Here is a 57,671-nt window from a genome sequence, read left to right on the forward strand (position 1 = left end):
ACATACCGCTGGTGTACCAGTTGTGCCGCCAGGCGCATCGCTGGGTAGCTATGTATGGATGAGATAAACGCTGAAAGCATCTAAGTGTGAAACTCGCCTCGAGATGAGATTTCCCATTCCTATATGGAAGTAAGACCCCTGAGAGATGATCAGGTAGATAGGCTGGAAGTAGCAGCGCCGTGAGGCGTGGAGCGGACCAGTACTAATCGGTCGAGGACTTAACCAAGTTGAAAACGTGGTTGTTTCCGTGGAAAGTAATTGATGATATCTAGTTTTGAGGGAATAAGTTCTCTTATAGTGTGGTGGCGATAGCCTAAAGGATACACCCGTTCCCATGCCGAACACGGAAGTTAAGCTTTAGCACGCCGATAGTAGTTGGGGGATCGCCCCCTGCGAGGATAGGACGTTGCCACGCGATTTGGAGGATTAGCTCAGTTGGGAGAGCGTCTGCCTTACAAGCAGAGGGTCACAGGTTCGAGCCCTGTATCCTCCATTTGAGCCGTTAGCTCAGTTGGTAGAGCATCTGACTTTTAATCAGAGGGTCGACAGTTCGAGACTGTCACGGCTCATTCACCTTCGGGTGTTGAGTAATATGATACAGAATGATACTGACTATGCCGACTTAGCTCAGTTGGTAGAGCACCTGTCTTGTAAACAGGGGGTCGGAAGTTCGAATCTTCTAGTCGGCATTTAATTTTGCGGAAGTAGTTCAGTGGTAGAACATCACCTTGCCATGGTGGGGGTCGCGGGTTCGAATCCCGTCTTCCGCTTAGTACCGAAAGGTATTAAGCTTCAATTAGGTAGCGTTTTGCACCCATAGCGCAACTGGATAGAGTGTCTGACTACGAATCAGAAGGTTGTAGGTTCGACTCCTACTGGGTGCATTTAACGGGAAGTAGCTCAGCTTGGTAGAGCACCTGGTTTGGGACCAGGGGGTCGCAGGTTCGAATCCTGTCTTCCCGATTAAATAAGAATATTTTATTTAACATTTCGCGGTGTAGCTCAGCTGGCTAGAGCGTTCGGTTCATACCCGAGAGGTCGAGGGTTCGATCCCCCCCGCCGCGATTTGGACTTGGACTGGACCTTTAGCTCAGTTGGTTAGAGCAAACGGCTCATAACCGTTCGGTCGTAGGTTCGAGTCCTACAAGGTCCATTACCAGAAGGACTATTGTATTTGTTTTATGGAGGATTACCCAAGTCTGGCTGAAGGGAACGGTCTTGAAAACCGTCAGGTGAGTAAAATCACGCGAGAGTTCGAATCTCTCATCCTCCTTTGTTCCTTAATATTATCGCGGGATGGAGCAGTCTGGTAGCTCGTCGGGCTCATAACCCGAAGGTCGCAGGTTCAAACCCTGCTCCCGCAATTTGGTCCGTTGGTCTAGTTGGTTTAGGACGCCTGCCTGTCACGCAGGAGATCACGAGTTCGAGTCTCGTACGGACCGTTGTTACGCTCCTCAGCGAAGTGTAGCAACCATAACATTTCTAAATGGCAAAATGGCTCGGTAGCTCAGTCGGTAGAGCAATGGATTGAAGCTCCATGTGTCGGCGGTTCGATTCCGTCCCGCGCCATTAAGTATATCTCATTATAATGCGGGTATAGTTTAGTGGTAAAACCACAGCCTTCCAAGCTGTTGTCGCGAGTTCGATTCTCGTTACCCGCTTATATGGGCCTATAGCTCAGCTGGTTTAGAGCGCACGCCTGATAAGCGTGAGGTCGATGGTTCGAGTCCATTTAGGCCCATTATGGAGAAGTACTCAAGTGGCTGAAGAGGTGCCCCTGCTAAGGGTATAGGTCGCGGAAGCGGCGCGAGAGTTCGAATCTCTCCTTCTCCGTTTAGTTATGACCCGTTGGTCAAGTGGTTTAAGACACCGCCCTTTCACGGCGGTAACATGGGTTCGAATCCCGTACGGGTCATTGTTTCACAATTTAATATTATCGCGGGATGGAGCAGTCTGGTAGCTCGTCGGGCTCATAACCCGAAGGTCGTAGGTTCAAACCCTACTCCCGCAATATTTGGTCCGTTGGTCTAGTTGGTTTAGGACGCCTGCCTGTCACGCAGGAGATCACGAGTTCGAGTCTCGTACGGACCGTCAGTGAGGTCTTCCTTGTTGGGGAAGGCTTTTTTGTTGTCTTCATTTTGAATAGCCCAAAAGAGACGCCGGGGATTACCCCGCGCCTCTGAGGCATCGTTACCTGGGCGTCTAAGCGGATGCTTGTTGCAGATAGTGCCGCAAACGGTCGTCATGGGCGAAGAGATACAGCCCCTTGACCCCGCGTTTCATTAACACGTTGATCGAGTTTAAAATCAACTGTTGCTTGATGTGAATGAGCTCCTGCGGGTCGGTCAAATCCGCCCGTTTCTTGAAGGCCTCGACGTCCGTATAGCGGTCGAGGTGAATCACCAAGTGATTGTGGTCATCCAGTCCGATAGGGGGACCTAGGATGATGCCCACGTAATTCAGGTCAAAGCCTTGGCAGGTATAAATCGACCCAACTTCGTTAATCGTCTGCGGAAGCTCGGCCCAGGGGGTGCTGGTGTAGTTGTACTGGTCCCAGGGCAGGTGAAACTGACCTTCCGTCACGTAATGCTTACCGCCATCTAGCGTAGACGGATAGCCGGAGGTGGCGACGATTCGGGATAGGCCGACCTCCTGATTTCGCCGAACCACGGCTTGCCGCATCTGTTCGGCATCGTCGAAGACGCGTAAATCATAGTTGGGGCCGGCATCGCGGGGGAGCGGGCGGAGCTGCTGATGGGTGAACGCATTGATCCAGCGGACCAGAGCATCGCTGGCCTGCATCCGAAATTGATGCGTCAGACGATACGTTTCGTGCGGAAAGGGGGCAATCAAAGATTCGAGGCGTTGTTCGGTCCAGAAGCTCTTCATCCGCAGAACCTGAGTCTCATCGAACACCACGATGATGACCTTGGCTGCGGCCATGAGGGACGCTAGCTGATTGTCACCGTAGAAATTATTGTAGTGATCGGCCTGCGACAGGAGCAGGTGGGCCTCGTCAATCACCAAGACATCCGGATGAACCCGCCCCTTGGCAATCTGATTAATCAACGAGGTCGGCCGTTGAAAGTCTTTTTTGAGTAGATGGGACTGGCTCCCCGCAATCTCGCGATAGACCTTGAGAATTTCCGGGTGATTGACCAGAAAGTAATTTTCGGTCTGGGCCAGAGCCCCGGTCGTTTGCGTTCGCGCCGCGACTTGAAGTTGGTTGAAGAGGTGAGCGAGCACCACGCTCTTCCCGGTTCCCGCATCACCGTAGAGGGTGAAGAGGGCCGGACCTGGCGTCCGTAAATGCCGGGTCGTGAAGTCTAAAATGTGGTGTACGAGTGCTGCTTGTTCCGCGGTCAGCGGGAGATCCGGAGAGATCTTATCCGTGGCCGCGTTACTGGTTTGGCTAAGCAATTCATCGCCTACTTTCTAAAATGAAGAATAAGACCATTGTAACGCGAAGTGCTGGCAAATGAAAAACCCTTCATTCTCAGAAGGGCTTTTCTCAATCTTCATTTTCATGGGCCTTTTTCTTCGCCGGGGCCTGTTGATAGGTGGCTGCATGATAATTGTTCAAGGTTGTCGCGTACTTGGTGAAGGGCGAGAACTTGTTGGAGCGGCGCCAAATCATAAAGGCATCGCTACTGTCCCAGATGGTCATCAGGACATATTCGCCGCTGTTCTTCAGCTTAGAGAGCACCAGCATCGCGGTCATCCCAACCGGGAGGGGGTCGGCCGCAATCTTATTGACCTCGCCCTCGAAGACCTTGGCACTTTCAACATCTAAATTGAAGTAATTAAAACTGAAAAAGCCGTGCCAGTTCGGTTGCCCATGTTCAATCTTAACCTGATAATCAAGGTGACTCGTGAAGACGCTGTCTTGTCCCGAAATATCTAACAGTTGTAAATCCTTGGCGCCACCCGTGGCAGCTAACAGAACAAACTGACGGTCGGGATTTTGGTGAACAATCTTATCGAGCAAATCCCTGCTACCAAACGTTAATGATAATTTGTGAAGCATGATCATCCCTCCTGACTTGGTTTCACTTCTATTATAAGGTTATTGCCGCGGAAATGCGAAACGTTTACACTCTCCATCTCACGCGCTACACTAACAGTAGACTAATTTGAGAGGATGATTCGATGCAATTGACTGTATTAGGCTGTTATGGGGGATATCCGCACAACGGGATTGGGACCAGTAGCTATCTGATTACCAGCGGCGACTACCACTTACTGTTGGATTGCGGAAGTGGGGCCCTCTTGGCGCTAGAAAAGCAGCTCAGTCCGCTACAATTAAGTGCCGTCTTACTGACGCACTACCACCACGACCACACGGCGGACCTCGGCGTTCTACAATACGAGTGGCAGTTGGCGCCGGGCGCTAAGGCGGAACCGTTACTGCCAATCTATGGGCATACCGCGGATCCCCTGAATTTTGGCAGCTTAACCTGGCCGGATTCAACGGTGGGGCGCGCCTACAATCCGGCGGCTCCCCTAACATTAGGGCCACTGACCATCACCTTTATCCCCACCCACCATCCGGTTCCGGCCTACGCGCCTCGTATCACGGAAACGGCGACCGGCAAGACTCTGGCGTTCACGGCAGATACGGCGGTCTTTGACGGGTTGACCGATTGGGCGCAGGACGCAGATGTCCTCTTGGCGGATACCAATTTCTATGCCGACCATCAAGGCCCGGCCTGGCATTTAACCTCGACGCAGGCCGGGACACTGGCCCAACAAGCGGGGGTTCATCGGCTACTACTGACGCATCTACCGCAGACCGGTGATCTCCAGCAGTTGGCGACCGAGGCTCAGACGGCTGCCGGTGCGACTATCCCGGTCGAAGTCGTCCAGCCTCAGTTCATTTATAAAATCTAATGTAAATAATTCGTAAAATATAAATTGCTTATCATCTTTTTATAGACTAATGCTTTATTATCCGTCACTATTTCTATAATTAATATACAAATGGGTATCTACTGTTTATTATTTGTTTTTCAAAAAAGTCTTTTCTTTCTAGAATAATGCGGTATAATGGGTTTATTAAATAATTTATGCCAACAGCGAGGGAGGAAAAGATTATGACAGTCACGCTCTACACATCACCGAGTTGTACATCTTGCCGCAAGGCGCGGATCTGGTTCGAAGAACATGGTATCGCGTATCGTGAACAGAACATCTTCTCCGAGCCCTTAACGATTAATCAGATTAAATCGATTTTACGGTTAACGGAGGACGGCACCGAGGAGATTATCTCGAAGCGCTCGCGGGTTTACCAGAATTTGACGGTTGATCTCGATGATTTACCTTTACGCAAATTATATGAATTCATCCGGCAAAATCCCGGAATTTTACGACGGCCCATTATGGTTGACGATCGGCGGCTTCAGGTTGGCTTCAACGAAGAAGAGATTCGTCGGTTCTTGCCCCGTGAAGTTCGTGAGATGGAGCTCCAACGGGCACAACGATTAGTAAATGGTAACGAATAAGCTTAATTAGTTGCATCTAACTGGATTTGTGAGAGAATATTACTTGCAGTCCAGTTTTTTTGTTATGATTACTTTACAAGTAAAATAAAATGGCTAGAATGAGAAACAAGGACAATACCCAACCCACGAGAAAGGGGTGTTATTCAATGGAAATGGAACGAATCAATGAGAATACGATTCGGGTGGTTATTGGCAACGATGATCTGAGCGAGCGCGGTATTACCGTTTTGGATCTATTGGGCAACCACAAACAAATCGAAGGCTTCTTCTATAGCATTTTAGAAGAGGTCGATGTTGACCACCAATTTCAAGATAACGATGCGGTCACTTTTCAGGTGCTACCGAATCGCAATGGTCTTGAGTTATTTATCAGTAAAAATGCAGATGAGGACGGTGCTACGGACGTTAACGTCACGGATGCCAGCGTCGATAGCAATCACCCCGATCAAGTGTCGGATCAGATTAAAGCCCACTTATTAGAAAAGGATGGGCAAAAGGATTATTTCTCAAATTACAAGTCAAGTACGGCGAGTGACTCCAACGATATCGAGGATTATCTAAACGATGATGGTCAGCCGACCACCACGCGGGTCGTCCGCTTGCATTCGTTTGAGGATATGATTAGCCTAGCCCGGGTATTGCGGCTGGAAAATGCGGCCTCGAACCTTTACCAATACAAAGGTGTTTATTATTTGGAATTGATCTTCTTTGTCAACGAGTCTTCCCGTGAGTCGATTAAGGACGAATTATCGGTGGCGTACGAATACGGCGACAGTACCAAGGTTGCCCCGGACGTCTTGGCTGAACACGGTAAGTTAATTATGGAGCACAGTGCCCTAGAATTGACGCGGTTTCACTTTCTAAGTGACTAGGTCATGGGCAACTCGAGAAAGTGCGTCTCCCAGTGGGGAGGGGCACTTTTTTTAGACGTCTTGTATTTTTTCACTAATTTATAAGGAAAACGGCCCCTAGAATTTTAATGAGAACCTGCTATAATGGTTTATCGGACGAATTAAGAATAAAACGAATTATCTGGATAAGTTTTAAGACTTGGGCGGGGCGTTGTGCCGCCGGGGAGGTAACTGATGAGTCTCGGACAATTAGAATACTATCTCCTGTGGGCCAGTGCCGTGATGGCCGTCATCGTGGTGGTGACGATCGCGATTTACTATTGGTATTCGCGGAAGACCCGCAACAATTACTTGGAGAATGACGAGATTGAGCTGCGGTACTTTATTCAAAAGCAGGTCGACTTTCGTGGGATCACGACTGGTTACGAGTGTCTCTTACGCCAACACGATTGGGATGGCTCGTGGTCGTTGCCGCAGAAATTAGATTCACTGCCGCTGCAACGGGTCATTTTTCTCCTGACGGACACCTTCAAATCCTTACCGGAGGAGCCCATCACGCTGTCGATTAATTTAGAATTTGACCAAATTATTAGCCCGGACTTTCGGTACTTCGTGCGCTGGGCGCTGTCGCGAATTGCGCCAATGAAGCTGGCCGTGGAGTACACGGTCGGTCCCGACCAACCCCGTCACAAGCGGGGTATCTTTCGGCGACGAATCCGGGAAGCCCGATCCTACGGCATGCAATTCGGAATTGATAACGTGGGGTCCTCGTTGAATAACTTAAAAAATATTGAATGGATTCTACCCGAAGTGGATTCGCTGAAATGTTCCATGCGGAGCTTTCGGAAGACGGACCCCAACGAGTGGCTGGATCTGAACCTCCAGTTTTGGAACCGGTTGTCCCAGCAGAACCACATCGAATTGATTCTGATGGGGATTGAGAATGAAGCGGATCAACAATTAGCGGATCAATTGAAGATTAAGACGCGGCAGGGGTACCTCTTTTCTCGGCCGGTGAATCCGCACGAAGGGAGTCGTCATGGCTAGGAAGAATCGCCAACAACTGTATACCGATGCGTACTTTGAGAAGGGCCACTGGGGCTTGAAGATTCGCCAGACGCTGGTGGGCCTGCTGGGGTGGGTGTGCGTCTTTGTCCCCATCGTGATTACCGTCCTGTCCTTTTGGGCGTCGTACAATCCCCACATCATTCACCTGTGGTCTTACAATGAGGGAATTTTTGAGATTAAATTCATCGGCATTATCCTGCTGTTTTGCTTCGTTCTGGTCTCGTTATTTGCGGTGGGGATGACCATCATTCAGAACCGCAAGCGCGACCGGGTCGTCGAGCAATGGCCCACGTTTAATCCCATCAATCAGCGTAAGCGCGAGGACCAGCTGGGAAAATTCATGGACCAACGTTTCGGCGACCAAGAATTTCGCGAGAACGTCCGCCACTACCAGGTCAAGCCGGAACAGAACCTGGATACCGATCAGATTCACCAACTCTATGAGCAACATGACCTCGATGACTTGGACGACTAGGGAGGCAACTCGTGACTAACATTTTTATCGATAGTCTCTTGCGGGCGACCGTGGGGAAGACCATCTTCAATATTTTCCTGCTGATTCTGTGCCTCTATCCCGTGGTGGGCTCGTTCTTCTGGTTCGCCGGGGCCCTATCGTATCGTTTTCTCAAGACGAACAAGCGTGATGACGCGGCACGCTACATTCCCGTGGAATACCAACCGATGGTGACCATCATGATTCCGGCCCATAACGAGGAGGTTATGATTGAGGAGACCATCACCTATTTATTTGAAGAATTGAACTACGACAACTATGAGGTGCTGGTCATGAACGATGGGTCGACCGACCGGACCGGAGAGATTATTACCCGGTTACAGGCGAAGTACCCGCGCCTGCGGACGGTTGAAATTCTCAAGAATAAGGGGAAGGCCCACGCCTTTAATATCGGGATGTACTTTGCCAAGGGCGATTACATTCTCAGCAACGATGCCGATACGATTCCCGAGCCCGATGCGCTGCTGAAATATATGAATTTCTTCATGCGGGACCGCGACATGAATACCTCGGCGGTGACGGCCAACATGGACGTGCAGAACCGCTCGACGTTGTTGGGGAAATCCCAAACCGTCGAGTTCACCAGCATCGTTGGTGTTATTAAGCGTAGCCAGACGGCGGTGAACGATTCGATGTACGCCTATAGCGGGGCGAACACGCTGTACAAGAAGGAATTTCTCATCGACGTTGGCGGCTTTCGTCAGAATCGGGCCACCGAGGACATCAGTATTGCGTGGGACCACCAGATGCTGGGCGCGGTGCCCCGCTTTGCCCCCAACATCATCTTCCACATGAATGTGCCCGAGACCATTCGCGACCTGTACCATCAGCGAAAGCGTTGGGCGCAGGGCGGAACGGAGGTCTGGTTGACCAATATCAAGAAGTTTCTCCGGCACCCGGTGGAACACCGTTATCAATGGTCGATGTTTGTGGATTCCACATTATCCATCATCTGGTCGTTTTTCTTCACGATCACGTCGATTGCCTTCATCGGTTTAATGCTGTATTTTCTCTTAACCGGCGACTACGAGCGAGTGCTTCACGGCATTGTGATTTCGTTTATCTTCGTGACGTTTGAGATGTTTGCGGGCTTCATGCAACTGCTGGCGGCCCTTTTACTGGACCACCACGGGGCCAAGCTAAAATACCTCTTCTTCGCGCCGCTATACATGTTGTTCTACTGGATGGTCAACCCAATTACCGTGGTGATGACCTTTATCCCGGCGCTCAAGACGATTCTGGGATTCGGCTCCGGCACGTGGGTGAGCCCGAAACGCCAGTCGATGAAGAAGTAATTAGGTAGAATGGAATCGACTTTCTTTCAACCTTTACTTAGGATGCACGACCAAGGGCCCGGAAAAATTTTCCCGGGCCCTTGGTCGTGCTTATTTTTAAAAATTCATGGGCCCACCAACCTCGTTCGCTACCGGCGTTCAATAGCTAATAGGAATGGTGGGTGGTGAATCTGATTGATAAAGCCATACTGCAAGACCTGATACGTTTTCTGGGGGAGCTGCCGACAGAAGTCGACCACGGCTTGCCGCTCCGTTTGACCACCGGGATGGCCGGAATAGACCACGAGGATGATCCGACCGCCGCGTGGTAGGTGGTTCAAGAGCGCTTTGACGGCGGTTAGTGTGGTGCTCGGCTTGGTAATCAGGTCCTTGTCGCCGCCCGGTAAATACCCGAGATTGAAGACAGCCCCGGTGACGGTCGTGGTCGGCGTCAGGAATTCTTCGACGTTTTCGTGACCGGTCGCGTGCAGCGTGACCTGGGGTGCCAGGCCGGTCAACGTCAGCTGCGTCTGGGTTTCCTTGAGGGCGGCCGCTTGGATATCGAAGCCCATGACGTGGCCGCTGGGACCCACGAGGTTAGCGAGAAACAGGGTGTCGTGGCCGTTGCCAACCGTGGCATCGACCACCGTATCGCCGGGCCCCACACATTCACTGAGCAAGGTATGACTATAGGTTAAAGCATTGGGTAAATTCACTATAATTCATCTCCAAAACGGGTTAAGTACCATTGGGTGACGGTCAACAGGACGAAGCCTAGCGACCAGCCGGCCACGACATCGCTGGGGTAGTGAACGCCAACGTAGACCCGAGTCAGGCCGATGACGACGATCCAGATGCTGAGGACGCCGATGAGGAGCCAGCGCCAGCAGCGATGCCGCCGTAACGTCCAACCCAGCAGGACAATCAGCGTGCCCCACAGAAGCATGGCCGTGATGGCATGGCCGCTGGGAAAGCTGTAGGAACTGGCGGCGACTAACCGGTCAACGGTCGGCCGGTCGCGGCGAACGATGTGCTTAATGATACTATTTCCGATGCCGGCCCAGACGAGCACGTTCCAGCCTAGAAATAGGGCACCCCGCGTCCGCCGGGCAATGACCAACCCGGCGATGGCAATCAGGGTTATCCAGGTCACCGGCTGGGGATTTCCCGACGACGTGACCGCGATGATCCCCTGTGTGAGCTGATGGGAGAGGGGCTGGCGGACCAGCCCGATGACGAACCGGTCGAAGGCGTGAAGCCAGGTTTGCTGGTAGACGACCCCAATGAGATCGAGTAAAAAAATGAGGCTAGCGGCGATGGTGAACCGCCAGCGAAGTTTGGATATGGGTGGCAATGGGTTGCCTCCTTTACAATAGACGTCAGAAACTAAATCCGGTGCGTTCACCGGTGACTGACGGGGTTAGCGGCCGGACCAAGTCAGTCGCGGTCGCGAGATACTCGCGATAAAACACTGTCATTAGTATAGCACATCGCCTGGCGGGACTTTACGCGCGGGTGATGCGGAAAAACTGCTCAAAATTATGGCGTTAGGTGAGAAGAATCCAGCGAGGCCCCTTGCTTTTCTAAAGGGGGTTTGCTAAGATTAAAGCAATTTGATTCTTCAAGACGTTGACGAGAAGTAGTAGTCCTAGGGAGTATTTAGAAAGCGGATGGTCGCTGCAAATCCGTTACTTCAGGGACGAACTTATCTCCGAGTCATTTCTGCCGCAAGGTGGGCGTTTGGCGACGTTATCAGCCGGAATGAGCCTCGAAACTGTTTCGAGGAAATGTAGGTGGTACCGCGCTTAGACGCCCTGCAGGAGCCCATTTTGGGGTTGCTGGGGGCTTTTTTTGTGGCACGACGTTAATTGAGAAAGGGAGCGCTATTTTTGGCTTATAAACACGAAATAATCGAACACAAGTGGCAACACTACTGGCGCGTCAACGAAACATTTAAGACGGCCGACAGCCAGACGAAACCCAAGTACTATGTCTTGGATATGTTCCCCTACCCATCCGGGCAAGGCCTGCACGTGGGGCATCCAGAAGGGTACACGGCAACCGACATCATGGCCCGCCTGAAGCGGATGCAGGGCTACAATGTCTTACATCCAATGGGGTGGGACGCCTTCGGTTTACCGGCCGAACAGTACGCCTTAAAGACCGGGCATAACCCTAAGGACTTCACGGCCCACAACATCAAGAACTTCAAGCGGCAAATTCGCTCGCTGGGCTTCTCCTATGACTGGAGTCGCGAGGTCAACACGACCGACGAATCCTTCTACAAGTGGACCCAATGGATCTTCGAGCAGCTTTACAAGAAGGGCCTGGCCTACGAAGACAAGATCATGGTCAACTGGGCGCCCGACTTCATGGGTGGGACCGTTGTGGCCAACGAAGAAGTCGTGGATGGCAAGACGGAACGGGGCGGTTACCCCGTCTACCGCGTCCCAATGCGTCAGTGGGTGCTGAAGATTACGGCCTATGCCGACCGGTTGATTGATGACTTGGACGACCTGGATTGGCCGGACAGCATCAAGGAAATGCAGCGAAACTGGATTGGCCGTTCCGAAGGGGCCAGCGTCTTCTTCCCAGTTGCTGGACAGGAAGACACCAAGGTTGAGGTCTACACGACCCGTCCCGACACGTTGTTTGGGGCCACTTACATGGTCTTAGCACCGGAACACGCCTTGGTCGACCAAATCACCACGCCGGAACAAGCCGACGCCGTGAAGGCCTACAAGGAAGCCATTGAAAGCAAGTCCGACTTGGAACGGACCGACCTGAACAAGGACAAGACCGGGGTCTTCACCGGTGCATACGGCATCAACCCACTGAGTGGTCAGAAGCTCCCAATCTGGATTGGTGACTACGTCCTCGCTTCATACGGGACCGGGGCCATCATGGCTGTGCCGGCGCACGATGACCGGGACAACGAGTTTGCCCGCAAGTTCAATCTGCCGATTACCCAAGTGATTGCCGGGGATGACGACACCGATGTTCAAAAGGCCGCTTACACCGGCGATGGTGAACACATCAATTCCGACTTCATGAATGGTATGGATAAGCAGACGGCCATCAAGGCGGCCATTGATTGGCTGGAAGAACACAAGGCCGGCCACAAGCAGGTTAATTTCCGGCTACGTGACTGGATCTTCTCCCGGCAACGTTACTGGGGTGAACCCATTCCAGTCATTCACTGGGAAGATGGCGAAACCACGTTGGTTCCAGAAGACGAATTGCCGTTGAAGCTACCCGCAGCTAAGCAACTCGAACCTTCCGGAACCGGCGAGAGTCCACTGGCGAACCTGGATGACTGGGTAAACGTTGTGGATGAGAACGGGCGTAAAGGAAAGCGGGAAACCAACACCATGCCGCAATGGGCTGGGAGTTCTTGGTACTTCCTGCGTTACGTTGATCCCCACAACGACCAGGCGATTGCCGATCCCGACAAGCTGAAATACTGGATGCCGGTCGACCTCTACATCGGGGGTGCCGAACATGCCGTCTTGCATTTGCTCTACGCACGGTTCTGGCACAAGTTCCTCTACGACCTCGGCGTGGTCCCAACCAAGGAGCCTTTCCAAAAGCTGGTTAACCAGGGGATGATTCTGGGAACGAACCACGAAAAGATGTCCAAGTCCAAAGGGAACGTCATCAATCCCGATGAGATTGTCGAGAAGGATGGGGCCGATACCCTGCGGTTGTATGAAATGTTCATGGGCCCACTGGAAGCTTCCAAGCCATGGAGTACGGAAGGTATCAACGGCTCTCGTCGCTGGTTAGATCGGGTATGGCGGTTATTGATCGACGATAACAACCACCTGCGTGACCGGGTCACGATGATTAACGATGGTAAGTTGGACAAGATCTACAACCAGACCGTGAAGACGGTGAGCGAAGACTTGGAAGCCATGCACTTCAACGTGGCGATCTCGCAACTGATGGTCTTCGTCAACGAGGCCTACAAGGCGGACAGCCTCCCATTGCTGTACATGGAAGGCTTCGTCAAGATGATCTCACCAATCGTGCCGCACATTGCCGAAGAACTCTGGTCACTGATGGGCCATGACGAGACGATTGCTTACGAGAAGTGGCCAACCTACGATCCAAAGCAATTAGTCGAAGACGTGGTTGAAATGGTCGTTCAGGTCAATGGTAAGGTCCGGGCGCACTTGAAGGTCGCTAAGGATGCCGCCAAGGATGATATCGAAGCCCAAGCCTTGGCCGACGATACGGTGAAGACCCATACCGATGGCAAGACGATCCGTAAGGTCATCGTGGTGCCGGGTAAGCTGGTCAACATTGTTGCTAACTAAATTTTAAACAGAACTTAGTGCCAGTCACTTTCCTAATCGGGAGGTGGCTGGCACTTTTTGGTTGGTCGCGGTGGGAAAGCGGGGGATAATGAAAGGCGAGGTTGAGCGCGTGACAGTTGCTAAACGGTTTGGAGCTCATGACCAGGGAACAAAAAAATCCGGCGTATCCACGGAGGATTTGCCAGATTTGATGAATCAGTCTAAAGGTTTAAGGGTAAATTACCATCTTGTTCTGTTCGCTAAAACTGGTGAAACCAGGAGCCTGCGCCTGCCAGGGGTTCAGCCGTGGGAGTTCCCTTAGTGGCACGGTTCATGCCGTTTAGGGAATTGGCGTCTTTGAGACGCGGGTTATCGGCTCAAAGCGAGGTTGAGACCGATCCGGTCCGCCCACCGCGCTCCAACCCCTATTTGGCGAACGGTAAGGCGGCCGCTTTCCACTATGAAATTGTAAACGACTAAGATTAATATAGCGAAATAGTTTTAGCCGATTTAAGCCTACCGCCGCCGGTGCCGCACGAACGTAAAGAAATGAAGGATGCTGGCCAGCAGCACGTAGAAGATCACCACGAAGGTGACATACGTCAGCCAGAACTTTCCAGCCGCAAAGACGCCGAACCACCAAGCCTGCAGGCCCATGGTGATCAGGGCCATGACGGCAATCATGAAGAAGAGCAGTATGTAACGTTTCAAGGTATTATCATCCTTTCGTGGTCGGTTGGCAATCTTTCGGGAGAGTCGGTGACATTCGGCCAATTTACTTTCCCGTGGCGCGTGGGTGCCCCAGGTGCCCGTGCCGACGAATTCGCCAACTTTAATCAAACCGGCGCCGGTCAGAACACGGTCAATCGTGACGAAGGTCTGGTCGGTAATGCCGGTGAAAAAGTTGTCCGTCGAGCTGATGAAACAGGTGGTCATGCTAAGATAGTGCTTGTTCTGGTATTTTCCGGGTAGGGTATCGGCCTCAGCGGTCATCCGGACCAACCGGAAACGCATGCAGTCAAAGAACTGCTTCATTACGCCGGGCATGCCGCCCCAGTAAGTTGGGGCACAGACGATCCAGAAGTCGCTGGCGGCCATCTTGGCCTCAATCTCATCGAGGGCCGGACAGGACTGTTCCTTGGTGTCCGGATAAATATCGTAATCGCGCAGGAAGACCGTCTCGACTTCCGCGGATTCTGGTAAGCCGTCGAGCACGGCTTGGAGGTAGCCCGCCGTGATGCCGTGGCGCTCGTGGCTACCCAATAATGCTAAGTAACGCAAAGCCATCGCCTCACTTTTAATCATTTCGGTCAGTTGGCTAATGGAAACGTAACCAATGACTATATAACCAGTATACCGCATGCGCTTCTAAAATTAAGAATTTTGTTTGGGGGATTGACCTTTTGGCCGGGGGAGTCGAACGTCACGGGCAATCATGATGGCCGTTAACCAAAAAGCCCTCGCGGACCAACCGGTCAACGAGGGTGCACCACAAACATTTATTGCAATAATTCCGTTAGAATAGCGAAGAAGCGATGACGAACAACTTCGTCTTCGCCAGCCTTAGAGAACTGGTAGTTGAGTAAATGACGGTCAAATTCGTGGAAGAAAACGTCAGCCATCGTTTGATAATCGCTATCATTGGTCTGGTCGATCCGCTTAAAACTACGCCAGGTTGCATAAATTAACTGTGCGTCCGGTACCTGCGCTAACTCTGGAAAATGTTGCCGAATACTTTTGGTCATCCGCACAACCTGTTTCGCTCTTTCCGGGGACATCTGCATCTCCGGAGCTGCCGTTTGCGTCATAATGGCATTCCTCCTTGAATAATCTGTTTCTTGACTACCTCCAGCATACCACTGTTCGGCCCATCCGGTAAGCAATCGGCTGGGGTCCCCGTCGAGATTTCCAAATCTTTACCGAAACCTGATATTTGTGCGTTCGAAGCTATGGTATAATGTTAGTTTGATTAGCTGGCCGTTTTCGCCAGCTTAGGTGACGTTGAATTTAAAAAGTGAAAGTAGGGTGTCAAATGTCGGCAAGGTCTGATCAAACAGGCAATCAACCCGTGAATGCGAAAGATCAAATGGTCGCGGGTTCCGCGTGGATGACGGCCGGGAGTATCTTCTCTCGGATTCTCGGCGCAATCTATATCGTTCCTTGGAGTATTTGGTTTGGCTCGTTCTTCCTGCAAGCCAACGCGCTGTACGGGAAGGGGTATAACATTTATAGTTTCTTCCTGATTGCGGCAATCGCCGGGGTTCCCTCCGCGATTGCCAAGCAGGTGGCCCACTATAATGCGCTTAATGAATACGGCATCAGTGTGCGCCTCTACAAGCGTGGGTTGGTGATTGCCATTCTCACGGGGGTCAGCATTGCCTTACTGCTGTTCTTGGGCGCACCGCTCTTCACGGGTGGCGACAAGAACTTAATTCCGGTGCTCCACTCGCTGGCTTGGGCGATCCTGATCATCCCCACGATGAGTCTGACCCGGGGGTACTTCCAGGGATTCCAGCAGATGGCACCTTCCGCCATCTCACAATTTGCCGAGCAACTGGCCCGCGTGGTCTACATGTTAGCCACGGCCTTTATCATCATGTACGTGATGAAGGGCGATTGGGTGTCTGCCGTGTCGCAATCCACGTTAGCCGCCGCTGTCGGGGCGTTGTGTGGGCTAATTATTCTCGGCGTCTACTACTGGCGTCGGCGTGATTATTTCCGCGGCTTGGTGGCCGGGAGTAACGAAGAATTAGTGGTCCCCGCCAAGCAACTCTATAAAGAAATTATTGCCCAGGCCGTGCCGTTTATCATCTTGGGTGCCGGCATTACCATCTTCCAATTGATTGACCAGTACACCTTCGCACCGATCATGCATCTGGCGGGCAATTATTCGGATGCTTACCTAAACGATCTCTTCGCGCTGTTCGGAGTGAACGCCAACAAATTAATTATGATTACCATTTCGCTGTCCTCGGCTTTGGCCGTGACCGTGGTGCCTCTGCTATCGGAGGCCTACACGCGCGGCAACAAGCGTGAGATTTCGGGGCAGTTGACCAACGCCTTTCTGATGTTTGAATTCGTCATGATTCCCGCCGCGTTGGGGATGGCCGCCGTTGCTCGGCCCTTAAACATTGTCTTTTACGGTCAAACGCAGGAGGCGCTGGGGTCGTCAATTCTGGCCTTCTCATCGTATCTCTCAATTCTGTTGGGCCTGTACACCGTGGTCTCTGCGCTTATGCAGGGGATTTCACAGAACCGGCGCGCCGTTCATTACTTTGCGGTCGGCACGGTGGTCAAGTTTATCGTCCAATGGCCGTTGGTGTACTTCCTGGGAGCCTTTGGACCTTTAGTCGCCACCGGAGTTGGTCTGTTTGTGACCTGTTATCTCATCATCCACTCGCTGGACGTGCAGTTCGGGATTAACTACGCCACGATTGCCAAGAAAACCAACGGCATCCTGCTGGCCTCTATTGGGACCTTTGTTATCGCCCGCGTGGTGGTGATGCTAGGTAGTCTGGTCGGCAGTAACGGTCGGGTGATTAGCTTTGTCGTGACGGCAATTGCGGCCGTCTTGGGTGGGTATTTCTACGTTTACCTGATGTTGAAGAGTCGCTTAGCCGATGCGATTATTGGGGATCGCGTGGCCGGCTTACGGCGGCGGTTGCACATTCACTAGGAGGCAATTGCGATGAATATTGAACGGTATTTAAATGATCATCGGCAGGGCACGCCGCGGCAAATCCTGCGGTTGCTCCGCCAGGGCCGGGTCACGGTCAACGGCGACCTCGTGGATTCCCCACTGGCGACGGTGGCCAAGGCCGATCAAGTCCGCGTGGACGACACGGCCGTTACCGGGCGTCAACCCCAATACTTAATGTTTAATAAACCCATTGGCTTTCAATTGAGCATGGACCCGACCACTGCGCATAGCCTGGGAAGCCTGCTCAATGCGTTGGACCGGGTGCGGCCCTTAAAGGCGTTGGCGGACCTGCCCAAGGAAGCCACTGGCCTGGTACTGGCCAGCGATGATGAGCACTTTTTGGCCGATGTTGAGGCCCAGGAGTGGGTCAGCACGTTGCGGTGCCAACTGAGCAGCGTGGTTACCGAATTGCCGGAGTTACTGGCGGACCTGACCTTTGAGTGGGTGCAAGTGACGCCGGATGAGGTGCATCAAGTGACCACGGTCACCGTGCGGACACGCGACCTCACGGCGGCACTGGCGACGTTGCTCGACCTCAAGCAGTTGAACGGGCCCGTTAGTCGCATCGCGTACGGGCCGTTGCGGTTGCCCGCCGACTTGTCGGTGGCGTCCTATCGCGGCTTGTTCCCGGTGGAAATCGATGACTTGAACGGCCCGCTCGAAAACGATCCCGCGGCATCGCCGTTGCAGGAGTAGTCGAGAGGGGATTGGAACCGGCCTGGCCGCCTAAGCAACGACTGATTCTGGCGAATAGGGATCAAGATGATTCAATCGCTATTACTGGTCACCTGCGTCTGTCAGGGATTCCGGCGCTGTGGGGACCGCCTGCGGCCTGAGAAGCGGTCCTCCGGCTCGGCTTGAAGCCCGACAAAATCCGTCGGTCTCCAAACGCGTCCCGCGCTGTAAGCTGACCCAAAACGTCAGCTAACACCGCTGTCACGGCTACCTCCATCCCTGACTGCCTCTGGTTAAGATGGTTGAAGGCCATAAAAATCGCGCGACCATCGCTGGCATGACGGTATTCAGCCGCCATAACGGTTGATTTCCTGCGTAGCCGTGAGTGAGTCAAACTTGGTCTGAGCCGTGGGATTCTCCCAAGTGGTTCATTTGGGAAAATGGCGACTTTGAGACGTGGGCTGTCGGCTCAAAGCGAGGACCAAGACCGAGCTTCGGCTTGGTCCGGTCCTCCCCACCGCGTTCCAGACCAAATTTGGCGAACGGTAAGGCGGCCAGTAAAAACAATTGAAAGATAAAGAAAATGGGCAATGGCCATCGTGGTCGTTGTCCATTTTTTCGTGGCATTCGGGTTTAGACCAAGGCCTCGTGTTCCTTCATGAAGCGCGGGAGCTCGTCGATGATCTGGTGCGGTAAGACCACGTATTGATGCTGAGCCAGCTCCTCGGCGATAGCGCTGTGGCTGTAAACCGCGGCCAAAACGGCATCGGTAGCGTTGGCGAACTGGGCCACGAAGCCGCCTACCATGCCAGCGAGCGTGTCGCCCATACCACCGGTGGCCTGTGCCGGCGTTCCGAGCGGATTCTCGTAGACGGCCGTGGGCGTGTAGATTTGCGTGCGGTGGGATTTGACGACCACCGTGGCGTTTAGTCGCTGCACGACTGGTTGATTGTTAGCGACCGTCTGATCGGCGATGGGAATCCCACTGAGGCGTTGCCACTCCATCTGATGCGGCGTGAAAATGAGGTGCGCGGCGGGCAAGGCGAGGTGGTGTTCGGCAATCAGCGTAATGGCCGAGCCATCGATGACGAGGGTTTGGGTGGGCTTAATGGCGGCAAAAACAGTCTTGAGTGTGGCCAGGCTAGCCACATCGGTGCCCAATCCGGGACCGACGATGACCACATCGGCCGAAGTGGTTAAAGATTTCACTTGTTCATGATCGCGCATGTCGGCAAACATGGCTTCGGGGAGTCGCGCGTGCAGACTGGTCTGATTGCTGGCATCGGTTAGGGTGGTAACCAGGCCGGCACCGGCATAGACGGCCGCCGCGCTCGCCATGAGAATGGCGCCACCGAAGTTACGGTTACCCCCGACGAGGGTGACCCGACCGTAAGTCCCCTTATAGCTGTCAGCGGGGCGTTGCCGAATGGTTTTGGTGAGAATGGATTGCGAGAGCGTTTCCATGTGAATTCCTCCTCAAAATTGGTTTCGCTTTCAGTATAGCATTTTAGTGGTGGAAAACGGCTTACAATTCGGCGGCAGTATGCTAAAATTAGGATCAAGTATACTTTGGACAGTGTTGTGGTCCGAAAAAATTATAAGGAGGTCCAATCATGGCAATTGATTGGCAACAGTTATCTGAACAGTACCGCGAGGACTATGTCGCTGACTTAACGACGCTGGTCGGCATCGACAGCGCACGGGATGATTCTCTGGCAAGTGCAGACTATCCCCTCGGACCCGGTCCGGCCAAGGCCTTAATTGCATTCTTAGATTTGGCCAAACGCGATGGCTTTACGGTTAAAAACCTCGATAATTTAGTTGGTTACGTGGAATACGGTGAGGGTGACGAGACGCTGGCGATTCTAGGTCACGCCGACACCATGCCCGGTGGTAAGGGCTGGCACACCGATCCGTTCACGCTGACCAAGAAGGACGGCAACCTGTACGGTCGGGGAACTTCCGACGACAAGGGGCCTGCTTTGGCCGCCTACTATGGCTTGAAAATGATGAAGGATCAGGGCATTCAACCGACCAAGAAGATTCGCTTTATCATCGGTACCGATGAGGAAAGCGATTGGACGGGGATGCACCACTACCTCGACCTGGAACCCGCACCGACGTTGGGCTTCTCACCCGATGCCGAATTTCCACTGATTAACGGTGAAAAGGGTAACGTGACGTTTGAAAGCCACTTCGGCGGGGCCAACGGTGGTCGTGTGACGCTGCGGGACTTCGAAGCCGGCCTGCGTGAAAACATGGTGCCGCGGGACGCTGAAGCCACAGTGGTGACGGCCGATGCGGACCAACTGGTGGCGGACTTCAAGACTTTCTTGGACCAAGCACCGGTAACCGGGACCGTTGAACCCACCAGTGACGGCTTGCATTTCCAAGTGACTGGGAAGGCCGCTCACGGCATGGAACCTAAGAACGGGATCAACGCCGGAACCTACCTGGCCAGTTTCCTAACGACCTACGACTTCGGCGGCGATGCCGAGGACTTCTTGGCCTTGTTAGCCAACGAGCTGCACGACGATTCGCGGGCCCACAAACTAGGACTGAACTTTAACGATTCAGTGATGGGCGATCTCACCATGAACGTGGGGATCATGACCTTTACCGCGGATAAGGGGGGCTTGATTAACACCAACTTCCGTTATCCAACCGGGATTGGGGCCGCCGAGATTCTGGTCGGCCTGCAGAAGGCCACGGCGATGATGAACGTCGATATCCAGCAGGGACGGGAAATGGTTCCCCATTACGTGGATCCTAGCGATCCAATCGTCACCACGCTGATGGACGTTTACCGGCAACAGACCGGGGATACGGACGCCCAGCCAGAAGTCGTGGGTGGCGGCACTTACGGTCGACTGATGAAGCGTGGTGTGGCCTTTGGGGCGTTGTTCCCCGGCACGCAAGACACCATGCATCAGGCCGATGAGTTCCAACCAGAAGATGATTTGATTAAGGCGATGTCCATTTATGGGCAAGCGACCTATGAGTTAACGAAATAGGGTTGCGAGAAGCACCCACAAGGGAGTGGTAAAGATGTCCGAACGCTACGAGCGAATTCTAGTGGGGGTGGACGGTTCCCGGCAAGCCAAACGCGCGGTGGAAAAAGCCATTGCGGTGGCTGTCAGAAACGAAGCTGATTTAATTATTGTCACCATTATGACGGGTGGCGATTACGTGGGAATCGGCAACAATACCAAGGTCGGTTTCGGCTTTGTTGATCAGGAAGTTATGGATGAGGCCCGCCAACGTTCGGAACAGACCGTCGACGCATACCGGAAACAAGCCGAAAAAGCCGGCGTCAAGCACGTTGAAACGTCCGTTTACTACGGGCACCCCAACATCGACTTGGCCAAGACCTTGCCGCAGGAGTACGGTGCCGACCTGATCATGATTGGGGCGATTGGCTCCAACGTGGTCGAACGGATGTTGATGGGGTCGACGGCCAGTGCGGTCGTGGCCAACGCCGTGACGGACGTATTGATTGTCCGTACCGACCTGCAGAATCATTCCACCAAGTTTAAACACCTCTAGACGTTTAAAGCTAAGCTACAGCGAGAAGAGTCGTCCGGTGACGGGCGGCTCTTTTGGTACCGTCACTTATTACTAACTAAAGTGGTCGCCTTACCGTTCGCCAAATATGGGTTGGATCGCGGTGGGCATTAAAAAAGCGGCCCCATCGACAAGTGATGGACCGCGGAGTTGACGCAAGGTAAATTTTAAAGACGGTGAATATCGAGGACGCTACCAGTATTCGCATCGGCGACGAATTGGTATTGCACCAATTTATCATCCTCGTAGCGGGTGATACCGCCGTAGTAGACGCGGGACTTCACCGCGAATTTTTGAAAGGGTACCGCGTGTTTTTCAATCCAGGCGCCTTCGATGGGAGATTCTTGGCGGAACTGATGCTTGACCCGTTCTAAAATATTGTCGGGGTTCAGACGTGATCCGCCACCAAAGAAGCGCGTGATGAAAATGCCCATGAGACCCCCGAGTACCCCGGTAAGGCTCAGTTGATAAAGTTGTCCGTTTCTAGCAGTCATCCTACCGCCTCCTTAGCAGTTGTTTTGTAAGACGTGTAAACGTTCTATCTGCCCCTAGTATAACAATGTTTGCGGGGAAGTTCCCGTAAAAAGGTAGAAAAGTTTGGAAAAAAGATGACGTGAGGGAGTTAGCCGCGTTTGATTCACGAGAGCACCGTTACAATTGAACTGGTGCGCGTTGTCTCGGACGATTAGCGGGTGCTCGAGTTTGCCCGGTCACTTCATTTTCCCAGCCGCTAGCCTTGCAATTTCGCCACTTCCGGTAATCGGGAGCTAAAATTTTGTAATCCCCCGGCCACATTGCTATAATGATGATTGTGTATTTTTTAAAAACTTAAATAAAGGAGTGCTTACCTCATGGAACAATTACCCAAAATGTCAGCCACTGATTTGAAAGACGTCGTGAAAGACGGCAAAACCATGTTATTCTTCTCCGCGACTTGGTGCCCGGATTGCGCCTTCATCAAGCCAGCCATGCCCGACATCGAAGCTGAATATCCTGATTTTAAGTTTATTGCGGTCGACCGTGATGAAAACATTGACCTTGCCGTTGAACTGAACGTCTTCGGTATTCCTAGTTTCATCGCTTACTCGGAAGGTGAAGAGATCGGCCGGTTAGTGAATAAAGATCGTAAGACTAAGGCTGAAGTTGAAGAATTTATCAATTCATTGGCAACTAACGCCGATTAAAACCGTTGGAAAGGATCCCACATGTTAATTGCTAGTTACAATCCCCAAGAATTAGGGGACACTTTGATTGTTATCGTTGCTCAAGACACCCCACAGCAGGCCCACACCGTTCGTGACGGCATCGCGCGTATTTACGATACCGAAACGGAAAAGACGTTAGGCTACAACTTCTTGGAAATTTCCAAGATTTTGCCGAATATCAGTGGTAACGGCCAAGTCATGTTGACCGTTGACGATGTTGCCGCTCTGAATGCCGCCTTGGAAGACGCCGGCTTCAACGGCGAACTGGAGGCGCAAACGGAATCCAAGTTTATCGTGGGTTACGTAAAGTCGGCCAAGCCGCATCCCGATTCCGACCACTTGTTGGTTACGGAAACGGTGGTGGACCAAGACCAATCGCTCCAGATTGTCAGTGGGTCACCGAACATGCAAAGCGACATTAAGGTCGTGGTCGCCAAGGTTGGTGCCATGATGCCGAATGGTTTGATTATTTGGCCAGGTGCCTTGCGGGGCGTTGAAAGTGACGGGATGATCTGCTCCGGTCGTGAGTTGGGATTAGCCAACGCACCACAGAAGCCGGGGGCCCTGATCTTGCCGGATGACTACGAGGTTGGCGAACCGTTTGATTTCGAACGCGGCCAAACCATCTTCACGGCTTAAAAATTTATTTAATAAGTAGGATGAAAGCGGGATTGCCCTTGTCGGCACCCCGCTTTTTTGTGTACAATAGGGGAGATTGGCTTTAACCACTCTTGGCAAACTGGTCAGTTTTTCACGCGACCAGCTACATCCGGGCGACACGCGATAGCAACCGTTCGATTGGACCCGGCCAACCGTAGGCGTGAAGCAATCTTTGCCTTATTTATGAACTAATCAACTAGTCTCTGACGACTAGATTAAACCGATAATCAGGGAATGAGTTAACCAGCCGCGTGTCTTGGCGGCGTCTCCTCCCGTAGCGTTGAAATTCGGCAGGTGCGGTGTGCACCCGTCAAGGAGGAAGAAACATGGAGCACTATGATGGACCGGCCTTTTTCCGGAAATTCGCGGTAAAGCCGAGCCCCGAACAATTAGAAGATACCACGGCGGAACGAGCTCAACGTTCCGTCAAGCAACGGCGTGAGCGTAACGATCGCTTGCGATTGCGTGAAGAACGTGAGAATCAACGACGGCAGGCGGCTCAACAGTCGCCTCGCCAATCCGAGGAACCAGCCCGCTCGGCGGCCGTCACGTCCGCGCAGTCTGCCGCGGCTAGTGTAACACCGCACAGTAGTGCCGAGAATTACCGGCCGTTTCAGGTCACGCCAATTCCGAAGCAATTGCATTGGTCACGCCCGACCTCGGCATCCCGGCGGCGTTATCGGCGGTTAATTAAGCGCTTGGAGAAAGCCGACAGTAGCTTCCTCCTCTTTGGTGCGGCCGCTGAAACGGAAATGGTGTCGGATGCGCCAGTGGCGGCGAGCCAGGCCGAACAATCCAGTGCGGCGACCCCTGTGGCCGAAAAAGTCACGGACGAGGTCGAAAATATGCCGTCCACCGCGCCAGAAACGATGTCTACTGCCGCTACGGCAACCAGTCGGGCGGCTTTGACTGCTGACGCGTCTGCCGAGTCCGTAACGCGCCCGACGCAAAGTGATAGCGCCGCCAACCTCAGCGCTATAGCTGACACCGAAACGACCGCGGAAACAGTGGCGGCCGATTCATCCGAACCTTCAGCGGCAGTGGCGGCACCGACCGAAATCTTTTATCCCCAGTCTCAGACCGCAACGTCGGCAACACCGGCGTCGACGGCTTCGAACACCGCGACCAGTACGGCTAGCTCGGTAGTCAGTGGGGCAGGGGACTACCTGCCGGTGGGGATGCAAGCACCAACGTCTGCTGTTGCTTCGTCTGCCGAGTCGGCCGCGGCGCAGACATCCGACACCGCCACCAGGGAGTCTAGCGTTGTGTCCACCGCCACGACTGCCCAGTCCACCGCGGATTCCGCGGCGACCGGTGTGGTGAGTTCCGCGGCAATGATTCGCTCAACGGCGCACTTAGCCGTCAGCTCAGCGGCAGGAACGCCGGCCAGTGTGGCCTCGACTAATCACCAGCCGGCCGTCACGGCCGATGCCACGACGCGTCGGGTGTCGACCTCCGTGGCCGACTTAACCGCAACGTCGGCGTCCATGCCGGCTTCATCTGTCGCGGTGACGGCAAGCACGGCGTCGTCAGCCGCGGCCGAGTCGACTGCGGCCCGGCCATCGGAGGTTAACCAACTTCTTGACCGCACCCAAGCCACCGATCGACCGGCTGCTCAGACCACGACCAGTTCGGAAACGAAGACCCCGGCCAAGCCGAAGCCCAAGCCAACGCGTGGATTGGGCCATTCGCTGGGAGACATCATGCAAGAGGAAGGCAACGACCAACGGAACCTGGCCTTATTCGATCGCCCGGATACGCCGGCGGTCTCGGCCGAAGATGCGACCGCGGCCGACCGCGGCTATCATTTCCCGGACGTGAGCCTACTACCCAAGCCTGTGGTGCCCGACGAGGAAGCCCTGGACGAATGGATTGAACACCAAGCGGAGGTGCTGGACGCCACGCTGAGTGCCTTTCACGTGGACGCCCACGTCACCGACTGGACGGTTGGGCCGACCGTGACGCAGTTCCAGATTAGCCTGGCACTAGGCGTCAAGGTCAATAAGATTACGAATTTAAACGATGACTTAAAGCTGGCCTTGGCCGCGAAGGACATCCGGATCGAAGCGCCAATTCCGGGGAAGACCACGGTCGGTATTGAAATTCCTAACGTCAAATCACGACCGGTCATGCTCTCCGAAATCTTGAATTCACCGGCCTTCAAGAAGAGCGAGTCGCCGCTAACCGTGGCCCTCGGGGTCGATTTATTTGGCAAACCCCAGGTTACGGACCTACGGAAGATGCCGCACGGCTTGATTGCCGGGGCCACGGGATCCGGGAAGAGTGTGTTCATCAACTCCTTACTCCTGTCGATTCTGTACAAGGCGACGCCGGCGCAGGTCAAGCTCCTGTTGATTGACCCCAAGGCCGTTGAAATGGCGCCGTACGACGGCTTGCCTCACCTGCTGTCACCCGTGATTTCCGATCCGAAGGCGGCCGCGGCGGCCCTCAAGTGGGTCGTCACCGAGATGGACCAACGTTACGAGAAGCTGGCGGCGGCCGGGGTCCGGAACATCGAGCAGTTCAACGACCGTGCCGATGCTAACGATGAACCAAGTCTGAAGATGCCCTATATTGTCATTATTATCGATGAATTGGCCGACCTGATGATGATGGCCGCTAGCGAGGTTCAGGACTACATCGTCCGGATTACGCAAAAGGCCCGTGCCGCCGGGATTCACCTGCTGGTTGCGACCCAACGGCCAAGTGTGGACATCGTGACCGGGACCATCAAGAACAACATTCCTACGCGGATTGCCTTCATGGTTTCCAGCCAGATCGATTCACGGACCATCTTGGATACGGCCGGCGCCGAAAGCCTGTTAGGCCGCGGGGACATGCTGTACCTCGGCAACGGGGCCAGTCAACCGATGCGCCTACAAGGGGCCTTCGTGGAATCCGAAGTCGATGCCATCACGGACTTCGTGCGCACGCAGGGTAAACCGCATTACGCGTTCGAACCCCAGGGCTTGCTCCAACGAGAAACGGCCGAGGAGAATCAGGACGAGTTGTTGCCTAAGGTCCTGGCCTATATTGCCGAGGAAAAGACGGTGTCGACTTCTAAGCTCCAACGGGTCTTCTCGATTGGCTACAATCGTGCGGCCAATTTGATTGACGATTTGGAACAACACCACTACGTCTCGCCGCAACATGGTTCCAAGCCGCGTGAGGTTTATCTCACACCGGATGATCTGGGGAAGGACTTGCCGGAACCGCACGATAAAGATGCACCGTCTTCATTGTAAAGTGAATAGACCTCACCTCGTTTTAAACGCACTCTGGCTTTTAAGGGGTGGGGGGATATGCTAGAATGGAAAAAGAGTCACTCGTACGGTTTTGCTGGTGTCCTGTGGCCGGACCGCAAAGAGTAGAAAAGAGGATCATTTAATGGATAACGCAACGGTTTATCATTTTGTTGGAATTAAAGGGTCAGGGATGAGTGCCCTTGCCCTGATTTTACATGATAAGGGATTCAAGGTTCAGGGGTCAGATATTACCCAGTACACGTTCACCCAACGTGGCTTGGAACAGGCGGGAATCAAGGTTATGGGCTTTGACGAAGCCAATATTCACGAGGGCTTAACGGTGATTGCCGGTAATTCCTTCACGGATGAGCATCCAGAAATCAAGAAGGCCCGCGCCATGGGGCTCCCCGTTTACCGTTACCATGAATTCTTGGGGCATTTAATCGAAGGCTACACCAGTATTGGGGTGGCCGGCGCGCACGGCAAGACCAGCACCACGGGACTGCTGTCTCACGTGCTGAGTGGTGTGGCACCAACGTCTTATCTGATTGGTGATGGGACCGGGAAGGGAACGCCGAATGCGCGCTTCTTCGTCTATGAAGCCGATGAATATCGCCGGCACTTCTTGGCAACCAAGCCGGATTACGCTATCATGACCAACATTGACTTCGATCACCCCGATTATTACACGGGCATCGATGATGTTTACAGCGCCTTCGAGACCTGGGCTAACCAGGTGAAGAAGGGCATCTTTGCCTGGGGGGATGACCCCGAGTTACGGAAATTAAAGACGGACGTGCCGGTCTACTACTACGGCACCAACGATCGCGACGATTTCCAAGCCAAGAACATCAAGCGGTCCACCACGGGTTCCACCTTCGACGTTTACCATGAAGGCAAGAACCTCGGTAACTTCGAAATTCATTTGTACGGGGAACACAACGTGCTGAACAGCCTGGCCGTTATTGCCGTTTCCTACTTTGAAAAGGTCAACATGGACGAAATCAAGCGTGAATTGGCCGACTTTAAGGGCGTCAAGCGGCGGTTTACCGAACGGAAATTAGCCGACATGACGATCATCGATGACTACGCGCACCATCCATCCGAGATCAAGGCGACGTTGGACGCTGCCCGGCAGAAGTATCCGGACAAGGAGATCATTGCGGTCTTCCAGCCCCACACTTTCAGCCGGACGATTGCCCTGATGGATGACTTTGCCAAGAGCCTCAATCTGGCGGACAAGGTCTTCTTGACCAACATCTTTAGTTCCGCGCGTGAATCCCAAGGCGCCGTTTCCAGCAAGGACCTGGCCGCTAAGATTGCCAAGGGCGGCGAGATTCTGACGGTCGACAACATGTCGCCACTCCTGGACTTCCACGACGCCGTGGTGGTCTTCATGGGTGCCGGAGATGTTCAGAAGTACGAACGGGCTTACGAAGAATTATTGAGCCACCTTTCTTTGAAGAACAACTAAAGGCCCAAGATATGGGCGGCGACTCGCTGTTCACCTTACCTAAGCCGATGCTCAGCTAACAGTGCTGTCACGGTTGCGGATAAAGACCGAGTTTTGGCTTTTTCCGTCCTACCCACTGCGTTTCTGACCAAATTTGGCGAACGGTAAGGTGGTAGAACTTGGGTTTTTAAACTTTAATTTTATTGCGATTAGGAGCGTCTCGACTGATGTCGGGATGCTCCTTTTTTTAAGGATGTAGGCCGTGTATAATTTGGCAAGGACAAGTGTCCCTAAAAAGGTGAAAATTGGGTTAATTTTCCGTTGAAAGCGGATACATTTAGAGACCCGCGTCATTGGGATCTTTGCGTGAATTTGCTAATCTTATCTTGTAAGGAGTTGTTGGTGTGATGATCGATGACTTGTCACGATTGGTGACGCAGCAGTCAGCATTACAGCAGTTACTACGAACGTGTCCGTTACATATTATCAATGCCTTTCAGATTGAGCGTTACGCGGTGGGGGAATTTCAGTTTTTACAAGGCACGCAATATGACAATACTTATATCTTGGCCGAGGGAAAGGTTAAGATTTACTTAATGTCGACCGGTGGGAAGGCCGTGGCCCTGGATATCTACGAACCCGGGGCGTTTATCGGTGAACAGGAAGCCTTGTTGGATAAGCCTTACAGCGCCTCGGTGATTAATCTGACGCCGGTAACCGTTCTCAAAGTGTCCAATGCGCAGTTCAAGACGTGGCTGATGGAAGATCACCATTTTTCCCAAGAATTGATTTATAATTTGGCTAGTCAGATTTACACGTTGACGAATCGCACGGAACGCTATAGCCTGCATTCGGCGTTGGATCAGACCATCTCGTACCTTATCTGGGCCGCCCGGCAGAATCAGGTGGTGACGCGAGCCAACCTGCTGAATGAGATTGATACCTCGAGCCGCAATCTCAACCGAATTCTCAAGCAGCTACGGGATCTGGCCGTTATTACCGTGGACAAGTCGTTGATTAAGGTGACGGATTTACCACAACTGATCACAATTTTAAGAAATGAGGGATAGTCATGACCGAACCAGAACCACATACGCAATTATTACCGACCATTGATACGGATAGCGCCATTATCATGGGCGATCCGGCCAGAGTCGACCGGAGTCGTCAGTACTTAGAAGACGTTGAGGACTGGGCGTTTAACCGCGAGTACAAGTCCATTCTGGGCACCTACCAAGGCAAACGCATTTTGGTGATGTCCACCGGAATCGGTGCGCCATCGACCGGGATTGCCGTGGAAGAACTCAACAACGTCGGGGTTAAGAAGGTCATCCGTGTGGGCTCGGCCGGGGCCATGCAATCGGGGATTGACCTGGGCAAGTTGATTATTGGCGAAGGCGTGGTCAGAGATGATGGCCTGACCGGTAAATACGTGCCGAACATTTATCCCGCCGTCCCGGCCTTTCGGCTAATGGCCTTGGCCCACTACTACGCGCCGGAAGCCTACTACGGCATCATCCGTTCGCACGACGGCTTCTACATGGACGATAACGCTAAAAACGAAGCCTTCTGGTCGGACAAGGGCATCCTGGGCGCGGACATGGAATCCGGCGCGCTGATGGTGATTGGCCGGCAACGGGGGTTAGAAACTCTGTCAATTCTAAACAACGTGGTGCTCTACGAGGGCGACCTGGCCGCGGGAGTCAGCAACCTGTCCAACGGTGACGCGTTGATGGCTCAGGGTGAGGCGGACTCAATCAAATTGGCATTAAACATTCTGAGTGATCAGTCGCTCTAATTAAAGGATATCTTGAAAAGGGGAATTCACGATGGACAATACCAAACAACATAACTGGTGGTATAACCAGCTCTTTACCAATTGGAAAAAGTTTGAGGTCATCTACGTCACAATTCTAATCCTGCTACAACTGGTGGTCTACATGATCGTGCCCGACAGCTTTATCGGGATGGTCTCGGGGGTCGGCGGGGTGCTGTGCCTGGTCTACGGGATGAAGGGCCGGAAGATTTCGTTTATCTTCGGGTTAATCCAATGTCTGGCGATGACCTACGTTGCCTGGATCAGCCACGCCTATGGGTCATTTGCCATGGATATTATTTATGTGATTTCACAACCCATCGGCTGGTACATGTGGGGCCACGATGAGGCGACCCACTCCTTCAAACGCAACACGCGGCGGTGGATTTTCATCGGGGCGTTCGTGGCCTGGGCGATCGGCTGGGTGGTCCTTGCCGCTTTAAACGGTCAACTGCCATACTTCGATTCCGTTAACTTTGTGGTCAGCATCATTGCCCAACTGCTCTACATTTTGAAATACAAGGAAAATTGGTCACTGTGGATCGTGGTCAACATTGCCAATGTGTTGTACTGGAGCATTCTGACGGTGCAGATTCTAATTGGCGCTACGAGCATTGGAACCCTAGGGGCGAACCTTTCCCAAGTGGCCCTGCAAGCGGCACTGTTGTTCAATTCGATTTATGCCAATAAGGTCTGGGCCAGCGGTGAAGCCGATAACGAAGGTGGCGCCGGTAAATAATTGTCCGCAATAGAAACTTAATAATTCGGTTTTTACGGGGGAACGGTGCGGATCGTTCCCCTTTTTGGTGGGCTTGTCCGCGACAGATTACTTGTATTTGGCCCTAGATTTGATAAAATATACTCTAATAAACCCAGAAGTTATACCGCAATTGGGCGGTGTTCAGCTGGGGAAGTTTGAATAAAAAAGGAGCGTTTCAATGAACAACTATGAACAGCAACCCCGTCAAACGATTAATACCGAGGTCGGCCTCAATGGTTTCATGACCAAAATGTTCGGGTGGATGGGCTTGTCTGTGCTGGTTTCTGCCGTGACGGCTTTTGTTATGGCAACCCAGTTCAGCGGGACCTTGCAAAACCTCAGCGGTGGGTCGATGATCCTGCCACTCATTGTCTGGTTTGTCTTGCCATTCGTGATTAGTGGCCAATCGATGAAGCGTCCAACCGTGGCCTTTGTGGGCCTGATGGTCTATGCGGTGGTCACCGGGGCCGTCTTCTCAATCTACACGTTGATTTACAGTCAAACGTCAATCGCCGCCGCCTTCGTTTCCAGTGCCGCCGTCTTCTTGACGATGGCCACCATCGGGGTCACGACGAAACGCGACCTGACTAAGATCGGGACGCAAGCCTCCGCCGCCTTGATTGGGCTGATTGTGGCGATGGTGATTAACCTGTTCTTACGGAGCTCACTGATTGCCATGATCTTCTCCTTTATCGCTGTGATTATCTTTGCTGCCTTGACGGCTTGGGATACCCAACGGATGAAGAAGATGTACCTCCAGTACGGTGACCAAGTCTCCAGTACGGGGCTGGCCATCAACGGTGCATTACAATTATACTTGGATTTCGTCAACTTATTCTTACAACTCTTACAAATCTTTGGCTTGTTTGGCGGCAGAGACTAACCGCAAGCAAACCCATGAAGCAATGGAGCGAGGTATCGGCAAAGGCTGGTGCTTCGCTTTTTGTATCTAACAGGTAAAAGTGGGCGGCCGGCGTAGAAGACTGAAAGTAAGGACGTTGTGGGCGTCACGTGGGCACTCTTTGGGCGATGTCATTGAGACAAAATGGGAAACGAATGCCTATTTAGTGGGATTATGTAACATGCAACTAAAGAAAACAGCCGCGGAATGAAGGCTTGTCGCGTGGCTTGATGGTCGCAGGCCCGGTCTTTGACTGAAAGCGTCTCGCCATAGCAGGTGAAACGCCTGACAAGCGTAGACAATTGGCTGATGTCACGGTGGTTGACGGGGTCATCTCGCGTAAAATTCACGCAAGGTCGGTTTTCATTTCGGATTTGCGCCCATCTTTGGTAAAATATAAGCAGAATACGCGAGTGGCCGCAGATCGGCCGCTCGGGAGGAGCGAATTATGGCGGACAAACGATTATTATTGATCGACGGCAACAGTGTGACCTTCAAGGCTTTCTACGCGTTGTACACGTCTTTAGGGCGATTCACCAACAGCGAAGGGCTCCACACCAACGCCATTTATGGGTTCAACACGATGTTAGAGACCATGCTGAAGAACGTGGACCCTACGCACGCCTTGGTGGCGTTCGATGCGGGTAAGGTCACGTTCCGGACGAAAATGTACGACGATTACAAGGGCGGCCGGGCGAAGACGGCACCGGAACTTTCCGAACAATTTCCCTATGTCAAGGAACTCTTGGCCGCACGGGGGATTCAGACCTATGAGCTGCCGAATTACGAGGCCGATGACATCATCGGGACGTTGGCGAAGCAGGCCGAGGCCGAAGGGTTTACCACGACCATCGTGACCGGGGACCGGGATCTTACCCAGTTGGCCAACGACCACACCACGGTAGCCATTTCCAAGAAGGGGGTTAGCGAGATCGAACGCTACACCCCGGCTTACGTCAAGGAGAAGATGGGCGTGACCCCCGAACAGATCATTGATATCAAGGGCCTTCAGGGGGATAACTCCGATAATTATCCCGGCGTCACTGGCGTAGGACCCAAGCGCGCCGTGGACCTGGTCGGCAAGTACGGTAGCATCGAGGGCATCTACGACCATATCGACGACATTACCGCCAAGAAACTCAAGGAACACCTGGTGGCGGACCACGATCAGGCCTTGCTCGCCAAACGACTCGCCACGATTAATCGCGATGCGCCGGTCGAAAAAAAGGTGGCCGACCTGGTCTATCAAGGGCCGAACCGCGACGACCTGGTGGCCTTTTATCAACGCATGAACTTCCGGACCTTCCTGAGCAAGATGGACTTCGAGGGCGACACACCGACCGCCACGCCAGGTCTCAAGGATATCGATTACACTGTTTTGACGGCCGATAACATGGTGGCGCTACCCGATTTTACCGCCGATGGCTGTGAATTCTACTTGGAAATGCCGGATGAAAATTACCACACGTCGCCCTTCGCTGGCTTTGCCATTGGTGATGACGACCACTGGTGGGTTAGCCGCGATGCCAGCCTCCTACAGCAGGAGCCGTTAAAGACCATTCTGACGTCTTCTGACGTTGCCAAGCAGGTCTTTGACGCCAAACGGACGTACGTGGGCTTGAATCGCTTAGGCCTGACGTTAGCCGGCGTAGACTGCGACCTGTTACTCTGCTCGTATTTGTTGAACACCTACGACAACAGCAACGACCTCGGTCGGGTGGCGATGGAACACGGCTACGAGCAAGTAGCGACCGATGAGGATATTTATGGCAAGGGGGCCAAGCGGGCCATCCCCGAAGATGATGAGGTCTTCTTCAAGCATCTGGCCCGCAAGACCCGCGCGATTGAACAGCTACGGCCAAAATTATTCGAGGGCCTCGATGAAAACGAACAAACCAAGCTCTACCGGGAGATTGAATTGCCGATGAGTTTCGTCTTGGCGCGGATGGAAATCGCCGGGATTACCGTGGACGCCAGTGAGCTGGAGGCCATGGGGAGCAAGTTTACCGAGCAACTCGCCGAGATTGAACAGACCATTTATCAGGAGGCCGGCGAGGAATTTAACATTGGTTCGCCCAAGCAGTTGGGTCACATCTTGTTTGAGAAGATGGGCCTACCAGTGATTAAGAAGACCAAGACCGGCTACTCCACGGCGGTGGGCGTGCTGGAGAAACTGGCGGCCGATGCGCCGATTGCCGAGAACATCCTGCGCTACCGCAAGATTGCCAAGATTCAGTCGACCTATGTGGAGGGCCTGCTCAAGGTGATTCACCCTGAGGATCAGAAGGTCCACACCCGCTACCTGCAAACGTTGACGCAGACGGGCCGGCTATCTTCGGTTGACCCGAACCTGCAAAACATTCCGGTCAGAACTGAAGAGGGCCGGACGATTCGGAAGGCCTTTGTGCCGCGGCACCCGGGCTGGCAGATCTTTTCGTCCGACTACTCGCAGATTGAACTGCGGGTACTGGCCCACATGAGTCACGATGCCAACATGCAAGAAGCCTTTAGAGAGGGCGAGGATATTCACGCGGCCACGGCCCGGCGAATCTTTAAGATGGCCCCCGATGCCGAGGTCACGCCGAACATTCGGCGGCAGGCCAAGGCGGTTAACTTCGGGATTGTTTACGGTATCAGTGACTTCGGGCTGTCCCAGAACATTGGGATTACGCGTAAACAGGCCAAGAACTTTATTGACACCTACTTTGAGGAGTACCCCGGTGTCAAGGCCTATACGGAACGCATGGTGCAACAAGCCCATGAGTTAGGGTACGTGGAGACCATCGCACACCGGCGGCGGTATTTGCCAGACATTAACTCGCGGAACTTCAATCAGCGGTCCTTTGCCGAACGAACCGCGATGAACACGCCCATTCAAGGGAGTGCGGCCGATATTATCAAGATTGCGATGATTCGCATGGAAGCGGCCATCCAAGACCTACAAGCCACGATGCTTCTGCAGGTTCACGATGAGTTGATCTTCGAGGCACCCGCCGAGGAGATTCCAACGTTGGCTAAGCTGGTCCCGAGCGTGATGGATTCCGCCATTGATTTGGAAATCCCGTTGAAGGTTGAGAGTCACTACGGGCCAACCTGGTATGACGCCAAGTAGCTACAAAGGAGAGAGAATGTATGCCAGAATTACCAGAGGTTGAAACCGTTCGGCGGGGCTTAGAGAGTCTCGTGGGCGGTGCGACGATTGACCACGTCGACGTCTTTTATCCCAAGATGGTGCGACCGGACGCCGAGATCTTTACGGCCGACCTGATTGGCCGGAAGATTGAACGGGTCGACCGGCGGGGAAAGTACCTGCTCTTTCGGCTCAGCGGGGACCTGACGCTGGTCTCTCACCTGCGGATGGAGGGCAAGTATGACGTTCAACCCGCGGGAAGCCCGGTGCCTAAACACACCCACGTGATTTTTTATCTCAAGGATCGCCGGGAACTGCGGTACAACGATACCCGGAAATTTGGCCGAATGCGCTTGGTTAAGACCGGCACGGAGGGAATCGAACTGCCATCGCTGGGCAAACTGGGGCCGGAGCCCACGGAAGAAACGTTAACACTGGCGTACATGCAACGCATCTTTGGCAAGTCCCATAAGATTATCAAGCCATTTCTGCTAGACCAGTCGCGCATTGCCGGGTTAGGCAACATTTACGCGGATGAGGTTCTGTGGTTGTCGAAGATTAATCCGCTGACGCCGGTTGACACGTTGACGACCGATCAGCTCGCCACGCTACGAAAGGCCATTATCCAGGAGATTGGGCGCGCAATTGCCGGGCACGGCACCACCGTTCACTCCTTCTCCACGGCCTTTGGCGAGGCGGGGAACTTCCAGAATCAGCTACACGTCTACGGCCACGAGGGGGAACCCTGTGAGCGCTGTGGGACCGAGATTGTGAAGATTAAGGTGGCCCAGCGCGGAACCCACTTCTGTCCGCATTGCCAGCCGTATCCGCCGGAAGCTGTGGAAGAAGGTTTGGCCCATGACTGAGGTGTGGGGCTTGACCGGCGGCATTGCCACGGGAAAATCCACGGTCAGTGTCTGGCTCAGACAGGCCGGTTTGACCATCATCGACGCAGATGTGATTGCCCGTGAGGTGGTTGCCCCGGGAACGCCGGGATTGCGGCAGATTTTGACCACCTTTGGGGCGGACTACCGTCAGGCGGATGGGCAATTGAATCGCCATAAATTGGGCCGGTTGGTCTTTGGTCAACCGACGGAACTCCGTCGGTTGGAAGCCATCACCACGCCCTTAATTCAGGCGGAAATCACCCGTCAGCTGGCTACGTACCGGAAACAAGGCGTGCCGGCCATCATGATCGATGCCCCCACGTTTTACGAGGTGGGTTACTTGATTCATCTGGTGGACCACGTCATGGTCGTGGCCACCACGCCAGCGATTCAACGGCAGCGGTTGATGGCCCGAGACGGCCTCACCCAGGCGGCCGCGCAGGCGCGAATTGACCAGCAATGGCCGATTGAAAAGAAGGTGGCCCGCGCCGATGTCGTGATTGATAACGCGGGAACGATTGCCGAAACGCGCCAACAAGTGGTAAAATGGCTTGACACCACTAATTTAGGCTCGTCGTCGGCGATTAAGTCCGACTGAGCAATTGGTGGGAGCTGACCGTGGTGAACGGTCGACGTGTTGTTAACGTTTAAATCAATCAGAACCAATGAAAAAATGAGGTGACCAAAATGCAGTGTCCGCACTGTCATCATAATGGATCGCGGGTCGTCGATAGTCGACCGACCGACGATGGGCGCGTCATCCGCCGGCGCCGTGAGTGCGAGAGCTGTGGCTTTCGGTTCACAACGTTTGAGCGAGTTGAAGTGACACCGCTGTTGGTAATTAAGAAGAACGGGACGCGTGAGGAATTCAACCGCGAGAAGATTCTACGCGGCATCATCCGCTCGGCGGAGAAACGACCGGTGGGGATGGATGTCATGACTAAGATGGTCGATGACGTCGAGAATAAGATTCGCGCGTTGGGGGTTAATGAGATTTCCAGTCAGCTAATCGGGGAATACGTCATGAACCGGTTGGTTGACGTGGATGAGATTGCCTACATCCGATTTGCCAGTGTTTACCGGCAGTTTAAGGATACCGGCGTCTTCTTCAATGAATTAAAAGACATGATGGATAAGGATAAGGCGAAGGCCAAGGACCGGAACCATCGGCAAAGCGAGGCGAAATAGGGCATGGAGGATTCCTGGCACCAATTGCAGCCGAAAACGGGCTTTTTGGTCCGGCTGGCCGACCGCCTGACCGATCAGAGCTGGCAGACGCTTACGCAACTCTATCAGCCGATTATTGGACCGAGTGCCACGGGGCTCTTTTCGGCCCTTTTTTGGCTACCCGAACGGGAAAGTTATCACCGCCACGCCATCTTACTTGCGGAACTGAGCCTCGACTTAGCCCACCTGTATGCGGCGCGTTTGCGGTTGGAAGCCACGGGGTTATTGACCACGCGAGTGAAGACCGAGGACGACCTGTCGAGCTTTGTCTACGAGCTCCATGCGCCACTGACGCCGCAGGCTTTCTTTAAGGATGACCTGCTGAGCGTTCAGTTGCTGGGTGTCGTGGGCGAAGAGCTTTACCAGGCATTGGTGACGGCGAATACGCCGGTCGCCAAGCCAAGCGAAAATGAACAGAATATTACCAAAAATTTCTTAGACGTGTTTCACGTTGATGGGGATGAGCTGCGAGATATTCCCGCGGTGATTACCCATAATCGCGAAACCTCGTCACCAGCCAGTGGTCCCAATTTATCGGCGGACCAGGTCCAGTTTGATTTTAAACTGCTGGGAGAACTGCTGGAGCGGTCCTTCGTGGATACGCGAGCGGTCAGCAAGTATCGCCAGCTCTTGTTGACGGAGCATGCGACCTATGGCTTAGACGAACCGACGATGGCCCGTTATATTGGTGAGGCCACCGACCTGGCGACCAACGTCTTCAATCCGGAGCAGTTCAAACGCATCGTTGCCCAGGCCTTTGGTTTACAACACCGGCAGGCCTCGGTTGCGCCGGCCACTCCAGCACCGGCCGCGACCGATGTTAAGGGGGCTTCGAGCGCCGAACAAGCGCTGATTAAGGTGGCGGCCAATACGGCACCGGCGGCCTTCCTACAGGGAATTAAGCAAAATACCGGCGGCTTCGTGACGGACGGCGAGCAGCGGATTGTCCGCGACCTAGTGAGCCGGCAATTATTCCCCGAGTCCGTCTTGAATCTGATGATTTATCACGTGCTGGTCGATGAGGATCGGCCCACGTTGAATAAGAACCTGCTGGACACGATTGCTAACGACTGGAGTAAGGCCAAGATTAACACGCCCCAGCTGGCCATCCAGAAGATTCGGGAGCGCCAGCAGGCGGCCACTAAGCCGCGACGCTCGCGCCGGCAGCCGACGGTTAAGGAGACCTTACCGGACTGGGCGAAGAAGCCAGATGGCACGGCGCAAGCCACCACTAAGGCCAAGCTCACGACGGCCCAACAAAAGCAATTGCAGCAGCGGATTGCCCGCTTGGAGAAACGCAGTAAAGGGAAGGAGGACTAGCCAATGGAAGATTTAAGTAAGACCATGCAGCAACTGATGAGTCAGCGGCATTTAAACGATAACTATCGTCAACTCATGGCGAAGGTCTACGATGACCCGACCGTGACTAAGTTCTATCACGACCACCAGCAGGAATTGGCGGAAGACGTGCTCACCCGTTCGGCGGCTAAACTGTATGAGTTTGTCTCGGAACGCGAAAAGCTCGCGAAGGGGGGCACCACGTTTGCCACGGGGTATGAACCGCAACTGATTGTGTCGAATCACCTGATCGACGTGGCCTACGTGCCGACCGCCGACACCTTGGAGAAACAGGCGCAGCAGCAGTTGCGTCAGCGGGTGAAGTCCATCGCGATGCCCAAGAATATTCGTGAGGCCGCGCTGGCTAATTTCGATCAAGACGAGGACCGTGCCGAGGCGTTAATGGCCGCACTGGACTTTATCGACGCCTACGAAGCCAATCCGAAGCGTCGTCACCAGGCACTTTACCTGGCCGGCAGCTTTGGGGTGGGGAAGACCTATCTTTTGGCAGCCGTGGCCAATCAGTTGGCCGCCGATGGGTACACCACCACGTTGGTTCACTTCCCCAGCTTTGCGGTGGAAATGAAGAACGCGATCGCCCAAAACGGCGTGGCGGAAAAACTCGATGCCTTGAAGAAGTCCCCGGTTCTGATGATCGATGATATCGGGGCCGATGCCATGTCGGCCTGGGTCAGAGACGACGTGCTGGGCGTTATCTTAGAATACCGGATGCAAGAGGAACTCCCCACGTTCTTTAGCTCCAACTTCTCCATGGCCCAGCTGGAAAAAGAACACCTGCGGATTTCGACGCGGGGGGATGACGAACCGTTAAAGGCCCAGCGGCTGATGCAACGGATTCGCTTCCTGGCGCGTGAGATTACCATGGTGGGGGCTAATCGGCGACCGCAGTAGGGGCTGCTGGGCGTTCGGAATTTCTGGTAACTTAGCCGATAATTTTTCGGCATCAACGCTTGACAATAATTAGTCGCAAGTGTTTAATAGTCAGTGAAACCACACGAGCTATGACGAAAGACATGGTGTTGGCAGAGACGTTTACAGGAAGAGTTGGCCTTGCTTGGAAGCCGACTTAGCGCCCGCCGACATTACCACTTTCCTAGCTGTCGGGAGGAAATTTCCGGCCGGTCCGTTCCGTTATCGACGATTAGAGTTCACGGGAGTAGTCTCGTGAAAAATATCGGGTGGAACCACGTTAATGACGTCCCCAGTGCCTTCTTTGGCACTGGGGATTTTTTCGTTGGTCAGCCCAAAATCAATAAGGGAGATTGAAAATTATGGCAAGTATTTCACTTAAATTTCCAGACGGCAACGTTAAAGAATTCGCTGCTGGTACCACGCCAGAAGATGTTGCCAAGTCGATTTCAATTAGCTTAGGCAAGAAGGCCGTTGCGGCCAAGTTGGACGGCGAGTTAATCGACAACTTAACCCCCATCGCGCATGACGGGAGCATTGAAATCGTCACGAAGAGCGATGCCGATGGGCTGACGGTTCTGCGGAACACCACCGCCGCCTTAGTTCGGATTGCCTTGAAGAAGGAATTCCCAGCCATTCGCTTGGGTGAAGTTAGCGCCGACGAAGATGGCTTCTACGTGGATACCGACAAGGACGACCAACAAGTTAGCGTCGATGAATTAGACGCCATTGCCGTGATCGTTGAAAAGTTGGTGGGTGACAAGCTCGACATCGAACGGTTGACGGTCAGCAAGGATGACGCCTTAGCCAAGGCCAAGGACGATCCTTACACGACGGCTTTGATCAAGGCCGTTGACGGCGACCAAGTGAACTTCTTAAAGGTTGGCGATCACGAAGTCCTGAGTGACGGTGCCCAATTAGCCAACACGGGTGACGTGAAGAAGTTCAAGTTGCTTTCCGTTGCCGGTGCTTACTGGCAAGGCAAGTCCTCTAACCCGATGCTCCAACGGATTTATGGGACAGCCTTCTACAAGCAAGCCGACCTGGATGCCGACTTGGCTAAGCGTCAAGAAGCCCGTGAACGTGACCACCGGGTTATCGGGAACCAATTAGACTTGTTCTTCGTTGATCCTAAGGTCGGTGCCGGGTTACCTTACTGGATGCCAAATGGGGCCACGATTCGGCGGACGATCGAACGGTACATCATTGACAAGGAAGTGGCCAACGGTTACCAACACGTTTACACGCCAGTTCTGGCCAACCTGGACCTGTACAAGCAATCCGGTCACTGGGCACACTACCGTGAAGACATGTTCCCACCAATGGACATGGGCGATGGCGAACAACTTGAATTGCGGCCAATGAACTGCCCAAGCCACATTCAAATTTACAACCACCACATCCGTTCTTACCGCGAACTGCCATTGCGGATTGCCGAATTAGGGATGATGCACCGTTACGAAAAGTCCGGTGCCCTGAGTGGTTTGCAACGGGTTCGTGAAATGACCTTGAACGATGGTCACACGTTCGTTGCCCCAGAACAAATCCAAGACGAATTCAAGAGTATCCTGGACTTGATGGTCAAGGTTTACCGTGACTTCGATATCAAGGATTACACTTTCCGTTTGAGCTACCGCGATCCGAAGAACACGGAAAAGTACTTTGACGACGATGAAATGTGGAACAACGCGCAAACGATGTTGAAGGGGGCCATGGATGATCTGGGCTTACCTTACGTTGAAGCCGAAGGGGAAGCCGCCTTCTACGGTCCTAAGCTGGACGTCCAAACCAAGACGGCTCTCGGGAACGAAGAAACGTTGTCGACCATTCAATTAGACTTCATGTTGCCAGAACGCTTCGACTTACACTACGTCGGTGCCGATGGTGAAGAACACCGTCCAGTCATGATTCACCGTGGTTTGGTTTCAACGATGGAACGGTTCACCGCTTACTTGACCGAAATCTACAAGGGTGCTTTCCCAACCTGGTTAGCGCCTAAGCAAGTCACGATTATCCCCGTTTCCGAAGAAAAGCACGGGGCCTACGCCGACAAGTTAGCCGCCGAATTAAAGGCCGCTGACGTGCGGGTTAACGTTGACAAGCGTGGTGAAAAGATGGGTTACCTGATCCGGGACGCCCAAACTCACAAGATTCCATACACGTTGGTCGTGGGTGAAGATGAAATGGCTAACGGTACGGTTTCCGTTCGGAAGTACGGTGAAGATGACAGTCAATCCATGAGCAGTGACGCCTTCGTTAAGGAAATCTTAGCCGACATCGCTTCTTACAGTCGCGAAGACTAAGCCATTATGTTTCTGACGAACAACTAGGGAATAGAAGAGAATTGATGCAAAGGTGGCCGGGGTCATGCCTCGGCCCTTTTGTTGTCTTGATGTTAGCTCAATATTTTAGTAACAAAACCCTGTTGACATGTTCTACGCTAGCTGGTATGATGGTTAAGTTGAGAAATTAAGCAGAGGCTTCCGCTTCTCGCCTTGTGGCTAACGCTGCTAGGCTGGATATGCACGTTAATCCGATTATTTTGATTGGATTTCTTGCGGGAGCCGTTTGATTATCATCAAAGGTTCCCGCATTTTTTGTGGGTGAGATTCTGCAGTTCTCGGAGATTATTTTGGAGGTGGATTACCATAGCAAACGACACGATTGTCAACGAGGGAATTCGAGCACGTGAAGTACGGCTTATCGCTGGTGACGGCGAGCAATTGGGTATCAAGACCAAGCGCGAAGCTTTACAGATCGCCGAAGACGCTAACCTCGATTTAGTTTTGGTTGCACCGAAAGCTAAGCCACCAGTAGCCCGGATCATGGACTACGGGAAGTACCGGTTCGAGTTGCAAAAGAAGCAACGCGAAGCGCGTAAAAAGCAAAAAGTGGTCAGTGTCAAGGAAGTTCGCTTGAGTCCTACCATTGATACCAACGACTTTAACACCAAGCTGAAGAACGCTAAGAAGTTCTTGGCTAAGGGTGAAAAAGTTCGGGTTTCAATCCGGTTTAAGGGTCGGGCAATTACCCATAAGGACATTGGTCGCGAAGTGCTTAATCGTATGGCAGCTGAAACGGCGGATGTCGCAACGGTTGTACAACGGCCTAAGATGGACGGTCGGAGCATGTTCCTGATGCTTTCGCCCATCACAGAGAAATAATGTGAATTGATTGGGTAGCATCAGCTGCCGATTTAAGGAGGAAATTACGTATTATGCCAAAGATGAAGACTAACCGCGCCGCAGCTAAGCGTTTCAAAGTAACTGCCAAGGGCGGTATCAAGAGTGCCAATGCTTACACGTCTCACCGTTTCCACGGTAAGACCAAGAAGCAACGCCGGAACCTTCGTGGTACCCGGATGATGAACGAAACGACTTTGAAGACTTACCATTCATTGTTACAAAAGTAAGCTAGTCGTAGATTTTTCGGGTCGACGAAATGTCGACATAATGTTTGAATTGATTTAGGAGGAAAAGATTATGCCACGAGTTAAAGGCGGTACTGTTACACGCGCACGTCGTAAGAAGGTTTTAAAGTTAGCTAAGGGTTACCGTGGTTCAAAGCACCGTTTATTTAAGGTTGCCAAGGACCAAGTCATGAAGGGCCGTCAATACGCCTTCCGTGACCGTAAAGCTACGAAGCGTAACTTCCGTAAGCTTTGGATTGCCCGGATCAACGCCGCAGCCCGGATGAACGGTCTGAGCTACAGCAAGTTGATGCACGGTTTGAAGTTAGCCAACATCGATGTTAATCGTAAAATGTTAGCTGATTTGGCAGTTAACGATGCTGCTGCATTCACTGCTTTAGCAGAACAAGCTAAGGCTGCATTGGCTGCTTAATTCAGTTAATGGAAGAAGGACTTCGCTGATAAGCGGGGTTCTTTTTTATTAGAGTGAGAGGCAAGGCGCTTAGGTTCTGAGCATTAGGGAGCTAAGGGGCTTCTGTTCGGCTTTGCCGGGCAGGAGTCACTTAGCTTGCTAAGCGCAGGGACCTGCCTTGCCGAACACGTTTCGGAAGCCGCCAGTTTCTGAAGTAGAAAATTTTGAGAGCGGCCGCCCGAAGTGGCTGAAACTACTTGTGTTTGATGAGTTCGGCTTTGCCGGGCAGGAGTCACTTAGCTTGCTAAGCGCAGGGACCTGCCTTGCCGAACACGTTTCAGAAGCCGCCAATTTCCGGAACAGAAAACTTTGAGAGCGGCCGCCCGAAATGGGCAAAATTATTAGAATTGGTAGGAACTCAACTGTTCTGCATGGTTCAATTATGAAGAACAGCTCATGAGATATTAAAAGTATGGTGTGAACCGCTACCAACCGCAACGGCGCAAGGCTGGTAATTTTAACGGATTTTCTCCGGAGATTCTCGGCCTTTACGAGTGGTAAAATCTGCGAAAATTGCGTATAATGAAAAGCTAGACAGCCGGTAACGGCAAACGGACGAAGGGGGGCAGTCACCCGCATGGTTTCCGCATTCAAACCAACGTGGATGGTTACAAATATATACGATTTGACACCGGATCAGTTAAGAGCTCACGGCATTAAGGCTGTGATGACCGACCTGGACAACACCTTAATTGCATGGAATAATCCCGATGGCACACCTGAATTACGGCATTGGCTAACGATGTTAGAAATGGCCGGTATCCAGGTCATTGTGGTGTCCAACAATAGCCGCGCGCGGGTTGACCGAGCCGTGGCGCCTTTCAATCTGCCGTACGTTCACCGGGCCCTCAAGCCGTTGACTTGGGGGATTCGGCGGGCGTTGCGGCGGTGGCATTTACGCCGCGAGGAAGCCATCATGGTGGGCGACCAGCTCATGACCGACGTCCTTTCGGCACATCGGAGTGGTGTCCGAAGTGTCCTGGTGAAGCCGATTTTAAAGTCGGATGCTTGGATTACGAAGGGCAATCGCTTACTGGAAAAGGTCGTCATGTGGCGTTTGCGACGTGCGTACCCAGAACTAACTTGGCAGGAGGATCTTAATGAACGAAAAACACACTGAACCCGTTTTGATTGACGGTGAGGCTTTGCACTGTATTGGGTGTGGAGCGGAGATTCAGACAACAGACAAGACGGCTCCCGGCTATACGCCGCAGTCGGCCTTGGACAAGGGGTTAGAAAAAGAAGAAGTGTACTGTCAGCGGTGTTTCCGGCTGCGGCACTACAATGAAATTGTGCCGGTCGGTCTGACGGATGACGATTTCTTAAATCTGTTGACCCAGATTCAGGATGCTAACGCGCTGATCGTTTACGTTGTCGACATCTTTGATTTCAATGGGAGTGTGATTCCCGGCTTACACCGGTTCGTGGGCGATAATCCCATCTTGCTGGTGGGAAACAAGGAAGACCTGCTGCCAAGTTCGTTGAAGCGCAGTAAATTAAAGGATTGGATTCGGCAACGGGCCAACGAACAAGGCTTACGACCAATCGACGTGACGTTGCTGAGCGCGAAGACTAACCAGTCTGTGGACCAACTGCTAACCATGATCGACAAGTATCGTGGTGACCGCGATGTCTACGTGGTTGGGGTGACTAACGTTGGGAAGTCAACGTTAATCAACCAAATTATCCGGCAAAACACCGGGGTCAAGGATTTGATTACGACCTCGCGGTTCCCAGGGACCACGTTGGATAAGATTGAATTACCACTGGATGACGATCACGTCTTGGTCGACACCCCCGGCATCATTCAAAATCAACAAATGGCTCACTTCTTGGATGGCAAGGACCTCAAGATTGTGGCGCCGCAGAAACAGATTAAACCCAAGACCTACCAGTTGAACGACCAGCAGACCTTGTTCTTCGGTGGGGTTGCCCGGTTTGACTACGTGAAGGGGCCCAAGAGTGGCTTCATCGCTTATTTCGAAAATAATCTATACATTCATCGAACCAAGCTGGAAAATGCGGACGATTTCTATGAACGTCAATTGGGACAACTGTTGACGCCACCGCAACCCGAAAACAAGGACGATTTTCCACCGTTGGTTGCGCATGAATTTAAAACCACGGTTAAGAGCGACCTGGTCTTTGAAGGACTGGGTTGGATTACCGTCCCGGCCGGCGTTAATGTCACCGGTTGGGCACCTGCAGGCGTCGGCGTATTGGTCCGGCGCGCAATGATTTAGACAATAATGGAGGAAAACAACGTGTTACGAGGGAAACAAAAGAGATATTTACGTGCTCACGCACACGCCATGCACCCCTTATTCTCAGTGGGTAAGAATGGCTTAACACAGGCCTGGTTGGATCAATTGACCGGTGCCTTGGAAAAACGCGAATTAATTAAGATCAATCTCCAACAGAGTGCGGAAGCCACGGTGGCAGAAACCAAGGACTTTATCGAACAGGGGACGGACATTCAGGTCGTTCAAACAATCGGTCGGGTCCTGGTACTTTACCGTCCCGCAACGGATGAGGAAAACCAAAGAATTTCATCAGTCGTTGAAAATATCTAGGAGGTCTGGCAGTCGTGGTAAAAATCGCAGAGCAAACGAGTACGCAGGTGGCGACTCAGATGCAGGCCACCGCTAAGAAACGCCGAATTGGTATTCTTGGCGGCACGTTCAATCCGCCACATCTGGGGCACCTCGTGATTGCCGATCAAGTTGCCACCCAACTGGGACTTGACCAGGTTCTCTTTATGCCCGATGCCGAGCCGCCGCACGTTGACCGTAAGCTGGCCATTCCGGCCGCCGACCGCGTGGCCATGGTGCAAGCCGCCATTAAGGACAACCCGCTGTTTAAGCTGGAGTTGACCGAGGTGCAACGTGGCGGGAAGAGTTACACTTATGACACGATGGTTCAGCTGACGCGTGAGCACCCAGAGAATCAGTATTATTTTATCATCGGTGGGGACATGGTGGCTTATTTGCCCAAGTGGTACCGTATCGATGAATTGGTCAAGCTGGTTCAGTTCGTGGGGGTCTGTCGTCAAGGGTTTACCCGCGAATCACCGTATCCGGTACTGTGGGTGGACGTGCCCAACATTGGGATTAGTTCAACCATGATTCGCGATCAGATTCGACGGGGACAATCGGTCCGCTACTTGGTACCGACCATGGTGGATCTTTATATAAAGGAGCATCTGTTATATCGTGACTGAGTTAACGTATCATGCGAATATCTTCCCTGGCACGCGTCAGGAATTAGTCGATCAGCTGGCCAAACAGCTGCGGCCCAAGCGGTTCCACCACGTCTTGCGCGTGGAACAGACCGCCTTGGAATTGGCGGCTCAGAATAACGTGGACGCCGAACGGGCCAGCATCGCCGGTTTGGTGCACGATTACGCCAAGCAGCGGTCCGATGACGACTTTATTGCCGCCATCAAGGCCTACCGACTCGACCCGGAATTGCTGGACTACGGCAATGCCATCTGGCACGGGGTGGTCGGCGCGGAACTGATCAAACGAGAATTGCACATTTACGATGAAGATATTTTGAATGCGGTCCGGCATCACACGACCGGTGATGTCTACATGACGCCGCTCGAACAGGTGGTTTACATGGCCGACTACATCGAACCCGCGCGTGATTTTCCCGGGGTCGATGAGGCGCGGCGGATTACCGCCAAGGATTTGGGTGCTGGCGTGGCCTTTCAGGCGCAACACACGCTCCTATACCTGGTGGAGAACGGTTTGCCCGTTTACCCCAAGTCACTAGCGACCTTTAATGCCTGGGTACCGCGGTATCAGCGGTAAGCCAGCCGAATTTAACATTAAAATAATCAGAGTTTCAAACAATGAGAGGGGTACTTGCATGGATAGCAAACAAGTCTTAGAAATTGCAGTCAAAGCTGCAGAAAGCAAGCGGGCGGAAGATATGACCGCTTTAGATATGCGGAAGGTCAGCCTGATGGCCGATTACTTCCTGATTGTGGACGCCAACTCCAGTCGGCAGATTCAAGCTATCGTCGATGAAGTCGAAGACCAAGTGAGTGCACAGGGCGTGGCCATCAAGGACGTCGAAGGGAAGAATAGCGCCAACTGGATCTTGATTGACTTAGGCGACGTTATTGTTCACGTCTTCCAGAAGGAACAACGGAGCCACTACAACTTAGAGAAGCTGTGGTCCGATGCCCCAGAAGTTGACCTAACGCAATGGGTAGAGGCCGAAGCATGATTTATCAGTCCTTTGCCGAGCTTTACGACGAATTGTTCGATCCAGCCATGTACGATCAATGGCTGGATTTTGTCGCCCAACGGGTTGCACCCACCGACGGGGAACTTCTGGACCTCGCCTGTGGGAGTGGCCGTTTGGGGGTCTTACTGGCCCAACGTGGCTATCAGGTGAGTGGCCTGGACCTCTCCGAGGAAATGTTGGCGCTGGCCGCTAAACACGTCGAGGAGGCCCAGGTGACGATGCCTCTGATGGCCGGTGACATGCTCGATCTGACGATGATTGGCGATTACCAGACGATTACCTGCTTTGCGGATTCCTTCTGCTATCTGCCCGATCTAGCGGCGGTTACGGCGGCCTTCCGGCAGGTTCACGATCATCTGGCCGTTGGTGGGAAGTTCTTGTTCGACGTGATTACGCCGCACCAAACGGATGACGTTTATCCGGGGTACATGTATAATTACGTCGATGACACGCGGGCCTTTATCTGGACCAGCTATGGTATCGAAGACGAGCCGCATGCGGCCGAACATGACCTGACCTTCTTCACCCAAAATGAGGAGACTGGTGATTACCACAAGGTGACCGAGCTCCATCACGAGCGGACTTACATCTTGGCCGATTACCAGGCGGCGCTCAAGCACGCGGGTTTGACGCTTAAACGGGTGAGTGCGGACTTTGGTGAAGCGGATGTGACGCCGGAGACCACGCGCTGGTTCTTCGAGGTTACGCGGGAGGCGTAGGCATGGCTTTACAGGCGGTAGGCATTATTGCGGAATACAATCCGTTTCATAACGGGCATGCGTACCAGGTCCGCCAGGCTAAACAGCTGACGGGGGCCGAGGTGGTCGTTGCGGTGATGAGTGGCAATTGGGTTCAACGCGGAGAACCGGCCCTCATGGATAAATGGCAACGCGCGCAGGCCGCCATTGATGGTGGTGTGGACCTGGTGGTGGAATTGCCCACCGCCATGGCCGTCCAGCCGGCCCACCTGTTTGCGGCCGGAGGTGTGGCCTTGGTGGCCGCCTTGCGCTGTCGCTGGCTAGCCTTTGGTAGTGAGCATCCCGAGATGGATTACGAGCGGCTAATGGCCAATCTTCCCAGAGATCCGGCCACGTTTAAACGTTTCGATCAGACCTACGCCTCGCTGTTTCAGGGCTACCTACGTGAGCAGACGGGGATTACCCTCAATGCGGCGAATGATATCCTAGGCTTCTTCTACGCGTTGGCCAATCGGCGGCAGGGCAACCCGCTGGACTTATTGGCTCTCGCGCGCAAGGGGAGTCAGCACAACGATGCCGAGATTGCGGCGGCTAGCCAATTTGCCAGTGCCACGGCGATTCGTACCGCGGCCTTGGCCGGGGACTGGTCGGCCGTAGCGCCCGTGGTACCGGCCACCACACTGGCGGCCCTGCAAAATGCTCAGTTGACCAGTTGGGTCGATTTCTGGCCGTATCTGCGTTATCAGCTGGTCAGTGGGGATGTGGCCGACTTCCGCCAGCTCTATCAGCTGACGGAGGGTGTGGAGTATCGCCTGAAGCGTGCGGCTTTGACCAGCGCGACGTTTGCGGACTTCATGCACGCGGTCAAGACCAAGCGCTACACCTACACGCGCTTACAGCGGCAGTCGACCTATCTACTCGGGCAAATGAAGCCCGCGGAGATGCAGGTGACGCCGCAGTACTTACGGGTCCTAGGCTATTCGCCCACGGGTCAGCGCTATCTGCATCAGATTAAGAAGCAGGTCACCCTCCCGCTGGTGAGTCGCGCTGACCGCGATTGGCAACGCGGCCCGGGCGCCCTCGACGATCGGTTAGGGGCGTTGCGGACGCTGATTACTGGGATTCCCCAGGATTATGGCCGGATTCCCGTAAAAATAACGCTTTCAAAGTGACTATCAAGGAAATTACCTTGACATCACATTTTTTGACAGGTATAATTTATCACGTTGCATTGGAGGGATTGCGATGAAATGGTCGTTGACCGAACTGCGAAAGAATCACCGAAACGATCCATTGATGTTCGATGAAACCTTGGATTTAAAGGCGGATTTAATGGAACGTTATGGCGACGAGGTTCTGGATATTGGACCCGTTCACGCCAAGGGTATCGCCTCCGTAGTTGGTGGCGGTGATGTCGTGATCGTCGCGCAAGTTAAGGCGGACTTAACGGTGCCGTCTAGCCGGTCTCTAGCACCGGTCGATTTACCCGTTGATTTCAAAATGACGGAATTCTATGTTTCCGATCCAACCGCCACGCAGCGATTTGAAAAGACCGATGTCGTGATGGTGGTGACCGATGACCAGATTGATCTAAACAAGGCCGTCGGGGATAACATTATTTTACAGATTCCGATGCACATTCTTTCTGACGCCGAGAAACAAGGCGAAGCGATGCCGACCGGTCAAGACTGGGAGGTCGTTTCCGAAGAGAACCTTGAAGCGGTTGAGAAGGAAAATCAATCAGTTGATCCACGTCTTGCAAAGTTAAAGGATTTCTTCCCTGATCAGGATGATCAATAATCGCCTTTGTAAGCCTTAAAAATTTTTTCACTAGTGGATATAATTTTATTTGAAGGAGGTGTTTTCTTTGGCTGTACCAGCACGGAAAACGTCTAAGACGAAAAAAGCTATGCGTCGTGGTCACATTAAGTTGACGACGCCTAATTTGACCCCTTGCCCAAACTGTGGTGAATTACGTAAGTCACACATGGTTTGCCCAAGTTGCGGTTTCTACGATGGCCGTCAGGTCGTTGCGGTTAAGAACGCAAACAACTAATTTAATTTAGTCAAGAAAACTCCCATGAAGTCCGCGGCTTCTGGGAGCTTTTTTGCGTCGTCGAGCGGACGAGGCTTTAGGCAAACTTCGGGAAAAAAGGTATAATAACGACATTAACGAAAAGTTGAGGAGTGAAATTTTGGCAATTAAATTAATCGCGACCGATTTAAACGGGACGCTGCTGCACAATGACCAGACTTTCAATCAGTCACTGTTCAAGGAGACCTTGGCGGCGTTGAAGCAACGGGGAATTCGCCTGGTGCTGTCCTCCGGGAATCAGTTTACCCATTTGGAAAAATTATTTCATGAGGTCTTAGCCGATAATTTGGCGATTGTGGCCGAGAACGGGGCCTCGATCTATCTGCAGGGCCAACAGGTCTTTGATGGGAGCCTGAGTGCCGCGCAAGTTCGGCAGTTCGTGACCGTTGACCGGCACCAAGATTTTCTGAAGTCGGCCTACATCATTTTGGTCGGTCAGCAGGGGTCTTACACCGAAACGGGTGCGCCCCAGGTTCTGATCGATGCAGCCGAGAAGTTCTATGATAACCTGCACCAGGTGGCCGACCTCAGTACCGTTACGGACCGGATTAAGAAGATCAGTGTTTCCACGGCGCCGGGGCAAGGGGCCCAGTTAGTGGCCGACCTGAATGCCTACTTCGATGGGCAATTACGAGCACATGATAGTGGTTACGGCGTGGTGGACGTGGTCGCGGCTAATGTGGGCAAACTACCAGCGGTTCAGTGGCTGGCCGAACGCTGGCATGTGGCGGCCGATGAGATCATGGCCTTTGGCGATGGCGCCAATGACATGCCGTTACTCCAATATGCGCGGCATAGTTGGGCAATGAGCAATGCGCCGGCCGAGGTTCAAGCCGCCGCCACGCGGGTGACCAGCGTGGACAACGAACACGACGGGGTCTTGACGACGATTCAATCCGCGTTGATGTTGATCTAGGACGCGACCAAACGAGGTGTGGGATGGATAATTTCTTTTTTGATTTTGATAACACGTTGGCCGACTCGAGTCAGGTGGCGGTGCTCGCGACTCAGGCGGCCTACCGTGCTTGCGGCCTTGCGGTGCCAACGCGAGCGGCCATCGTAGGGTATATGGGTGTCCCCATCGAGGTATCATTTGCCAAAATGGCGACCGTAACGCTGTCAACCAGCGAATTGACCGCGCTATTTACCGAACTTCGCCAACAGTATCAACGGGCCGAGCAAACGGGGATTCGCCCCTTTGCCGGTATGACGGCGACGTTAGCCGAATTGCGGGCCGCGGTAAGCGCCTCTATGTGGTTTCTAGCAAGCATTCCGTGCCGTTGCAGCGCAATCTTTCGCAGGCGAATATGGCGGCGTTCTTCACGGCCGTCTGTGGCTCCGATCAGGTGGACCACTACAAGCCGGCCCCGGATGGCGTGTTAAATCTGCTGTCTCGTTTCGACTTGGACCCTCAGTCCAGCGTGATGATTGGGGACGCCAAGTACGATATCCAAATGGGGCATAACGCCGACGTTACGACGGCGGGAGCGCTGTGGGGGGCCGCCGATCCGGCCGCGGTGAAAACCGAGCAGCCAACTTATCTGCTCGACCGGCCGCAAGATCTACTGAAAATCTAAAGGTTGAAAGTAGAATTGACGCGTTGATCCCCGGGTCGCCGGGGTTCTGTCCGCTAAATTGGTGAAACCAGGAGCCGCCTGCTATGGTGGGGACCCCTCCGGCCTAAAAGACGGGCTTCCGGTTTGCCCACCGCGACCCAACCCCTATTTGGCGAATGGTAAGGCGACCACTTTCCACGACGAAATTGTAAACGATAAAGGTTAAAGTCAGGAGTTTGGACGTGGACGTCCGAGCTCTTTTTTTAAACAAAAATCGTCGTAAAATCGGAAACTAACGGAATTATTATCGAATTCTCACCGTTGGGCGGGAAGGGGATTCAGGCCCGTGGAGATTAGCTTTAACATTAAAATATAATGATGTTCATAATTGGATTGTCAAACCTAATCGACCTCCCGGTTAAAACTGACTGCCGGAACAAGTTTAGCTGGGGTTCCGTATACAAGACCGCTAAACTAGTAATAGTCGAATTAAAAGGGGAGACACAAAAGCATGTGGAAGCGACGGATACTGTTAGCGTTACTGATTTTGAGCCTATTGGGTATCGTGCAGGTGGGGGGGACCCGGAACTGGGCGTTCACGCGCGTACGCGTCAATCGGGTCATGCACCAATTGGAGACGCGGTTACCGGGGAGTCGGGAACAAGCGGGGACACCAGTGGAAAAGATTGCCGCGGAACATCCGTTGAAGACCACGTACTATTACCACTTTGCGGCCGATGTGCCGCTCAACGTCCGGCCCATCTTTGAAGATGCCATTGCGGTCTATAATCGGACGGGCATCGTGAGATTGGTGGCGGGACGACCGCGGCAACGGCAAAATGGCATTACCCTTTACACCTATAATCGCAGCGAGGACGGCGCTCATCCGACCTTTTTAGAGCTCGGTGAAGGGGGACCGGAGATTCGGCGATACGTCGGATTGGGGACGTACACGATTAATCGTGCGCGTGCCGGGCTTAACTTAGCCCATCCCGAGGCGGGAATTCGGGTCTCGGTGGCCGTTCATGAATTGGGACACGCGGTGGGACTCGACCATAGTAAGAGTCGCCAGTCCGTGATGTATCCCTATGATCAGGGCCATCTACACTTGTCTGCGGCGGATACGAAGACCCTCAAGGTGTTATACGCCCACCAAAGCTAATGAAAAGCGGTGAGATTTCTCTGGGAAATCTCACCGCCTTTGGTGGTTGTTTTTAATGAGGACTTGCCGATTAACGTCCGAAGACTGTTTCCGTTTAGGACCGTTGATACCCATTTTCCTGTGCGACCGCCATTTGGCCAGCTAGGTTCAAGTAGTTAAAGGGCTGACTGAAGTTAGGCGAGAAGAGCATATCGACCAGCGCCAGTTGGTCAATCGTGGCGTTGTTCTGCATTAGCGTGGAGATCGTATTGGCCGCCTGAGAAACGTCGTGTTTACTGATTAGCTGGGCCCCTAAAATGCGGCGGTTGTTCCGATTGTAGACGAGTTCGATCGTCACCTGGTAGGCCTCGGGCATGAAGTCGGGGCGGTAACTGCCCTGATAGCGAATGCTGGCGACGTTGAAGCGGGCGGCTTTAGCAGCCGCAACGGTCATCCCAACGCAAGCGATGGTGTGATCGAAGATGAGTACCGCCGTCGAGGATTGGGTGCCGATGGTCCGGACCCGGCGTTCGAAGGCGTTCATTCCGGCCAGGGCACCTTGGCGAACGGCATGGGAGGCCAGCGGCGAATAGGCCGCGGTGTGGGTCGGGTTGTAGTGAATGACGGCATTGTCGCCGGCGGCCAGAATATCCGGATCGGAGCTTTGCATGTAGTCATCAGTAATGATGGCCCCGTTCTTGGTCATCTTGACCTGACCGAAGAGTAATTCGGTTTGCGGCAACATACCGGCGCTAACTGCCGCCATGTCTACGGTGAATTCGCCCTGCGTGGTGGTGATGGCTAGGGCACCGTCGGCCGTGTTGGCAAACCGGGTAGCCCGCGTGTTGGTCAGCACGTGGACGCCGTGGCTGGTGAGCAAGTCGGCCACGGATTGCGACAAGTCGGGTTCCAGATACCCGTCCAGAACGCGGTCGGGCTTTTGAATCAGCGTGACTTCGTGGCCGGTGCGGGCGTAACCCTCGGCGAGTTCCACGCCGATGTAGCCCCCACCGATAATGGCGACCCGGCGAAAATCATTCGCCGCCGCGCAGAGATCCCGGGCCTGGTCAAAGGTTTTACATAAGCGAACCTTGGGATTCTCGATGCCGACGATGGCGGGGATAGCCGTCAGCGATCCCGTTGCCATGATAAGCTTGTCATAGGTGTCCGTGGACTTTTCCTTGGTTAAGAGGTTCTGTGCCACTAGCGTGTGGGTCTGCGCGTCGATTGAGATGACGTCGTACTGAATCTTCATCTGGACCCCTTGTTTCGTGAAATCTGCGGGCTCCGCGTAGAAGGTGTCCGCGAGGGAGCGGACGGTGCCTTCGATGTGGAGGTAGGTGGCACACGAGAGATAAGAAATATTCTTTTGTCGTTCGTAGACGGTGATGTCGGCTTGGGGGTAGTTCTTTAAGACCTGCTTGACCGCGGCGATTCCGGCGTGCGTACACCCAACAATAATGACTTTCATACAATGGCCTTCCCTTTTACTGTTTATTAGGTTAGTATATACTTCATGTTATCAGTTTCCATTCAAAACTATCGATATCATAATAAATTATACTTACTTTTTGTCAAAAAACAACGGGACAACCTGAGGTGCTTGGCTAGACGGGCTGGTCAATTCGCGGTGATGAACTGGTTTTGCGGACTGAAAAATATCTGGTAAAGTAAATATGGTGAAAAGATACACAGGTCAGTTGATTTTTGTCAGTAATCTTTGGCATAATTGAGTGGATAAAGTGTTAATTAATTTAAGTGTTAAATCTTAAACATTTTGATGCAACGTTAGCATCTATCTTTGAGTGAAGAAGGGTTTCACCATGACATGGTCAGAGTGGCAGGTTCCACCATTTGTTTCGAGTATTTTCTTTATCTTAGGTGTCTTCACCTTATATTGGGTCACCTTTAATTGGCTAGATACCTGGTGTCACCGCCGACACGTGGCAATCGCCGATGACGTGCTAAACGCATGGTACGGCGTAATTTACATCTTGGTGTTTATCTTCACCATGCAGATTCCCGTGTTGGGGAAACCCATCGCGTGGGAATTTATGAACTTTCAATTGATTGCCGTGATTTTCTGTGCGTATTTTCTAAATATTCATCTTTCGGCGTATATCTTCCCGCCAATCGTCCTGGTATACATGATTTTTGACGATTCGATCCGGTATTGGCAGTCGTGGGGGCACGCCATCACGCTGGTGCTCTTCTTCATGGTGATGAACTGGATTCGCGTGCGGTTTCACGACCAACGCCACGCGTGGCTGGTCTACATGGGGGTCGGCATTCCGTTCGGTGGCCTGCTGTGGCTATGGATGAAGTTGAAGTTCCACTTTAGCTGGACGACCTTTCAGCAGGAATGGCTGTACTTGGTCATTTTCGAGCTCTTACTTTACGCCTACGTGAATATGTTGACGCACGATGGGGAGTTGAAGGCGCGGTTATCTCGGCTAGCGAGCCACGACACGTTGACTAAGGCCCGGAATTTCTCGGCCTATACGGATTCGGTAAAGTATTTCTTCAAGGATAGTTTGCGGACGGGCCAGCCCTTGTCGATGATTATGTTCGACATTGACCATTTCAAACGGGTTAACGATACCTATGGTCACTCGGCGGGGGATGCCGTCTTAGAGCAGGTCGCAGCCACGGCCCAGCGGGTATTGGCCAGAAACGATCCGAAGCTCTAGCTGTATCGAACGGGTGGCGAGGAATTTAATATCTTACTACCGAGTTACGAGCTGGAACAGACCGGTCAGATTGCAACCGAAATCTTCGAGGCGGTCAATCGGCTGACGGTGACCGTGGGGGACCAGAAGATTCAGGTCACGCTGTCGCTCGGCGTTTCATCCGTGCTGACGGGGGATCAGTCGCCCATGGACTTCTACAATCGGGTGGACCAGAACCTTTACCACTCCAAGCGAAACGGTCGTAAGCAGATTACGGTGGCCTAAGTTAAATAGAAATTGAGGAGCTGAGACGGTGGTCTGGGCTCCTTTTTGTCAATGAAGGGCTTTCATGATAAAAATAATAAGAGTTTACGAAAAGTGAAGCATAACAGTAGGGAAATTCCCGCTCCTTTGGTAGACTGTTTAATGAAAAGTGACCTGACAATCTGGAGGACTCTCATCGGATGAAAATGAACTCGAACATCCGCAAAGTCTGTTTTGTGTTAGGGAAATTTCGCTTTTTTTCACGTTGTTTTTTCCAATTTTGAAATTCTGGCCGTTGACTGTGAAAAATTAAAATCGACTGAATAGGGATTCGTGGATTTTAACCAAAATCCTACAGCGGCGGGGATGGTCGCAATGCTCCCTGACTAATCGCCAGCTCACAATCGGGCAATGGACGTCAGGATTTTAACGCTGTAAATCATTTTTTGCTAAATTGGACCGTATCAATTTACAAAAAGGTTGACTTTTCGATAGAATTTAGTATGATGAAGAAGTACAAAATTAACCTCTAATGATTTACGTTAATTGTTTAGAAGGATGTTATTCAACGAAGGAGTGTAAAATTCATGGCAGTAGATTACGATTCCAAGTCATACTTGGAAAAGGTTGACGCCTGGTGGCGTGCTACAACGTATCTTTCCGGTGGTATGATCTTCCTGAAGGACAACCCATTGTTCTCAGTAACGAACACACCAATCAAAAAAGAAGACGTTAAGGTTAAGCCTATCGGACACTGGGGTACGATCTCAGGACAAACGTTCCTGTACGCCCACGCCAACCGTTTAATCAACAAGTACGGCTTGAACATGTTCTATATCGGTGGTCCCGGTCATGGTGGCCAAGTTATGGTTACAAACGCCTACTTAGACGGTACCTACACTGAAGATTACCCTGAAATTACTCAGGATCTCGAAGGTATGGCTCGTCTGTACAAGCGGTTCTCATTCCCAGGTGGAATTGGGTCCCACATGACTGCACAAACGCCTGGTTCACTCCACGAAGGTGGGGAACTTGGTTACTCTCTCTCCCATGCGACTGGTGCCGTTTTAGACAACCCAGACCAAATTGCATTTACTGTAGTTGGTGATGGTGAAGTTGAAACGGGTCCTGCTATGACGGCATGGAACTCCATCAAGTTCTTGAACCCTAAGAACGATGGTGCCGTATTACCTATCCTTGACGTAAACGGCTTTAAGATTTCCAACCCAACTATCTTCTCTCGGATGAGCGATGACAAGATCGCGAAGTTCTTCGAAGGTTTGGGCTGGTCACCACGCTTCCTCGAAAACGACGATATCCATGATTACATGACTTACCACGAAAAGGCGGCTAAGTTATTTGACCAAGCTATCGCTGACATCAAGCAAATTCAAAAAGACGCCCGTGAAAACGGCCGGTACCAAGACGGTGAAATCGCCGCTTGGCCAGTTGTTATCGCACGTTTGCCAAAGGGTTGGGGCGGTCCTCAAAAGAACCCAGCCGGCGAACCAATTGAAAACTCATTCCGTGCTCACCAAGTTCCGCTTGGCTTGAGCCAAAACAACTTTGATGAATTACCAGAATTCGAAGCTTGGATGAACTCATACAAGCCAGCCGAATTATTCAACACGGATGGTTCATTGAAGGCAGAAGTCGCTGACTTTGCCCCTAAGGGTGACAAGCGGATGGCTGCTAACCCAGTTGCTAACGGTGGTCGTGCACGTGGCGAAAAGCCAGCCATGCTTGACTTACCTAACTGGAAAGACTTCGCTAACGACATCAACGAAAACAACCGTGGGACGCAATTACCAGATGGTAACCGGAACATGGACATGAACGTTCTGTCAACCTTCTTCGCCGGCGTTGCCACGAAGAACCCATCATCATTCCGTGTATTCGGTCCTGATGAAACGATGTCTAACCGTCTTTGGGAAATGTTCAAGATTACGAACCGTCAATGGATGAGTAAGGTCAAGGAACCAAATGACCAATACGAAGCTCCTGAAGGTCGTATCTTGGATGCCCAATTATCAGAACACCAAGCTGAAGGTTGGCTTGAAGGTTACACCTTGACTGGTCGTACCGGTGTGTTCACGTCTTACGAATCATTCTT

General features: G+C 52.8%; 51 protein-coding genes, 18 tRNA genes, 2 rRNA genes, 2 pseudogenes and 1 other annotated feature (1 of these 74 running past the window's edge). Of the genes and pseudogenes, 64 read left to right on the top strand and 9 right to left on the bottom strand.

Going from position 1 to position 57,671, the window contains the following annotated elements:
* The 20 genes from V8I28_RS00005 to V8I28_RS00100 all read left to right on the top strand — a co-directional run.
* Nucleotides 1–226, top strand: a 23S ribosomal RNA gene (locus V8I28_RS00005); the annotation flags it as partial.
* A 72-nt stretch (nucleotides 227–298) separates the two neighbouring features.
* Nucleotides 299–415: ribosomal RNA gene (gene rrf, locus V8I28_RS00010) — 5S ribosomal RNA — on the top strand.
* Between the two features lie 5 nt (nucleotides 416–420).
* Nucleotides 421–493, top strand: a tRNA-Val gene (locus V8I28_RS00015).
* A 3-nt stretch (nucleotides 494–496) separates the two neighbouring features.
* Nucleotides 497–569 (top strand) — tRNA-Lys (locus V8I28_RS00020).
* Nucleotides 570–616: 47 nt separating this feature from the next.
* Nucleotides 617–689, top strand: a tRNA-Thr gene (locus V8I28_RS00025).
* Nucleotides 690–698: 9 nt separating this feature from the next.
* Nucleotides 699–770 (top strand) — tRNA-Gly (locus tag V8I28_RS00030).
* A 40-nt stretch (nucleotides 771–810) separates the two neighbouring features.
* Nucleotides 811–884, top strand: a tRNA-Arg gene (locus tag V8I28_RS00035).
* A 5-nt stretch (nucleotides 885–889) separates the two neighbouring features.
* Nucleotides 890–963: transfer RNA gene (locus V8I28_RS00040), tRNA-Pro, on the top strand.
* A 28-nt stretch (nucleotides 964–991) separates the two neighbouring features.
* Nucleotides 992–1,065, top strand: a tRNA-Met gene (locus V8I28_RS00045).
* A 14-nt stretch (nucleotides 1,066–1,079) separates the two neighbouring features.
* Nucleotides 1,080–1,153, top strand: a tRNA-Ile gene (locus V8I28_RS00050).
* A gap of 30 nt (nucleotides 1,154–1,183) precedes the next feature.
* Nucleotides 1,184–1,273 (top strand) — tRNA-Ser (locus V8I28_RS00055).
* 17 nt (nucleotides 1,274–1,290) lie between these two features.
* Nucleotides 1,291–1,364: transfer RNA gene (locus V8I28_RS00060), tRNA-Met, on the top strand.
* A gap of 3 nt (nucleotides 1,365–1,367) precedes the next feature.
* Nucleotides 1,368–1,442 (top strand) — tRNA-Asp (locus V8I28_RS00065).
* A gap of 54 nt (nucleotides 1,443–1,496) precedes the next feature.
* Nucleotides 1,497–1,569: transfer RNA gene (locus V8I28_RS00070), tRNA-Phe, on the top strand.
* A 21-nt stretch (nucleotides 1,570–1,590) separates the two neighbouring features.
* Nucleotides 1,591–1,661 (top strand) — tRNA-Gly (locus tag V8I28_RS00075).
* A 5-nt stretch (nucleotides 1,662–1,666) separates the two neighbouring features.
* Nucleotides 1,667–1,741, top strand: a tRNA-Ile gene (locus tag V8I28_RS00080).
* A 4-nt stretch (nucleotides 1,742–1,745) separates the two neighbouring features.
* Nucleotides 1,746–1,833: transfer RNA gene (locus tag V8I28_RS00085), tRNA-Ser, on the top strand.
* A 9-nt stretch (nucleotides 1,834–1,842) separates the two neighbouring features.
* Nucleotides 1,843–1,915 (top strand) — tRNA-Glu (locus tag V8I28_RS00090).
* Nucleotides 1,916–1,937: 22 nt separating this feature from the next.
* A tRNA-Met gene (locus tag V8I28_RS00095) sits at nucleotides 1,938–2,011 on the top strand.
* 5 nt (nucleotides 2,012–2,016) lie between these two features.
* Nucleotides 2,017–2,091, top strand: a tRNA-Asp gene (locus V8I28_RS00100).
* A gap of 111 nt (nucleotides 2,092–2,202) precedes the next feature.
* Here the strand turns inward: V8I28_RS00100 and V8I28_RS00105 are convergent.
* Together V8I28_RS00105 and V8I28_RS00110 are read right to left on the bottom strand one after the other, a co-directional pair.
* Nucleotides 2,203–3,420, bottom strand: a complete 1,218-nt coding sequence (locus tag V8I28_RS00105; RefSeq protein WP_341778108.1) for a DUF2075 domain-containing protein — start codon at nucleotides 3,418–3,420, stop codon at nucleotides 2,203–2,205.
* Between the two features lie 91 nt (nucleotides 3,421–3,511).
* Nucleotides 3,512–4,027, bottom strand: a complete 516-nt coding sequence (locus V8I28_RS00110; RefSeq protein WP_341778109.1) for an antibiotic biosynthesis monooxygenase family protein — start codon at nucleotides 4,025–4,027, stop codon at nucleotides 3,512–3,514.
* Nucleotides 4,028–4,149: 122 nt separating this feature from the next.
* Between V8I28_RS00110 and V8I28_RS00115 the strand changes: the two genes are divergently transcribed.
* The 6 genes from V8I28_RS00115 (at nucleotide 4,150) to V8I28_RS00140 (ending at nucleotide 9,229) form a co-directional block, all read left to right on the top strand.
* The gene (locus V8I28_RS00115; protein ID WP_341778110.1) at nucleotides 4,150–4,890 is read left to right on the top strand and encodes an MBL fold metallo-hydrolase; all 741 of its coding nucleotides are present in this window, start codon (nucleotides 4,150–4,152) and stop codon (nucleotides 4,888–4,890) included.
* 203 nt (nucleotides 4,891–5,093) lie between these two features.
* A complete protein-coding gene (spxA, locus tag V8I28_RS00120; RefSeq protein WP_341778111.1) occupies nucleotides 5,094–5,501 on the top strand; it encodes a transcriptional regulator SpxA in 408 nt (135 codons plus the stop codon).
* A gap of 146 nt (nucleotides 5,502–5,647) precedes the next feature.
* A complete protein-coding gene (locus V8I28_RS00125; protein ID WP_341778112.1) occupies nucleotides 5,648–6,373 on the top strand; it encodes an adaptor protein MecA in 726 nt (241 codons plus the stop codon).
* A 213-nt stretch (nucleotides 6,374–6,586) separates the two neighbouring features.
* Nucleotides 6,587–7,399: an EAL domain-containing protein gene (locus V8I28_RS00130; protein ID WP_341778113.1), complete on the top strand. Its 813-nt coding sequence runs from the start codon at nucleotides 6,587–6,589 to the stop codon at nucleotides 7,397–7,399.
* Nucleotides 7,392–7,895, top strand: a complete 504-nt coding sequence (locus V8I28_RS00135; protein WP_341778114.1) for a hypothetical protein — start codon at nucleotides 7,392–7,394, stop codon at nucleotides 7,893–7,895. The genes V8I28_RS00130 and V8I28_RS00135 overlap by 8 nt, the downstream gene beginning before the upstream one ends.
* Before the next feature lie 11 nt (nucleotides 7,896–7,906).
* A complete protein-coding gene (locus V8I28_RS00140; RefSeq protein ID WP_341778115.1) occupies nucleotides 7,907–9,229 on the top strand; it encodes a glycosyltransferase family 2 protein in 1,323 nt (440 codons plus the stop codon).
* A 128-nt stretch (nucleotides 9,230–9,357) separates the two neighbouring features.
* On the opposite strand, the gene V8I28_RS00145 is transcribed toward V8I28_RS00140, so the two are convergent.
* Together V8I28_RS00145 and V8I28_RS00150 are read right to left on the bottom strand one after the other, a co-directional pair.
* Nucleotides 9,358–9,924, bottom strand: a complete 567-nt coding sequence (locus tag V8I28_RS00145) for a class I SAM-dependent methyltransferase (RefSeq protein WP_341778116.1) — start codon at nucleotides 9,922–9,924, stop codon at nucleotides 9,358–9,360.
* Nucleotides 9,924–10,562, bottom strand: a complete 639-nt coding sequence (locus V8I28_RS00150; RefSeq protein ID WP_341778117.1) for a phosphatase PAP2 family protein — start codon at nucleotides 10,560–10,562, stop codon at nucleotides 9,924–9,926. Before V8I28_RS00150 ends, V8I28_RS00145 begins: the two co-directional genes overlap by 1 nt.
* 266 nt (nucleotides 10,563–10,828) lie before the next feature.
* Nucleotides 10,829–11,028 (top strand) — a binding site (T-box leader).
* A gap of 69 nt (nucleotides 11,029–11,097) precedes the next feature.
* Between V8I28_RS00150 and leuS the strand changes: the two genes are divergently transcribed.
* Nucleotides 11,098–13,527, top strand: a complete 2,430-nt coding sequence (gene leuS, locus V8I28_RS00155; RefSeq protein ID WP_341778118.1) for a leucine--tRNA ligase — start codon at nucleotides 11,098–11,100, stop codon at nucleotides 13,525–13,527.
* Nucleotides 13,528–14,022: 495 nt separating this feature from the next.
* Here the strand turns inward: leuS and V8I28_RS00160 are convergent, their stop codons facing one another.
* Together V8I28_RS00160 and V8I28_RS00165 are read right to left on the bottom strand one after the other, a co-directional pair.
* Complete coding sequence (locus V8I28_RS00160) at nucleotides 14,023–14,787, bottom strand: flavodoxin family protein (protein ID WP_341778610.1); 765 nt, start codon at nucleotides 14,785–14,787, stop codon at nucleotides 14,023–14,025.
* A gap of 218 nt (nucleotides 14,788–15,005) precedes the next feature.
* On the bottom strand, nucleotides 15,006–15,314 hold the full coding sequence (locus tag V8I28_RS00165; protein WP_341778119.1) for a hypothetical protein: 309 nt from the start codon (nucleotides 15,312–15,314) through the stop codon (nucleotides 15,006–15,008).
* 224 nt (nucleotides 15,315–15,538) lie between these two features.
* Between V8I28_RS00165 and V8I28_RS00170 the strand changes: the two genes are divergently transcribed.
* Together V8I28_RS00170 and V8I28_RS00175 are read left to right on the top strand one after the other, a co-directional pair.
* Nucleotides 15,539–17,182 carry a putative polysaccharide biosynthesis protein gene (locus V8I28_RS00170; RefSeq protein WP_341778120.1) on the top strand — a complete coding sequence of 548 codons (1,644 nt, stop codon included), beginning with the start codon at nucleotides 15,539–15,541 and terminating at the stop codon, nucleotides 17,180–17,182.
* A gap of 12 nt (nucleotides 17,183–17,194) precedes the next feature.
* Nucleotides 17,195–17,902, top strand: coding sequence for a 16S rRNA pseudouridylate synthase (locus V8I28_RS00175; protein ID WP_341778121.1), 708 nt, complete (start codon nucleotides 17,195–17,197; stop codon nucleotides 17,900–17,902).
* A 612-nt stretch (nucleotides 17,903–18,514) separates the two neighbouring features.
* Here V8I28_RS00175 and V8I28_RS00180 read toward each other — a convergent pair.
* Nucleotides 18,515–19,345, bottom strand: a complete 831-nt coding sequence (locus V8I28_RS00180; protein WP_341778122.1) for an NAD(P)H-hydrate dehydratase — start codon at nucleotides 19,343–19,345, stop codon at nucleotides 18,515–18,517.
* A gap of 149 nt (nucleotides 19,346–19,494) precedes the next feature.
* Between V8I28_RS00180 and pepV the strand changes: the two genes are divergently transcribed.
* Both pepV and V8I28_RS00190 read left to right on the top strand, forming a co-directional pair.
* Nucleotides 19,495–20,895, top strand: coding sequence for a dipeptidase PepV (gene pepV / locus V8I28_RS00185; protein ID WP_341778123.1), 1,401 nt, complete (start codon nucleotides 19,495–19,497; stop codon nucleotides 20,893–20,895).
* Between the two features lie 34 nt (nucleotides 20,896–20,929).
* Entirely contained in the window at nucleotides 20,930–21,427 is a 498-nt protein-coding gene (locus tag V8I28_RS00190; RefSeq protein ID WP_341778124.1) for a universal stress protein, read from the top strand.
* 185 nt (nucleotides 21,428–21,612) lie between these two features.
* Here V8I28_RS00190 and V8I28_RS00195 read toward each other — a convergent pair whose 3' ends face one another.
* Nucleotides 21,613–21,939 (bottom strand): PepSY domain-containing protein, encoded by a 327-nt coding sequence (locus tag V8I28_RS00195; RefSeq protein ID WP_233669901.1) that lies wholly within the window; start codon nucleotides 21,937–21,939, stop codon nucleotides 21,613–21,615.
* Nucleotides 21,940–22,296: 357 nt separating this feature from the next.
* Between V8I28_RS00195 and V8I28_RS00200 the strand changes: the two genes are divergently transcribed.
* From V8I28_RS00200 to V8I28_RS00350, 31 genes and pseudogenes are all read left to right on the top strand, one after another.
* Complete coding sequence (locus V8I28_RS00200; protein WP_341778125.1) at nucleotides 22,297–22,629, top strand: thioredoxin family protein; 333 nt, start codon at nucleotides 22,297–22,299, stop codon at nucleotides 22,627–22,629.
* A gap of 21 nt (nucleotides 22,630–22,650) precedes the next feature.
* Nucleotides 22,651–23,289: a YtpR family tRNA-binding protein gene (gene ytpR, locus V8I28_RS00205; RefSeq protein ID WP_341778126.1), complete on the top strand. Its 639-nt coding sequence runs from the start codon at nucleotides 22,651–22,653 to the stop codon at nucleotides 23,287–23,289.
* Between the two features lie 347 nt (nucleotides 23,290–23,636).
* A complete protein-coding gene (locus V8I28_RS00210; protein ID WP_341778127.1) occupies nucleotides 23,637–26,555 on the top strand; it encodes a DNA translocase FtsK in 2,919 nt (972 codons plus the stop codon).
* A gap of 142 nt (nucleotides 26,556–26,697) precedes the next feature.
* Nucleotides 26,698–28,029 (top strand): UDP-N-acetylmuramate--L-alanine ligase, encoded by a 1,332-nt coding sequence (murC, locus tag V8I28_RS00215; RefSeq protein WP_341778128.1) that lies wholly within the window; start codon nucleotides 26,698–26,700, stop codon nucleotides 28,027–28,029.
* Between the two features lie 386 nt (nucleotides 28,030–28,415).
* Complete coding sequence (locus V8I28_RS00220; RefSeq protein ID WP_341778611.1) at nucleotides 28,416–29,078, top strand: Crp/Fnr family transcriptional regulator; 663 nt, start codon at nucleotides 28,416–28,418, stop codon at nucleotides 29,076–29,078.
* 2 nt (nucleotides 29,079–29,080) lie between these two features.
* Nucleotides 29,081–29,806, top strand: coding sequence for a nucleoside phosphorylase (locus V8I28_RS00225; protein ID WP_341778129.1), 726 nt, complete (start codon nucleotides 29,081–29,083; stop codon nucleotides 29,804–29,806).
* A gap of 31 nt (nucleotides 29,807–29,837) precedes the next feature.
* On the top strand, nucleotides 29,838–30,563 hold the full coding sequence (gene pnuC, locus V8I28_RS00230) for a nicotinamide riboside transporter PnuC (protein ID WP_341778130.1): 726 nt from the start codon (nucleotides 29,838–29,840) through the stop codon (nucleotides 30,561–30,563).
* A 199-nt stretch (nucleotides 30,564–30,762) separates the two neighbouring features.
* Nucleotides 30,763–31,467 (top strand): Bax inhibitor-1/YccA family protein, encoded by a 705-nt coding sequence (locus V8I28_RS00235; RefSeq protein ID WP_341778131.1) that lies wholly within the window; start codon nucleotides 30,763–30,765, stop codon nucleotides 31,465–31,467.
* A gap of 466 nt (nucleotides 31,468–31,933) precedes the next feature.
* Nucleotides 31,934–34,597 (top strand): DNA polymerase I, encoded by a 2,664-nt coding sequence (polA, locus tag V8I28_RS00240; RefSeq protein ID WP_341778132.1) that lies wholly within the window; start codon nucleotides 31,934–31,936, stop codon nucleotides 34,595–34,597.
* A gap of 20 nt (nucleotides 34,598–34,617) precedes the next feature.
* Nucleotides 34,618–35,481 (top strand): bifunctional DNA-formamidopyrimidine glycosylase/DNA-(apurinic or apyrimidinic site) lyase, encoded by an 864-nt coding sequence (gene mutM / locus V8I28_RS00245; RefSeq protein ID WP_341778133.1) that lies wholly within the window; start codon nucleotides 34,618–34,620, stop codon nucleotides 35,479–35,481.
* Nucleotides 35,474–36,100, top strand: coding sequence for a dephospho-CoA kinase (gene coaE, locus V8I28_RS00250; protein ID WP_341778135.1), 627 nt, complete (start codon nucleotides 35,474–35,476; stop codon nucleotides 36,098–36,100). Before mutM ends, coaE begins: the two co-directional genes overlap by 8 nt.
* Nucleotides 36,101–36,189: 89 nt before the next feature.
* Nucleotides 36,190–36,690: a transcriptional regulator NrdR gene (gene nrdR, locus V8I28_RS00255; protein ID WP_341778136.1), complete on the top strand. Its 501-nt coding sequence runs from the start codon at nucleotides 36,190–36,192 to the stop codon at nucleotides 36,688–36,690.
* A gap of 3 nt (nucleotides 36,691–36,693) precedes the next feature.
* Nucleotides 36,694–38,049 (top strand): replication initiation and membrane attachment family protein, encoded by a 1,356-nt coding sequence (locus V8I28_RS00260; RefSeq protein ID WP_341778137.1) that lies wholly within the window; start codon nucleotides 36,694–36,696, stop codon nucleotides 38,047–38,049.
* Between the two features lie 3 nt (nucleotides 38,050–38,052).
* Nucleotides 38,053–38,979 (top strand): primosomal protein DnaI, encoded by a 927-nt coding sequence (gene dnaI, locus V8I28_RS00265; protein ID WP_341778138.1) that lies wholly within the window; start codon nucleotides 38,053–38,055, stop codon nucleotides 38,977–38,979.
* A gap of 380 nt (nucleotides 38,980–39,359) precedes the next feature.
* On the top strand, nucleotides 39,360–41,300 hold the full coding sequence (gene thrS, locus V8I28_RS00270; protein ID WP_341778139.1) for a threonine--tRNA ligase: 1,941 nt from the start codon (nucleotides 39,360–39,362) through the stop codon (nucleotides 41,298–41,300).
* A gap of 339 nt (nucleotides 41,301–41,639) precedes the next feature.
* A complete protein-coding gene (gene infC, locus V8I28_RS00275; protein WP_341778612.1) occupies nucleotides 41,640–42,161 on the top strand; it encodes a translation initiation factor IF-3 in 522 nt (173 codons plus the stop codon).
* 53 nt (nucleotides 42,162–42,214) lie between these two features.
* A complete protein-coding gene (rpmI, locus tag V8I28_RS00280) occupies nucleotides 42,215–42,409 on the top strand; it encodes a 50S ribosomal protein L35 (RefSeq protein WP_341778140.1) in 195 nt (64 codons plus the stop codon).
* Between the two features lie 70 nt (nucleotides 42,410–42,479).
* Complete coding sequence (gene rplT / locus V8I28_RS00285; RefSeq protein ID WP_057735409.1) at nucleotides 42,480–42,839, top strand: 50S ribosomal protein L20; 360 nt, start codon at nucleotides 42,480–42,482, stop codon at nucleotides 42,837–42,839.
* Nucleotides 42,840–43,455: 616 nt separating this feature from the next.
* Nucleotides 43,456–43,998, top strand: a complete 543-nt coding sequence (locus V8I28_RS00290; protein ID WP_341778141.1) for a YqeG family HAD IIIA-type phosphatase — start codon at nucleotides 43,456–43,458, stop codon at nucleotides 43,996–43,998.
* Nucleotides 43,979–45,121 (top strand): ribosome biogenesis GTPase YqeH, encoded by a 1,143-nt coding sequence (yqeH, locus tag V8I28_RS00295; protein WP_341778142.1) that lies wholly within the window; start codon nucleotides 43,979–43,981, stop codon nucleotides 45,119–45,121. Before V8I28_RS00290 ends, yqeH begins: the two co-directional genes overlap by 20 nt.
* Nucleotides 45,122–45,127: 6 nt before the next feature.
* Nucleotides 45,128–45,451, top strand: coding sequence for a ribosome assembly RNA-binding protein YhbY (gene yhbY / locus V8I28_RS00300; protein ID WP_341778143.1), 324 nt, complete (start codon nucleotides 45,128–45,130; stop codon nucleotides 45,449–45,451).
* Between the two features lie 14 nt (nucleotides 45,452–45,465).
* Nucleotides 45,466–46,098 carry a nicotinate-nucleotide adenylyltransferase gene (locus V8I28_RS00305; protein WP_341778144.1) on the top strand — a complete coding sequence of 211 codons (633 nt, stop codon included), beginning with the start codon at nucleotides 45,466–45,468 and terminating at the stop codon, nucleotides 46,096–46,098.
* Complete coding sequence (yqeK, locus tag V8I28_RS00310; RefSeq protein WP_341778613.1) at nucleotides 46,088–46,693, top strand: bis(5'-nucleosyl)-tetraphosphatase (symmetrical) YqeK; 606 nt, start codon at nucleotides 46,088–46,090, stop codon at nucleotides 46,691–46,693. The genes V8I28_RS00305 and yqeK overlap by 11 nt, the downstream gene beginning before the upstream one ends.
* Nucleotides 46,694–46,751: 58 nt before the next feature.
* Nucleotides 46,752–47,114, top strand: coding sequence for a ribosome silencing factor (rsfS, locus tag V8I28_RS00315; protein WP_341778145.1), 363 nt, complete (start codon nucleotides 46,752–46,754; stop codon nucleotides 47,112–47,114).
* The gene (locus V8I28_RS00320) at nucleotides 47,111–47,854 is read left to right on the top strand and encodes a class I SAM-dependent DNA methyltransferase (RefSeq protein ID WP_341778146.1); all 744 of its coding nucleotides are present in this window, start codon (nucleotides 47,111–47,113) and stop codon (nucleotides 47,852–47,854) included. Before rsfS ends, V8I28_RS00320 begins: the two co-directional genes overlap by 4 nt.
* Before the next feature lie 2 nt (nucleotides 47,855–47,856).
* The gene (locus tag V8I28_RS00325; protein ID WP_341778147.1) at nucleotides 47,857–49,005 is read left to right on the top strand and encodes a nucleotidyltransferase; all 1,149 of its coding nucleotides are present in this window, start codon (nucleotides 47,857–47,859) and stop codon (nucleotides 49,003–49,005) included.
* 73 nt (nucleotides 49,006–49,078) lie between these two features.
* Nucleotides 49,079–49,633, top strand: coding sequence for a DUF177 domain-containing protein (locus tag V8I28_RS00330; protein ID WP_341778148.1), 555 nt, complete (start codon nucleotides 49,079–49,081; stop codon nucleotides 49,631–49,633).
* A gap of 67 nt (nucleotides 49,634–49,700) precedes the next feature.
* Nucleotides 49,701–49,889 carry a 50S ribosomal protein L32 gene (gene rpmF / locus V8I28_RS00335; RefSeq protein ID WP_168900507.1) on the top strand — a complete coding sequence of 63 codons (189 nt, stop codon included), beginning with the start codon at nucleotides 49,701–49,703 and terminating at the stop codon, nucleotides 49,887–49,889.
* Nucleotides 49,890–50,028: 139 nt separating this feature from the next.
* Nucleotides 50,029–50,844 carry a Cof-type HAD-IIB family hydrolase gene (locus V8I28_RS00340; protein ID WP_341778149.1) on the top strand — a complete coding sequence of 272 codons (816 nt, stop codon included), beginning with the start codon at nucleotides 50,029–50,031 and terminating at the stop codon, nucleotides 50,842–50,844.
* Between the two features lie 23 nt (nucleotides 50,845–50,867).
* A pseudogene (locus tag V8I28_RS00345) lies at nucleotides 50,868–51,505 on the top strand (HAD family hydrolase).
* Between the two features lie 490 nt (nucleotides 51,506–51,995).
* Nucleotides 51,996–52,646, top strand: a complete 651-nt coding sequence (locus V8I28_RS00350; RefSeq protein ID WP_341778150.1) for a matrixin family metalloprotease — start codon at nucleotides 51,996–51,998, stop codon at nucleotides 52,644–52,646.
* A gap of 94 nt (nucleotides 52,647–52,740) precedes the next feature.
* Here V8I28_RS00350 and V8I28_RS00355 read toward each other — a convergent pair whose 3' ends face one another.
* Complete coding sequence (locus V8I28_RS00355; protein ID WP_341778151.1) at nucleotides 52,741–54,096, bottom strand: FAD-dependent oxidoreductase; 1,356 nt, start codon at nucleotides 54,094–54,096, stop codon at nucleotides 52,741–52,743.
* Nucleotides 54,097–54,772: 676 nt separating this feature from the next.
* On the opposite strand from V8I28_RS00355, the pseudogene V8I28_RS00360 reads away from it, so the two are divergent.
* Together V8I28_RS00360 and V8I28_RS00365 are read left to right on the top strand one after the other, a co-directional pair.
* A pseudogene (locus V8I28_RS00360) lies at nucleotides 54,773–55,579 on the top strand (GGDEF domain-containing protein).
* 566 nt (nucleotides 55,580–56,145) lie between these two features.
* Nucleotides 56,146–57,671: the 5' portion of a phosphoketolase family protein gene (locus V8I28_RS00365; RefSeq protein ID WP_341778152.1), read on the top strand. It continues 934 nt past the right edge of the window; only the first 1,526 of its 2,460 coding nucleotides appear in the window; its start codon is at nucleotides 56,146–56,148; the stop codon falls past the right edge of the window.

It is taken from the genome of Levilactobacillus sp. HBUAS70063 (assembly GCF_038374745.1).
GTDB lineage: Bacteria > Bacillota > Bacilli > Lactobacillales > Lactobacillaceae > Levilactobacillus.

Coding starts and splice junctions, on each gene's coding strand:
- V8I28_RS00110 (WP_341778109.1), bottom strand. CDS start 4,027: ATGCTTCACAAATTATCATTAACGTTTGGTAGCAGGGATTTGCTCGAT.
- V8I28_RS00115 (WP_341778110.1), top strand. CDS start 4,150: ATGCAATTGACTGTATTAGGCTGTTATGGGGGATATCCGCACAACGGG.
- spxA (WP_341778111.1), top strand. CDS start 5,094: ATGACAGTCACGCTCTACACATCACCGAGTTGTACATCTTGCCGCAAG.
- V8I28_RS00125 (WP_341778112.1), top strand. CDS start 5,648: ATGGAAATGGAACGAATCAATGAGAATACGATTCGGGTGGTTATTGGC.
- V8I28_RS00130 (WP_341778113.1), top strand. CDS start 6,587: ATGAGTCTCGGACAATTAGAATACTATCTCCTGTGGGCCAGTGCCGTG.
- V8I28_RS00135 (WP_341778114.1), top strand. CDS start 7,392: ATGGCTAGGAAGAATCGCCAACAACTGTATACCGATGCGTACTTTGAG.
- V8I28_RS00165 (WP_341778119.1), bottom strand. CDS start 15,314: ATGACGCAAACGGCAGCTCCGGAGATGCAGATGTCCCCGGAAAGAGCG.
- V8I28_RS00170 (WP_341778120.1), top strand. CDS start 15,539: ATGTCGGCAAGGTCTGATCAAACAGGCAATCAACCCGTGAATGCGAAA.
- V8I28_RS00175 (WP_341778121.1), top strand. CDS start 17,195: ATGAATATTGAACGGTATTTAAATGATCATCGGCAGGGCACGCCGCGG.
- V8I28_RS00180 (WP_341778122.1), bottom strand. CDS start 19,345: ATGGAAACGCTCTCGCAATCCATTCTCACCAAAACCATTCGGCAACGC.
- pepV (WP_341778123.1), top strand. CDS start 19,495: ATGGCAATTGATTGGCAACAGTTATCTGAACAGTACCGCGAGGACTAT.
- V8I28_RS00190 (WP_341778124.1), top strand. CDS start 20,930: ATGTCCGAACGCTACGAGCGAATTCTAGTGGGGGTGGACGGTTCCCGG.
- V8I28_RS00195 (WP_233669901.1), bottom strand. CDS start 21,939: ATGACTGCTAGAAACGGACAACTTTATCAACTGAGCCTTACCGGGGTA.
- V8I28_RS00200 (WP_341778125.1), top strand. CDS start 22,297: ATGGAACAATTACCCAAAATGTCAGCCACTGATTTGAAAGACGTCGTG.
- ytpR (WP_341778126.1), top strand. CDS start 22,651: ATGTTAATTGCTAGTTACAATCCCCAAGAATTAGGGGACACTTTGATT.
- V8I28_RS00210 (WP_341778127.1), top strand. CDS start 23,637: ATGGAGCACTATGATGGACCGGCCTTTTTCCGGAAATTCGCGGTAAAG.
- murC (WP_341778128.1), top strand. CDS start 26,698: ATGGATAACGCAACGGTTTATCATTTTGTTGGAATTAAAGGGTCAGGG.
- V8I28_RS00220 (WP_341778611.1), top strand. CDS start 28,416: ATGATCGATGACTTGTCACGATTGGTGACGCAGCAGTCAGCATTACAG.
- V8I28_RS00225 (WP_341778129.1), top strand. CDS start 29,081: ATGACCGAACCAGAACCACATACGCAATTATTACCGACCATTGATACG.
- pnuC (WP_341778130.1), top strand. CDS start 29,838: ATGGACAATACCAAACAACATAACTGGTGGTATAACCAGCTCTTTACC.
- V8I28_RS00235 (WP_341778131.1), top strand. CDS start 30,763: ATGAACAACTATGAACAGCAACCCCGTCAAACGATTAATACCGAGGTC.
- polA (WP_341778132.1), top strand. CDS start 31,934: ATGGCGGACAAACGATTATTATTGATCGACGGCAACAGTGTGACCTTC.
- mutM (WP_341778133.1), top strand. CDS start 34,618: ATGCCAGAATTACCAGAGGTTGAAACCGTTCGGCGGGGCTTAGAGAGT.
- coaE (WP_341778135.1), top strand. CDS start 35,474: ATGACTGAGGTGTGGGGCTTGACCGGCGGCATTGCCACGGGAAAATCC.
- nrdR (WP_341778136.1), top strand. CDS start 36,190: ATGCAGTGTCCGCACTGTCATCATAATGGATCGCGGGTCGTCGATAGT.
- V8I28_RS00260 (WP_341778137.1), top strand. CDS start 36,694: ATGGAGGATTCCTGGCACCAATTGCAGCCGAAAACGGGCTTTTTGGTC.
- dnaI (WP_341778138.1), top strand. CDS start 38,053: ATGGAAGATTTAAGTAAGACCATGCAGCAACTGATGAGTCAGCGGCAT.
- thrS (WP_341778139.1), top strand. CDS start 39,360: ATGGCAAGTATTTCACTTAAATTTCCAGACGGCAACGTTAAAGAATTC.
- rpmI (WP_341778140.1), top strand. CDS start 42,215: ATGCCAAAGATGAAGACTAACCGCGCCGCAGCTAAGCGTTTCAAAGTA.
- rplT (WP_057735409.1), top strand. CDS start 42,480: ATGCCACGAGTTAAAGGCGGTACTGTTACACGCGCACGTCGTAAGAAG.
- V8I28_RS00290 (WP_341778141.1), top strand. CDS start 43,456: ATGGTTTCCGCATTCAAACCAACGTGGATGGTTACAAATATATACGAT.
- yqeH (WP_341778142.1), top strand. CDS start 43,979: ATGAACGAAAAACACACTGAACCCGTTTTGATTGACGGTGAGGCTTTG.
- yhbY (WP_341778143.1), top strand. CDS start 45,128: ATGGAGGAAAACAACGTGTTACGAGGGAAACAAAAGAGATATTTACGT.
- rsfS (WP_341778145.1), top strand. CDS start 46,752: ATGGATAGCAAACAAGTCTTAGAAATTGCAGTCAAAGCTGCAGAAAGC.
- V8I28_RS00320 (WP_341778146.1), top strand. CDS start 47,111: ATGATTTATCAGTCCTTTGCCGAGCTTTACGACGAATTGTTCGATCCA.
- V8I28_RS00325 (WP_341778147.1), top strand. CDS start 47,857: ATGGCTTTACAGGCGGTAGGCATTATTGCGGAATACAATCCGTTTCAT.
- V8I28_RS00330 (WP_341778148.1), top strand. CDS start 49,079: ATGAAATGGTCGTTGACCGAACTGCGAAAGAATCACCGAAACGATCCA.
- V8I28_RS00350 (WP_341778150.1), top strand. CDS start 51,996: ATGTGGAAGCGACGGATACTGTTAGCGTTACTGATTTTGAGCCTATTG.
- V8I28_RS00355 (WP_341778151.1), bottom strand. CDS start 54,096: ATGAAAGTCATTATTGTTGGGTGTACGCACGCCGGAATCGCCGCGGTC.